Genomic DNA, 54,178 nt, shown 5'->3' with positions numbered 1-54,178 from the left:
CGGGTCGGCGGACATCCGGGGCTGCTGGAACACCACGCCGACGGCCGTCCGCAGCGGCCGGGGGGCCCGGTGGCGCCAGCCCCGTACGGACTCCCCGTCGATCGTGACGCGCCCCACCTCCGGGCGGTGCAGCAGCGCGGCGACCCGGGCGAGCGTGGACTTGCCGCAGCCGCTGGGGCCGAGGAGCCCGACGGACTCGCCGGGTGCGACCGTGAGCGAGGCGCCCCGGACGACCGGGTTGCGGCGTTCGTATCCGGCGGTGATGGAGTCGAGTTCAAGCACGGGGCGCTCCGGGTGCGTCGGTCGGCCGTGCCTCCGGGTGGTGGCAGGCGACGCCCGCCAGGAGGGCCGGTGGCGTGTCGCACGCCTCCGTCGCCCGGGGGCAGCGCGGGGCGAACGCGCAGCCGGGCGGGAGGGCGGTCAGCTCGGGCGGCATGCCGGGGATGGGGGTGAACGCGCGGTCGGGCAGGGCGTTCAGGAGGCCACGGGCGTACGGGTGGCTCGGGCCCGGCTCGCCGAAGAAGCGGTGCGCGGGGGTCGACTCGACGATCCGGCCCGCGTACATCACCGCGACCCGGTCGGCGATCCGCTCCGCGGCCGCCAGGTCGTGGGTGATGAGCAGCAGCGCCCGGCCGTCGTCGGCGTGGCGGCGCAGTTCGTCGACGGTCCGGTCGACCAGGTCGCGGTCGAGCCCGGTGGTCGGCTCGTCGGCGAGGAGGAGCGGGGCGTCGCCGATGAGGGCGAGCGCGGTGGCGGCACGCTGGGCGAGGCCGCCGGAGAGTTCGTGCGGGTACCGGTCGAGGTGCCCGGCCGGGAACGCGGCCCGTTCCGCCGCCTTCTCGGCCGCCGCGCGGCGCTCCCGCCGTGCGGTGGCCGTCAGCTCGCGGACGGTCTCCTCCAGCTGGGCGCGGACGGTTCGTACGGGTGTGAGGTGGGCGGCCGGGCTCTGCGGTACGAGACCGACGCGCCGTCCTCGTACCGTACGGGCCAGGGTCTTCTCGTCGGCGGCGAGCAGGTCGACGCCGTCGAGCAGAGCCGTGCCGGAGGTCTCGGCGTTGCCCGGCAGGAGGCCGAGGAGCGCGGAGGCGAGGACGGACTTGCCGCAGCCGCTCTCGCCGACGAGGGCGAGGCACTCCCCCGCCGCGAGGTCGAAGTCGGCGTCGCTGACGGCGGCGACGTGGCGGGCGCCGCGCATCCGGAAGCGGACGGAGAGGCCGCGCACGCTGAGCACGGCGCCGTCGGTGCTCCCCCTACCTGCGGCGGGGGGACCCCCAGCGGTGACCGCCTCCAGGGCACGTACGACACGCGAGTCCGGGGCGGTCACAGCATCAGCTCCGATCGGCGGCGCGGGTTGAGCCGGTCCCGCCACGCGCCGGCGAGCCCGGCGACGGCCAGGGTCGGCACGATGAGGAGCAGTCCGGGGAAGAGCGTCGGCCACCAGTCCCCGGCGAGCAGCGAGGCGCGCGCGGACTGGACCAGGTTGCCGAGGCTGGCCTGGTGGCTGGGCAGGCCCAGGCCGAGGAAGGAGAGCGCGGACTCGTGCCACATGGCGTGCGGCACCATCAGGACGGCGGCGAGTCCGGCCTGCGGCAGGACCGCGGGCAGCAGATGGCGCACGGTCACCCGCCACCGCGAGGCGCCGCCGGAGATCGCCGCGTCCACGAACGGACGGGAGCGCAGCGAGAGGACCTCGGAGCGGACGATCCGGGCCGTCGACAGCCAGTGGGTCAGGGCGACGGAGACGATGACCGGCCAGACGCCCGGCCGGAACATGGCGACGATGAAGATGCCGAGCAGCAGGTGCGGTACGGAGGAGAAGGCGTCGACGATCCGCATCACGACCCGGTCGGTCCAGCCGCCCAGGGAGGCGGCGGCCGCGCCGACGGCGGTGCCGATGACGGTCGCGACGAGGGCGGCGACCACGCCGACGAGGAGCGAGATCCGCAGCCCGTAGACGCAGCGCAGGAGCAGGTCGCGGCCGACGTCGTCGGTGCCGAAGGGGTGCTCCCAGGACGGCGGCAGCAGCTTCAGGGAGAGGTCGACGGCCTGCTCGTCGAGCTGGACGATCGGCGGCACGAGGAGAACGGCGAGAAGGACGGCGCCGGTGATCCCGGCGGAGGACCACAGGCGCAGGCGCCGGGTGCGCTGCTCAGCCATCGAATCCCACCCTCGGGTCGGCGAGCCCGTACAGCAGGTCGGAGAGGAGGTTGCCGAGGAGGACGGCGGCCGTCGCGAGCACGGTGAGCGCGGCGAGCAGCGGGAAGTCCACGGAGGTGGCGGCCTGGACGGTGGCGGCGGCGATGCCGGGCCAGCTGAAGACGGTCTCCACGAGCAGCGCCCCGGTGATGAGTTCGGGGACGCGGGAGCCGACGAGGGTGAGCATCGGGAGCATTCCCGAGCGCAGGGCGTGGCCGAGGAGGACGGTCCGGTCGCGCAGGCCACGCGCGCGTGCCCCGCGCACGGGGTCCTCTTCGAGGGCGTCGCCGACGCCCTGGCGGACGTACAGGAAGAACCAGGGCAGCTGGGAGACGCCGAGGACGAGGGCGGGCAGCACGAGGTGGGTGGCGACCTGGTCGAAGGTGACGGTGTCGCTGGCGGTGTCGGTGAGTCCGCCGGCCGGCAGGGCGCCGAGCTTGAGCGCGAAGAACCAGATGGCGAGCAGCCCGAGCCAGAAGGCGGGGGCGGCTTCCAGGGTGTACGCGGCGGAGCTGACGGCCCGGTCGAGCAGTCCGCCCCTGCGGCGCCCGGCGAGGACACCGAGGCCGGTGCCGAGCGCGATGGCGACGAGGAAGGCGGTGGTGGCGAGCAGCGCCGACCAGCCGATCCGCTCGGCGATGACGTCGGCGACGGGTTGGCGCATGACGCTGGAATCGCCGAGGTCGCCCTGGAGCGCCGAGGTCAGCCACTCCCACCAGCGGGTGGTGAGCGGCTGGTCGACGCCGAGGTTGGCGCGGAGCTGGTCCAGGTTCTCCTGCGAGGAGGTGAGCCCGGCGGTGCCCGCGTAGGCCTTGACGGGGTCGAAGGGGGAGGCTTCGGCGACGGCGAAGACCGCGAAGGTGACGCCGAGGAGGACGGGGACGGCGAACAGGGCCCGCCGTCCCGTCATCCTCGCCATGGCCCCCCAGGGGAGGCGCCGGCTCACTTCTGGGTGTCCTTGGGCTTCCAGCTCTCGACGTTCCACCAGGGGCCGGACGCGAGGCCGTGGTCGTGCGGCTCGGTCTGGGTGGACAGGCCGTCCCAGTTGTCGTTCACCACGTAGAGGTGGTCGATGTGGGTGAGGAAGGTGTAGCCGGGGTTCTTGACCAGTTCGCGCTGCACGGTGTCGTACGCGGCGCGCCGCTTGACCGGGTCGTTGGTCCGGCGCCCGTCGACGAGGGCCTTGTCGACGGTCTTGTTGTCGTACCAGGCCATGTTGTTGAAGCCGTCGCCGCCGAGGCTGGACGTCAGCAGCAGGTACTGGTCGAAGTCGGGGTCGCCGGGCGAGCCGCCGCCGGCGAGGACCGCGTCGGTCTTCATCCGGGGCTCGATGACCTCCCAGGTGCCGCCCTGGGTCTTGATGTCGATGCCGGCCTTCTTGGCGTCGGAGGCGTACGCGAGGGCGTGGTCCTGGCGGAGCTTGTCGCCGGAGAGGTACCAGAGCGGGAACTCGGCCCGTACGCCGTCCTTCACCCGGACCCCGTCGGCGCCGGGCTTCCAGCCGGCCTCGTCGAGGATCTTCTTGGCGGCGTCGAGGTCGTGGCGGCGCTCGGTGCCCTTGGCGAACCACTCGCTGCCGGTGGGAACGGGTCCGTAGGCAGGCTTGCCCGCGCCTTCGAGGATCTTGTCGACCATGGCCTGCCGGTCGACGGCGACGTCGAGCGCGCGGCGGACGGCGACGTCGCCACTGACCTTGTTGTGCGTGGGGAGCGTGACGGTCCGGTAGTCGTACGTCTTCGCGGCGTACGTCTTCTTCGCCTTGTCGCCCTTGAACCCGGCGGCCAGGTTCGGCGGCAGGATGGCGCCGTCGAGGTCACCGGAGCGAAGCCGGGTGGCGCGGACGTCGTCGTCCTTGATGATGGCCATGGTGAACTTCTTCACCTTCGGCGAGCCGTCCCAGTAGGTGGGGTTGGCCTTGAAGCTGAGCTTCTCGCCCTTGGACCAGTCGCTGAGGACGTACGGCCCGGTGCCGATCGGCTTCGTGGTGAAGGCCCCGGTGTTGACGTCCTGCCTGCCCGCGACGTGTTCGGGCGCGATGCCGAGGACGGTGCGCTCGGCGAAGGGCGCGTAGGGGTACTTGAGCCGGAAGACGACGGTGTCGTCGCCGACCGCCTCGACGCTCTTGAGGGCGTCGAGCTCGGTCTTTGACGGGTTGTTGGTCTTCGGGTCGAGAATCGTCCTGTACGTGAAGACGACGTCCTTCGCGGTGAACCGGGCGCCGTCGCTGAAGGCGACCTCCTCGCGGAGGGTGTACGTGTAGGTGAGGCCGCCGTCGCTGATGTGGGGCAGCTTGACGGCGAGGGCCGGCTTCAGCTTCATGTCCGCGTCGAAGGCGAGGAGCCCGTCGAAGATCTTGGAGTTGCCGTCCTTGCCGTAGCCGAGGAGCGGGCTGAGCGTCTCGGGCTCGTAGGCGATGCCGACGACCGCGGAGTCCTTCGCCCCGCCGGAGCCCGCGGCGCCGCCGCCGGGGTTCGAACAGGCGGCCGCGGTGAGGGCCAGTGCCCCGGCCAGCGCGACGGCGGCGGTGCCGCGTATGGATCGGGCGGTCATCGTGCCCACACCCCTCTTGAAGATCAACTGTTGTTGCGAACAACATGCAATTAAACAGTATGTAAAGGGGTGCGGGCACAGCGGGACCCTTACTTCGGCCTCCTGGGCCCCTGTCCCGCGGTCAGGCCGGGGCCGGAAGGTCGACCAGGGCGGCGATCGTGTTCTGGTGGTGTCCCGTCGAACCCAGGGCGATCTGGTCGGACTTGGCTCGCTTCAGGGCGAGGTGGGCGGGGTGTTCCCAGGTCATGCCGATGCCGCCGTGGAGTTGGACACACTCCTCGGCGGCGTGGACGGCGACCTTCGCGCAGTACGCCTGGGCGACGGCGACGGTCAGCGGGGCCTCCGGGCTGTTGGTCGCGAGGGCGTCGGCGGCGGCGCGGGCCGCCGCGCGGGCGTTCACGATCTCCAGCCAGAGCTGGGCCATGCGGTGCTTGAGCGCCTGGAAGGAGCCGACCGGCCGGTTGAACTGGTAGCGGGTGCGGGTGTGTCGGACGGTCTCCTCCAGGCACCACTCGGCGAGCCCGAGCTGCTCGGAGGCGAGGAGTCCGGCTCCGGCGAGGAGGCCGCGTTCGACCGCCGCCTGCGATGTCGCCGCGTCGGCGAGGCGGGTGCCCGTGCCGGCGGCCGTCGTCACTGTCGCCAGGGGGCGGGTCAGGTCGAGCGGTGTCTGCGGTACGAGCGTGGCCTCGTCGGCCGGGACCGCGTACAGGCCGTCCTCCCGCGGGACGAGGAGGACGTCGGCGGCGGGCGCGTCGCCGACGCCGGTCGCGGTGTCCGCCGGGGACGTCCGGGCGCCCGGGGCCGTGGACAGCGGCAGCGCGAGCACCACGACCGTGCGGCCCGCGGCGAGACCGGCGAGCAGCTCGGCGACCGGGGCGCTCCCGGTGTCCAGGGCGAGCAGGGTCTCGGTCGCGACGACCGCGCTCGTCAGGTACGGAGCCGGGGTCACCGCGCGCCCGAGCTCCTCCAGGACCACGGCCGCCTCGCGGTGGCTCGCGCCCTGGCCGCCCAGTTCCTCGGGGACGAGGAGTCCGGCCGCGCCGATCTCGCCCGCGAGGGACTTCCAGAGCCCGGGGACGTACGGGTCGCCGGTCTCGATCCGGCCCAGCAGCACGCTCGGGTCGGCCCGGTCGGTGAGCAGGGAGCGGACCGCGGACCGCAGGTCGTCCTCGGTGTCGGAGTAGAGGAGGTCAGTCATCGCGCGAGGTCCTTCCAGGCGACGTCCTTGTCGTTGCGGGGCTCGGAGGGCAGGCCGAGGACGCGTTCGGCGACGATGTTGAGCAGGACCTCGGTCGTGCCGCCCTCGATCGAGTTGCCCTTGGAGCGCAGATAGCGGTACCCGGCGTCGCGGCCGGTGAAGTCGACGAGCTCGGGGCGGCGCATGGTCCAGTCCCCGTACAACAGCCCTTCTTCTCCGAGGAGTTCGACCTCCAGACCACTGATGGCCTGGTTGAGGCGGGCGAAGCCCAGCTTCATGGCGCTGCCCTCGGGGCCCGGCTGCCCGGCGACGAGCTGCTGGCGCAGCCGCTCGCCGGTGAGGCGGGCGACCTCGGAGTCCACCCAGAGGTCGAGGAGCCGCCGGTGGAGGTCGTGGGTCCGCAGCTCCGGGCGTTCGCGCCAGGTCGTGGAGACCGGCCCGATCATGCCGCCCTCGCGCGGGATGCGGGCGCCGCCGATCGAGACCCGCTCGTTCATGAGCGTGGTCTGGGCGACCCGCCAGCCGTCGCCGATCTCACCGAGCCGGTGGGCGTCGGGGATGCGGACGTCGGTGAGGAAGACCTCGTTGAACTCGGCCTCGCCGGTGATCTGGCGCAGCGGCCGCACCTCGACACCCGGGTCGGACATGTCGCAGATGAAGTACGTGATGCCCTTGTGCTTCGGCAGATCGGGGTCGGTGCGGGCGATGAGGATGGCCCACCGGGCGACGTGGGCGCTGGACGTCCACACCTTCTGGCCGTTGACGACCCACTCGCCGGTCGCCTCGTCGAGGACGGCGCGGGTACCGAGCGCGGCGAGGTCGGAGCCGGCCCCGGGCTCGCTGAAGAGCTGGCACCACACCTCCTCGCCGACCCAGAGCGGCCTGAGGAAGCGCTCCTTGACCTCGTCGGAGCCGTACGCGAGGAGGGTCGGCGCGGCCATGCCGAGGCCGATGCCGATCCGGCGCGGGTCGTTGTCGGGGGCGTCGGCGGCGGCGAGTTCGGCGTCCACGACGGCCTGCAGGGAGCGCGGGGCGTCGAGTCCGCCGAGGCCCTCGGGGTAGTGGACCCAGGCGAGCCCGGCGTCGAAGCGGGCGCGGAGGAAGTCGGTGCGGTCCGTGGTGGCGGGCGGGTGCTCGGCGAGCAACCGGCGGGTACGGGAGCGCAGTTCGTCGGCGTCGATCGCGGTGGCCATCACGCGGCCCCTTCCGGGAGGACGACGAGCCGGCCCGTGGTCACGCCCTCGCTGACGCGCTGCACGGCGTCGGCCGCGGCCTCGAACGGGACGCGCTCGCTGACCAGGGGCTTGATCAGGCCCTTGGCGGCGTACTCGGTGAGCGTCTCGTGGCACCGCAGGATCGCCGCCGGGTCCTTGAGGTTGTACAGACCCCAATGAAGGCCGACGATCGAGTAGTTCTTGACGAGGGCGTGGTTGAGGGCGGGCGAGGGGATCGCCCCGCTCGCGAAGCCGACGACGACGATCCGGCCCTCGAAGGCGACGACCTTCGCCGACTGGGCGTACGCCTCGCCGCCGACGGGGTCGTAGATCACGTCGGCGCCCCGGCCGCCGGTGGCCTCCTTGACGGCGGCGATGACGTCCTCGGAGCGCCGGTCCACGACGACGTCGCAGCCGAGCGCCCGGGCGACCTCGACCTTGTCCGATCCGCCGACGACGCCGATGACGGTGGCGCCGGCCGCCTTGCCGAGCTGGACGGCGGCGCTGCCGACGCCACCCGCGGCGGCGTGGACGAGCAGCGTCTCGCCCTCCTTCAGCGCGGCACGGCGGTGCAGCCCGAACCAGCCGGTCTGGTAGCCGATGTGGAGCGCGGCCGCCTCCGCGTCGTCAAGGGCTTCGGGGGCGGGCAGCACGGCCGCCGCGTCGGCCACCGCGTAGTCGGCGAAGCCGCCGTACGGGAGGGCGGGGGTCGCGATGACCCGCCGCCCGTCCTCGGTCTCGCCGCAGATCTCCACCCCCGGGGTGAACGGCAGCGGGGGCCGCACCTGGTACTGGCCCCGGCAGAGCAGCGCGTCGGGGAAGTTGACGTTGGCCGCGCGCACCTTGAGGAGGAGCTGTCCGGCGCCCGGTGTGGGCGTCTCCACCTCGTCGCGCTGCATCACCTCGCCCGGCTCGCCGTTCTCGTGCACTCGCCATGCCTGCATCGCGGTCCTCCACCAGCCGTCGTCCGTACTGCGCGGTCGGTCGCATACTAAGCGGTCGCTTGTGCCTGGTGGAACCATACGCGGCGGACTTCTTGGCCGCGGCTCCCGGCAGCGGGCCGGGGGCGGCCCGGCCGGCCCTCAGGACTGCTTCGGCCGGGCCCGTACGTGCATCCGCTCGCCCTGCGGCCCGAAGAGGCTCAGGAACTCCACGGGACCGTCCGGCGTGGGCCCGAACCAGTGCGGCACGCGCGTGTCGAACTCGGCCGCCTCCCCCGCCCCCAGGACCACGTCGTGCTCACCGAGGACGAGCCGGAGCTTCCCGGAGAGCACGTAGAGCCATTCGTACCCCTCGTGCACCCGCGGGTCCGGGTTCTCGTACGGCTTCTCCTGAAGCACCTTGTACGCCTGGAGGCCGCCCGGCTGGCGGGTGAGCGGGTACATCGTGCGGCCGTGGCGCACGATCGGCTTGGCCCGGACCCGCGGGTCGCCCACCGGCGGCGCGCCGACGAGCTCGTCCAGCGGCACCTGGTGGGCGCGGGCGATGGGAAGCAGCAGCTCCAGGCTGGGCCTGCGGCGGCCGGACTCGAGCCGGGAGAGCGTGCTCACGGAGATGCCCGTGGAGGCGGAGAGGTCCCCCAGGGTCGCGCCGCGCTCGCGCCGGATCCGGCGCAGCCGCGGGCCGACCTCGTTGAGCACGGCGTCGATGCGGTCGTCTCCGGTGTCGGCCGTCGAGTCGTTCGCTGGTTCGGTCGCTGGTTCCGTCATGACTCCATGATGCCTCGGGTTGCCGAAACGGCAAGAATGTTTGTCGAGACCACCGCCCGGGGGCACGCTTCCCGTATGAGCGAATCCAGCGAGCACACGGACACACACGCACCCGAGCAGTACGACGTCGTGGTGGTCGGCGGCGGCGCGGCGGGCCTGAGCGCGGCCCTGATCCTCGGCCGTTCGCGGCGCCGGACCCTGGTCGTCGACGCGGGCGAGCCGCGCAACGCCCCGGCCGCCCACATGCAGGGCTACCTCTCCCGGGACGGCATGAGCCCGGCGGCGTTCCTGGAGACGGGGCGGCGCGAGATCGCCGCGTACGGCGTGGAGTGGACGGCCGGCCGGGTGACGGAGGCGGTACCGGACGGGGGGACCGAGGGCTTCACGGTGACCGTGGACGACGGTCGCCGGGTCCGGGCGCGCCGGCTCGTCGTCACGACCGGGCTCGTCGACGAGCTCCCCGCGATCGACGGGGTGGCCGAGCGGTGGGGGCGGGAGGTGCTGCACTGCCCGTACTGCCACGGCTGGGAGGTCCGCGACCGGGCCTTCGGCGTGCTCGCGCACCCCGTCTTCGGCGCCCACCAGGCGCTGATCGTCTCCCACTGGTCCCCCGACGTGACCCTCTTCCTGCACACGGCGGGACCGCTCTCCGAGGAGCAGAGCGCCCAGGTCGCGGCGGCGGGCATCCAGGTGGTGGAGGGTGAGGCGGCCGGTCTCGCCGTCGAGGACGACCGGTTCATCGGCGTACGGATGGCCGACGGCCGGGTCGTGGAGCGTGACGTGCTCTTCGTCGGTACGCGCATGACGCCCCGGGACGGGCTGCTGACGGCCCTCGGCGCGGAGACCCGAGAGACGCCGCTCGGCGCGTTCGTGGCCGTGGACGAGACGGGCCGGACGAGCGTGCCGGGTGTGTGGGCGGCGGGCAACGCGATCGGCGCACAGGAGCAGGTGATCAACGCGGCGAGCGGCAGCTACCGCGCGGGCGTGACGATCAACATGGAGCTGATCATGGAGGATCTGGACCGCAAGGTCGCCGCCAGGGTCGAGACCGTCGGATTTCCGGGATGAACGGACGTCCGGGATGAACTGACGGGTCTTCAGTTCTCGCCCCCGCCGCGCTATCGATGCGGCATGACGAACGAGGCGACGGACCCACCCGGACTGCCCGCCCCTCCCCCGCTCGGCGTGAGCGCGCTGCCGCCGGGGACGTACGAGGGGCGGGTGGTCCTGGTGACGGGTGGCGGTACGGGGCTCGGGAAGGCGATCGGGGCCGAGTTCGCGCGGCTCGGGGCTGAGCTGATGATCGTGGGCCGGACGGCCGCCCGCCTGGAGGCCGCGCGGCGGGAGCTGACGGAGATCGCCGGGACGCGGGTGGCGACGGCGGTCTGCGACATCCGCGAACCCGGTTCGGTGGCCGGCGCCTTCGACGCCTGCGAGAGCGCCCTCGGCGCCCGGCCGGACGTCCTGATCAACAACGCGGCGGCCAACTTCCCCGTACCGGCGGAGGAGTTGTCGCCGAACGGCTGGCGGGCGGTGGTCGACATCACGCTGACCGGGACCTGGTTCATGACCCGGGAGTTCGCCCGCCGCCACCTCGCCGCGCGGACGCCCGCCTCCGTCGTCAACGTGGGCGCCTCCTACGCCTGGACCGGCGGCCCCGGCTTCGCCCACTCGGCGGCGGCGAAGGCCGGGGTGAAGAACCTGGTGGAGACGCTGGCGGTGGAGTGGGGACCGTACGGGATCCAGGTCAACGGGCTTGTTCCGGGGCTGATGCCGCACGAGGACATGACGGCCGACATCCGGGGCGCGCTGGTGCGGGCGCCGCTCCAGGACGCCCGGCAGCCGGCGCTCCGCGTCGGGTACCCGCGCGAGCTGGGCTGGGCGGCGACGTTCCTGGCGTCTCCGTACGCCCGGTTCGTCTCCGGGCACACGCTGGTGGTGGACGGCGCGAACTGGCAGCGGCGAGTCCTGGTCAACGATCCCGTGGTGCCGGTCCGCGAGCAGCTGGGCCGGGGGCCGTTCGGGGAGTGACGCGGGTGGGTTGGTCCACGCGGATGAACCCGCGCGACTGCGGCTGCGAGGGCGGTGGAACGGGGCGAGGATCGGCGAGGGTGGCCGGACGGACCTCCTGAGACACCGAAAGGCAGGCACACCACATGCTCGGTACGGACTTCACGAAGGGTTCGCCCAACTGGGTCGACCTCGGCAGCCCCGACACGGTGGGCGCGGCCGCGTTCTACACCGCCGTCTTCGGCTGGGAGTTCGCCTCGGCCGGTCCGGACGCGGGCGGCTACGGGTTCTTCCAGCAGGACGGGCAGACGGTCGCCGCTCTCGGTCCGCTGACCGAGGAGGGGGCGAGCAGCGCGTGGACGCTGTACTTCCAGACGCCCGACGCCGACGCCACGGCGAAGGCCGCGGAGAGCGCGGGCGGGTCGGTGCGCGCCGAACCCATGGACGTCATGGACGCCGGGCGGATGGCGCAGCTGTCGGACCCGGCGGGCGCGGACTTCGCGCTGTGGCAGCCGGGGACGACGAAGGGGCTTCAGCGGACCTCCGAGAACAACACGCTGTGCTGGGCGGAGCTGCACGTGCCGGAGCCGCCGGCCGCGATCGACTTCTACGGGAAGCTGTTCGGCTGGCGCTCGCAGGAGATGGACGCGCCGGGCATGACGTACCGGGTGCTCTCCACCGCCGAGGGGGACCTGCAGGACACCTCCTTCGGCGGTGTCGCCGAGCTCCAGCAGGGCGGGGACCACGCCCGCTGGATCCCCTACTTCGCGGTCGCCGACGCGGACGACATCGTGGCCCGGGCGCAGGGGAACGGCGGCTCGGTCCTCATGCCGGCGGCGGACATCCCCGATGTGGGTCGCATCGCCTGGCTGGCCGACCCGTTCGGCGCCCCGTTCGCGGTCCTGAAGCCCGCCCCGCAGCAGTAGGTCAGGTGCCTTCGAAGCGCGGGGCCCGGCGTGCCGCCTTCGCCGCGTAGCCCTCGCGGGCGTCGGCGGAGGAGAGGGTCAGCGCGGCGGCGGAGGCCGTGCGGTCGAGGGCGGCGGCCAGACCCTGGTCGGCGTAGGCGTCGATGTTCCGCTTGATCGCCCGGACCGCGAGCGGCGCGGCGGCCGCGATGGCGGCCGCCGTCTCGCGGGCGGTGGAGTCCAGCTCGTCGCGTTCGGTGACGAGCTGGACGAGGCCGAGCCGTTCGGCGGTGGCGGCGTCGATCCGGCGGCCGGTGAGGGCCAGGTACTTGGCCCAGCCCGCGCCGGCGTCGCGGGCGATCCGCAGATCGCCGCCCGCGTCGACGGCGACGCCCAGGCCGGCCTCGGGGAGGGCGAAGACGGCGTCGGCGGAGGCGATCCGGATGTCGGCCATGAGGACCAGCTCGAAGCCGAAGCCCAGGCAGTAACCCTGGACGGCGGCCACGACCGGCTGCGGCAGCCGGGCGAGGACGGCGAAGCGCTCGTGGACCCAGCGGATGCCCTCGTCGTACCGCTGGATCTTCTCGGGCGTCGTCCGGCCGGTGATCCCGCCGCCGGGCGCGGTGACGTCGATACCGGCGCAGAACGCGCGCCCCTCGGCCCGCAGCAGCACGACGCGCACGTTCTCGTCGAAGCGGATCCGGTCGGCCATGATCCCGAGCTGCCGACTGGCCTCCCAGCTCCACCCGTTGAGCTTCTCGGGCCGACAGAGCGTGAGCACACCGACGCCTTCCTCGACGACGAACGTGAACCGTTCCTCGCCCGCCGGGATCTCCCTGTCGAGCGTGTCGATCACCGCGCACCCCCTGACTGCTGACGATCCGTCAGACATGGGCCAGGCTAGGGGCTCAGCACTGCCAGAGGAAGGCCGCTTCCGCGCACGCGTCGCAGGCGAAGGCATAGGCGTATCCCCCGCCGAAGTTGGCGACCTGGTCCAGTTGGGCGACGAACCCCATCTCCTTGCCGCAGCCGCCGCAGTCCGGGGTCTCGTCCCACTGGAGCCAGTACGGCTCCCCGCCCAGCTGCCCGAGGACGGCCATGCCGTCCACGGGTCCGAAGGTGTCCTCCTTGCCGTACGTCTCGGCCTCGACGGGCCGGGCCGTCAGCACGGCGACCTTGTCGAGCAGCGTCTCGCCCTCGGCCGGGGCGGCGAGCGGCGTGAGCTCCTCCGCCGGGAAGACGTACGCCCGGTTGCCGCCGGCGGCCGCGTCCCACTCCTCGCAGAGGCCCGGTTCGTTCTGGCACATGAAGACGGCGACGACGTCCGTGCCGCGGTCCAGGTGGGCGATGAACTGCATCGCCCCCGCGCACTCGGCGCAGCGCGGCCAGCCGAAGCCCTCGGGGGCGAGGGGCAGGCCGCCGGCGCGGGAGACGGGTGCGGTGGGGTCGGTCGCGCCGCCGTGGAGGAGCAGTGTGGTCATGACGGCGAGATTAGGCCACGCCACTGACACCGCCCTTGGCCACGGACAGCACCCACCTGGTGGAACGTCTCTCAGCGGGAGAACAGCTCGAAGGCGACCGTCGGGCGGTTGCCGTAGCGGGACGCGTAGCGCTGGTCGTTGGAGGCCTGGAAGGTGCGGACGTACTCCTCCGGGTCCTGGTCCGTGAGGGCCTCGATGTAGGCGCGGTGCGCGAGCAGGGAGTGGACGGCGCGTTCGGCGCCTGGCGTGGCGTCGACGGCGTGGGTGGGGGTGCTGGAGCCGGCGACGGCCACCCAGCGGACGCCGTTCCAGGGCTCCAGGCCGCGCTCGGTCAGTTCGGGGAAGATCCAGCGGTTGCCCGCGTCGCCCGCCGCGTCGAGCGTGGCGCGGCCGACGGCCACGTGGTCGGGGGTGTTCCAGAAGCCTCCGGCGCCCGGGCCCCAGGTGTCGCGGTGGTTGAGGGTGAGGACGAGTTCGGGGCGGTGGCGCCGGATCGCGCCCGCGATGTCGCGGCGCAGGCCGAGCCCGTACTCGATCACGCCGTCCCGGTGGTCGAGGAACTCCACCGTCGACACCCCGACCACCTCCGCGCTCGCCCGCTGCTCCTGCTCGCGCAGCGGGCCGCAGGTGGCGGGGTCGAGGGTGTCGATGCCGGCCTCGCCCCGGGTGGCGAGGACGTAGACGACCTCCTTGCCGGCGTCGGTCCAGCCCGCGATGGCGGCGGCGCAGCCGTACTCCAGGTCGTCCGGGTGGGCGACGACGGCGAGCGCGCGCTGCCAGTCGTCGGGCATGTCGGCCAGGTCCGTGGCGTTCGTGTCCTCGATCATGGGCGCAGGATACGACCACTCAACGCCCGAGCGCTCCGGAGAGGATCACCGAGCGCGAGGCGTGCCGGGGGCGGTCCGGGTTCAGTCCGCGCCGCGCGGCGAGCGTCACGGCGAGCCGCTGAGCCCGCACCAGGGCGGCCACCGGGTCGATCGCGTCGGCGGCGAACAGCGCCCCGGTGGCCTCCACTTCGTCCCGCAGCCCGGCCGGTTCGGGCCCGAGGCAGCACACGAGACTGGTGCGGTCGCTGATGACGATCGGCCCGTGCCGGTACTCCATCGCCGCGTACGACTCCGCCCAGGCGCGGGCCACCCCGCGCAGCTTGTGCGCGGCCTCGTCGGCGAGTCCGGCCGTCCAGCCCGCGCCGAGGAAGGTGAACTGGGCGCGCCGTTCCCAGACCGCCGGCAGCGGTTCGTAGAGGGCGAGTTCGGCGTCGGCGATCGACGGGCCGAGGTCCACGCCCAGGCCCGCACGCAGCAGTTGGAGGGCGGTCGTGGCGAACCGGGTCTGGGCGACGGAGCGTTCGTCGGCGTACCCGAGGCCGATGACCCGGTCCGCGTGGTGGGCGGCTCGGCTGTCGGGGACGGCGGTCAGGACGAGCGTCGGGATCCGGCCGGAGGCGCGGGCGAGCAGCGTCACCACCTCGGTGGTCGAGCCCGAGCGGGTGAGCGCGACGATCCGGTCGTAGGAGCGGCCGAGCGGGGTCTCGTCGGAGGCCGGGAAGGCGTCGGTCTCACCCGCGCCGAGGGACTCGCGCAGGGCGGCGTACGCGCGGGCCATGAAGTACGAGGTCCCGCAGCCGACGACGGCGACCCGCTCGCCCGGCCGGGGCAGCAGCCGGGCGTGGTCGGCGGCCGTGTCACCGGCCCTGCGCCAGCAGTCGGGCTGGGCAGCGATCTCGGCACTGACGTGGGTGGTCATGTCCGGGTCCTCTCCTCGGTGCGCTCCGAGGAGTTCTACCGGCCGCACCACGCACCCGCCAATGAGCAATCAGGCCGCACCGCTTGGACTTTTCCACGCGGACACGGCCGAGAGCCACGAATCCTCAGACCTCGCCCCTGGTCAGCGACAGCAGCCGGTCCAGGACGCGCGGGCCGCCCGCCCGTACGCCGTCGTGCTCGAACTCGTCCGTCACCCAGGTCCGCAGGCCCCGGATCGCGCGGGCGGTCTCCAGGGAGTGGGCGGTGTCGACGTACATGTCGTCGTGGTAGACGGCGGCGGCGACGGGCACCTCGTTGGCGGCGAGCCGCGCCGGGTCGTAGAGGGGCGCCCAGTCCGTCCGTTCGGCGAGCAGGTGGGCGGTCTCGCGCAGCGGGCGCAGCGCGGGGTCGGTCTCGAAGTGCCAGGGGTGCACGGTCTCGCCGGTGAACAGCAGCGGTCCGTCGCCGGCCAGGGTCTTCTCCGCGTCGAACTCGGGGAACTCCGCGCGGACCCGTTCCGCCGCCCAGGCGGTCGGCCCCTGTCCCTGGGCGTAGATGGCCTCGTGGAGTACGGCGTAGAGCGGGTGCCCGGCGTACGAGAGCTGGGCCTGGACGTTCTCCAGGAATGCGTCGGAGAGCGCGGGGCCCGCGGCGGTGGGGACGAAGGCGTCCTCCAGGAGCAGGTGCAGCTGGTGGGTGCCCTCGCCGCCGCCGAGCAGGATGCCGAGGGACTGGAAGGCCCGGGCGGTGAGGAGCCCGCCGTTCGGCAGGGCGGCTGGGCGCTCCAGGAGGTGGGCGGCGATCCGGCGGGCGCGGGCGACGTCCTGCGGGTAGCGGGCGTAGTGGGCCTCGACCTTGCGCCGGATCCGCGGGAAGGCGGCCCGGTAGACGTCGTCGGCGCTCGCGTGCAGGGAGGGCAGCCCGCCGGTGACGAGGACGGCGCTCAGGCCTTCGGGTGCGGCGGAGAGGTAGTGGGTGGCGCAGAAGCCGCCGAAGCTCTGGCCGAGGACGGTCCAGGGGGCGCCGCCGGTGAGGCGGCGGCGGATGGTCTCGCAGTCCTGGACGATCGCGTCGGCCCGGAAGTGCGCGAGGTAGTCGGCCTGCTGCCGGGGCGTGCCTCGCAGCGGGAGGGTCTGGCGGTTGGCGGGGGTGGAGTGGCCGGTGCCGCGCTGGTCGAGGAGGAGGACGCGGTACTCCTGGACGGCCCGGCCGAGCCAGGCCTGCGGCCCGATGAAGCGGCGGGCCCCGAAGCCGGGCCCGCCCTCCAGGTACACCAGCCACGGCAGGTCCTCGCCCGCCCGGCCGCCCGCGACGACCTCGCGGCCGTACACCTCGATCCGCTCGCCGTCGGGGACGGCGTGGTCGAGCGGAACGGTGAAGCGGTGGTCGGTGAGGACGAGGCCGGGCTGGCGGTAGCTGGTCAACGCTGCTCCTGTTCGATACGCCCCCGCCCGTCCAGTCCATCACAGGCGGCCGGGCGGGGGCGCACCGAGGGGTGTCAGGAGGTCGGGAAGTTGTCCGCCGACCTGATCCGGTCCCGGATCCAGACGCCGGCTTCCTTCAGGGACGAGGTGCCGGTCCAGGGGCCGTTGCTGTCGCAGGTGCCGGTCTTGAAGACCGCGCCCGAGCGGTGGTCGTCGGAGAAGTTCCAGTTGGTCCAGCTGATCTTCTTGTTCGCCATCAGGTCGATGTACTTCTGCGTCATCGCGAAGTCGTTCGCGCCCTCACCCGCGTAGTTCTGGGTGCCGAACTCGGTGACGAACATCGGGATGCGGTCGGCGGCCCGGGACAGGGCGTTCAGGTACTCCTCGCGGTGCGAGTACGCGTAGAAGTGGAAGGTGTACATGATGTTGGAGGCGTTGACCTGGTTGTTCACGACCTCGGTCTCGTTGGCGCCCTCCGAGACGCCGAGGGAGGACCAGGCGCGGGTGCCGACCAGGACCGGGGCGTTGCCGTCGATGTTCCGGATGACCGGGATGATCTGCTCGGCGTAGCTCTTCACCGTGGACCAGCTCACGCCGCTGGGCTCGTTGGCGATCTCGTAGAAGACGTTGTTCTTGTTCTTGTGCCGGCCCGCGATGTCCGTGAAGAACTTCTTGGCGTTGGCCAGGTTGGCGTTCGGGTCGCCCGGGTCGAGCATGTGCCAGTCGACGATCACGTACATGCCGCGCGCGGTGGCCTGGTCGATCAGGGTGCTGGCGAGGTTGGTGAACTTGGTCGGGTCGGTCTCCCAGCCGTCCTCCTGGACGTAGGTGGAGACGCGCAGGATGTCGGCCTTCCAGTCCGTGGCGAGGGCGTCGAGCGAGCCGTTGGTGAGGCACTGCGGGTACCACTGGGTGCCGTGGCTGGACATGCCGCGCAGCTGGATCGGCTTGCCGTACTGGTTGCAGAGTTTGGTGCCGCAGACCGACAGCTGGCCGTTGATCTCGACAGGGGTGCCGGTGACGGGCGGGGTGGTGGCGGTGTCGACCTTGATGTGGTCGACGTTCGGTCCGCCGTTGGCGGTGGTCGCGGTGGCCCGGACGGTGTTGGCGCCGGCCTTGAGGTTGGCCGTGAGGGTCGTGGTGGCCCAGGTGGTCCAGGCCCCGGTGCCGGCGAAGGACTTGCCGGCGGCGACGACGGTCCCGTTGACGGCGATGTCCATCGGCCGGTTGGTGGCGGTGCCGTTGGCGTAGCGGAGGGTCAGGGTCGCGGAGCCCGCCTGGGCGGCGTTGACGTTCCACTGGACGGAGCTGCCGGTGACGTTGTCGTAGTTGACGAAGCCGCTGCCGGTGAAGCCGGTGTGGTTGGACTCGACGACGCCCTGGGAGACGGTCGCGGTCTCCGCCTCGTGGGTGACGGGGGCCGCGACGGCCGCGGGTGGCGCGGTGGCCAGGCCGAGGAGGAGCGCGGCCGCGGCGGTGCCTGCGGCACCGAGGGAGCGCAGCCGGAGACGTGCTGATCGTGCCGAAGTCATGGGGACTCCCGGGACGGGGGGTATTGGAAGGAAACTTTCCTAACGAAAGATGAATAGCAGCCTCGCCGAGCCGCTCGCAAGGGTCATGACAAGGCCGGTACGGCGGGGCGTCCGGGCGGTCCCCGAGTGGCCCCGTCCCCGTGCGCCGGGCCCGTGCGGCTCCTAGCGTGGATCCATGATCCGGTTCGAGCAGGTCAGCAAGGTGTACCCGGACGGCACGTCCGCGGTCGACGGACTGAGCTTCGAGGTCGCCGAGGGCGAACTGGTCACTCTGGTCGGCCCGTCCGGCTGCGGCAAGACGACCACGATGATGATGGTCAACCGGCTCATCGAGCCCACCTCCGGCCGGATCCTGGTCGACGGGAAGGACATCGCCTCGGTCGACCCGGTCAAACTGCGCAGGGGCATCGGCTACGTCATCCAGCAGGTCGGGCTCTTCCCGCACCGGACGATCCTCGACAACACCGCGACCGTGCCCGCGCTGATCGGCTGGAAGAAGGCGAAGGCCCGGGCCCGCGCGGCCGAACTCCTCGACCTGGTCGGCCTCGACCCGAAGACGTACGGCTCCCGCTACCCCTCCCAGCTCTCCGGCGGACAGCGCCAGCGCGTCGGCGTGGCCCGCGCGCTCGCCGCCGACCCGCCCGTCCTCCTGATGGACGAGCCCTTCGGCGCGGTCGACCCCGTGGTCCGCGAGCACCTCCAGAACGAGTTCCTGAACCTCCAGGCCACCGTGCGCAAGACCGTCCTCCTGGTGACCCACGACATCGAGGAGGCCGTCCGGATGGGCGACCGTATCGCCGTGTACGGACAGGGCCGCATCGAGCAGTTCGACACCCCGGCGGCCGTGCTCGGCACGCCCGCCACGCCGTACGTCGCCCAGTTCGTCGGCGCCGACCGGGGGCTGAAGCGGCTCTCGGTGACCACGATCGAACCGGACGACCTGGAGCAGCCGCCGGTCGCCCGCCTCGACGAGCCGGCGGCGGACGCGGCGGCCCGGCTGCGCGCCGACGGGGGCCGCTGGGCGGTCGTGCTCGGCCCCGACGGCGACCTGCACGGCTGGGTGGCCGCCGACGCCCTCGCGCTCGCCGGCCAGGAGGGCACGGTCGGCGACCTGGCCCGCCGCATGGAGGCCTGGGTGCCGGTCGGCGCCCCGCTGAAGCACGCGTTCAGCGAGATGCTCCAGCACGACGCGGGCTGGGTCGCCGTCCTGGACGGGACGCGTTTCCTCGGCGTCCTCACCCCGGCCAAGCTCCACGAGGCGCTCCGCCGCTCGGTGGACGCGGACGCGCAGGGCGTGGCGCGGGACGAGGTGGACTTCGACTCGGTCGCGGACGCATGAGAGGCGTGGACGCGTGAGAAGGCGTGGACGCCTGAGCAGGCCTTCACGCGCACGCGAACCTAACCGGCCGGGATCAGCTTCTTCTCCTGGAGGTAGCTCCGCGCGACGTCCTCGGGGAGCCGGCGCCAGCTGTCCACCTGCTCGTTCATGGCGGCCAGGTCCGCCGTGGTCAGGACCGTGTTGAGGCGGTCGAGGGCCTTCGTCACGCCCTCGCTACCGGCGCGGGAGTGGTTGACGACCGGGACGATGTAGTCGGCGTTCTGGAGGTTCTTGTCGTCGGCGAGCAGCACCAGGCCGAACTCGTCGAGGGTGCCGTCGGTGCTCGTCGTCAGGACCATCTGGTCCTGCCCGCTCTGCACCGCCTGCTTGGCCGGTGTGGTGCCGACGCCCTTCGGGTCGACGCCGGTGATGTCGATCCCGTACGTCTCGCGCAGCCCCGGCGCGCAGTACGGCCGCTGGACGCACTCGTCGCCCGCCGCGAGCCGTACGGGCAGCTTCGCCGCGCCCAGGTCGCTCAGCGTCTTGAGCCCGTGCTCCTTGGCGTACGCGCCCGTGACGGCGAAGGCGTTCTGGTCGACGGCCCGGCCCGGGTCGAGGACCGTGAGCCCCCGGGGTGTGGCGAGCCCGCGCAGCGCGGCCATCGTGGTGGCGAGGTCGGGCGAGCCGACGGTCGGCGCGTCCGGCCCGTTGGCCTTGGCGTTCAGCCAGTCGGCGAAGGTGGCCGCGTACTCCGGTACGACGTCGATCTGACCGTTCTCCAGGGCCGGTTCGTAGATCTCGCGGTTGGTGACCGAGATGATCTTCGTGCTGTAGCCGGCCTGCTCCAGGAGCAGCGCGTACATCTGGGCCAGCAGGTCGCTCTCGGTGAAGCCCGCCGAGCCGATGGTGAGATGGCGGCTGTCGCCGGGCGATGCGGTGACCTCGCCCTGGTTCTCCAGGGAGGGGCCCGTGGCGCAGCCGGCGAGGACGAGCAGCGCAAGGCCGGCCGCGACCCTCACGAGCCACGCCCTCATCCCGCGGTCCCCCGCGCCCAGGCCGGGGCGAGCCGCTGGGCACCCTCGAAGACGCCCTCGACGAGCAGCGCGAAGAGGGCGACGAGCACGGCGCCCGCGACGACCTGCGGGGTGGAGGCGAGGTTGAACCCGGCCGTGATGATCCGGCCGAGTCCTCCGCCGCCCGCGAGCGCGGCGACGGTCGCGGTGGCCACGAGCTGCACGGCGGCGATCCGGACTCCGGTGAGGATCAGCGGCAGCGCGAGCGGCAGCTCCACCCCGACGAGCATCTGCCGGCCGGTCATCCCCATGCCCCGCGCGGCCCGGACGACATCGGCGTCGACCCCGCGCATCCCGACGTACGCGTTGGTGAGCAGCGGGGGGATCGCGAAGAGGGTGAGCGCGATGATCGTCGGCCAGTCCCCGTACGTGCCGATGGGGCTGAGCAGCAGCAGGACGAGGACGGCGAAGGTGGGCACGGCGCGGCCCACGTTGGAGAGGTTGACGGCGAGCGCCCCGCCCTTGCCGAGGTGGCCGAGGACGAGCGCGACCGGGAGCGCGATGGCGCAGCTCAGCGCCAGGCAGACGACGGTCAGGTAGAGGTGCTGGGCGAGCCGGTTCCAGACCCCGTTGTCGCCGGACCAGTTGGCGCCGGTGGTGAGCCAGTCCCAGGTGGCGGCGAGGGTGTTCACGCGGCCTGCCTGCGGGTCCAGGGGGTGAGCAGCCGCTGCAGACCGAGCAGGAGCAGGTCGGCGGCGATCGCGATGATCACGCAGAGGACGGAGGCGGTGAGGACCTGTGCCTTGAAGTAGGTGTTCATCCCGGCGTAGATGAGGTTGCCGAGGCCGCCGTAGCCGACGATCGCGCCGATGGTGACGAGGGAGACGGCGGAGACGGTGGCGATCCGCAGCCCGGCCATCGCGGCGGGGAGCGCGAGCGGCAGCTCGACGGTGAGCAGCATCCGGACGGGGCCGTAGCCGAGGCCGCGCGCGGCCTGCCGGGTCTCCTCGGGGACGGCGCGGAGACCGGCCAGGATGTTCCGTACGAGCAGGGTGAGCGAGTACAGCACGAGCCCCGCGATGACGATGGAGGCGCTGAGCCCGTAGACGGGCAGGAGCAGCGAGAACATCGCGAGGGACGGGATCGTGTAGAGGATCGTGGTGATCCCGAGGACCGGTCCCGCGGCCCAGCGCCGGCGGCGGGCGGCGACGGCGAGCGGGACGGCGAGGAGCAGTCCGAGGGCGACCGAGACGAAGGTCAGCTGGAGGTGCTGGAGGGTGGCGTCGCCGAGGATCTCGCTCCGGGAGGACAGATAGTCGCCGCAGATCCACTCGTTGCGCGCGAGGCAGTCGTCGGGAGGCGCGGTCATCCCCCCATTCCAGGCCGCGGCCTGGTACGGCGCACGCCGGGCCGGGCCGTTCGGGGCCTCGCCGGCGTCGCCGGGATGCCGTGCGGCCGGGCGCCGTTCGCGTACTCAGCCGGGGTAGCGCTCGTGGAGGTCGTCGGGCCAGGGTGCGTGCTCCTCGCGCAGCGCGCGTTCGCTGCGTTCCTTGAGGCGCTCGCCCTGCTCACGCAGCCGGTCCGCCTCCTCGGGGTCGGCGCTCCGCCGGGCCCGCTGGAGGAGGTTCTCGGCCTTGTCGCGCTGGTACTGGGCGTGGGCGTGCGCCGCCTCGCCTTCGCGACCCCTGCCGTCCCGTTCGCTGCCACTGTCCATGGCGCACCTCCTCGGCGGGCGGCTGCCCTCCGCACGGGGACGGAAACCCGGCCCGCGGGGTGAGGAAAGCCCGGCCCGCACGCCACCACCACATGGCACCAAGCACCCCTTGCCGTGGCGCCACAATGATGCCACTATGGCGCCATGGACCTGATGCCGTACGTCGAGAACCTCCGCCACGAGCTCGCGGTCGCCGCGGCCACCGGCGGCGAGGAGGCCGGTGCGCTCGCCGAGCGGCTCGCCGCGCCCATGGAGTCGGCCGCCCGGCTCACCCTGCTCAACGCCCTCTCCGCGGCCATGGACGAGGTCACCAGCGAGCTGGCGCCCGGATCGGTCGACGTACGGCTGCGGGGGAACGACCCGGAGTTCGTCGTGACCCCGCCGCCCTTCGCCCCCTCCGAGCTAAGGAAGCCGGCCCCCGTACCGGCTCCGCTCCCGGCCGACGGGGACGAGTCGGCCACGGCGCGCGTCAACTTCAGGCTTCCGGCCCACCTGAAGGCCCGGGCGGAGGAGGCCGCGGGACAGGAGGGTCTCTCGGTCAACGCCTGGCTGGTACGGGCCGTGGCCACCGCGCTCTGACCTGCGGGTCCTACTCCTTCAGGACGGCCAGCACGTTCCCGGCAGGGTCGGTGAACCAGGCGATGGAAGGGCCGTCCGGGCCCCGCACGATGCCCTTGGCGTCGTGCTCGAACTCGGCGTAGCGCTCGAAGGAGACACCCCGCTTCGCCAGCTCGTCGACGGCCACGTCGATGTCGTCCACGGGGAAGTTCAGGATCGTGAAGGACGCGGGCGTGTGGTTCTCCTTGGGGTACACGAAGACGCTCGCGCCGCTCCCCAGCTTGATCGTCAGCATCCGCATGTCCGCGTCACCGGTCTCCTCCACCTGGAGGCCGAGGGTGTCGCCGTAGAACTGACGGGCCCGGTCGAGATCGTCGACCGAGAAGCCGCTGAACGCCTTCGACTGTCCGAACATGCCGTTGTCTCCTTCGCGTGTGCCGTTCGGGAATTCCGAGGGCACACCCACTCGACCACCATCCGGACGCCCGACACACGCGCTCACGTCCGGATGGTCGCCGCCTGTCACTCGCAGGGAGCTCAGGGAGTTCCAGGAGCTCAGGGCCGCAAAGCCTCAGGCCTCAGGGAGCGATCGGCAGCCGGCGCTTGTGGTCGGTCAGCTCGTAGCGGCGCACGATCGAGGCGTACGCGGCCTCCCCGACCGGCTTGCCCTCCAGGAAGTCGTCGATCTCGTCGTACGTGACACCCAGCGCGTCCTCGTCGGGCTTGCCCGGGTCGAGGGTCTCCAGGTCGGCCGTCGGGGTCTTCCAGACCAGCTCGGCGGGGGCGCCGAGCGCGTCGGCGCAGGCCCGCACGCGGCGCTTGGTCAGGCCGGTCAGCGGGACGACGTCGGCGGCGCCGTCGCCGTACTTGGTGAAGAAGCCGGAGACCGCCTCCGCCGCGTGGTCCGTGCCGACGACCAGGCCGTCGTGGGCCCCCGCGACCGCGTACTGCGCGATCATGCGCTGCCGGGCCTTGATGTTGCCCTGGACGAAGTCCTGGTGGTGGGCGTCCCGGAAGGTCACCCCGCCGGCCAGGGAGGCCTCCAGGGCGGCGTCGCTCGACGCCTTGACGTCCACGGTCAGGACCCGGTCGGCGGCGATGAAGCCCAGGGCGAGCTGGGCGTCCTTCTCGTCGGCCTGGACGCCGTAGGGCAGCCGCATGGCGTAGAAGGTGGCGTCGTGACCGGCCGCCCTGGCCCGCTCCACGGCGAGCTGGCAGAGCCGGCCCGCGGTGGTGGAGTCCACGCCGCCGCTGATCCCGAGGACCAGGCTGCGCAGCCCCGTGGAGGTGAGGCGCTCGGTGAGGAAGGCCACCCGGCGTTCGATCTCGACCAGCGGGTCGAAGCTCGGGGACACCTCGAGTTCCTCGGCGATCTGCTGCTGCAGGGCGGTGGACGCCGCGTCGGTCACGTCAAGCTCCTCGGGGAGGGTCGGCGGTAAGGAAAGGCCGGTCGGAAGGCCAGGTCGACTCTATGCGGCCGGTCCCCCGACACCGAAACGCGGCCGCCGCGCGACAGCTCCGACCAGGGCCTCACTTCCCCGGGCTCGTCGGTCCCAGGTGCTCGCCCGGGCGGTTCAGGTCCTCCACCGCGTCGACGCCGACGACGGCGCCCGTCGACTTCCTGGCCCTCCGCAGCCTGCGCTCCAGCCAGCTCGCGAAAGTGGTGAGCGCGAAGTTGAGGATGACGAAGATGACGGCGACGACGGTGAAGCTCGCGATGGTGTTGGCGCCGTAGTTCGCGCTCATCGGGCGCACGGAGGCGAGGAGCTCGGAGAAGCCGAGCATCGCACCGCCGAGCGCGGTGTCCTTGACGATCACGACGAGCTGGCTGACGAGCGCCGGGAGCATCGCGGTGACCGACTGGGGCAGCAGGACGTACGTCATGGTCTGGCCCTTGCGCATGCCGATCGCCTTCGCGGCGTCGGTCTGGCCGCTGGGCAGCGAGAGGATCCCGGCCCTGAACACCTCGGCGAGGACCGAGGCGTTGTAGAGGACGAGGCCGGTGACGACCGCGTACAGGGGCCGGTTCTCGGGGCTGACGTCGGTGAACTCGGAGTACGCGGCGTTGGCGAAGAGCATCAGGATGAGGACGGGGATCGCGCGGAAGAACTCCACCACCGTCCCCGCGGTGCCCCGGATCCAGCGGTGGTCGGAGAGCCGGCCGATGCCGAGGATGGCGCCGAGGGGCAGCGCGATGACCATGGAGAGCGCCGCGGCGATCAGGGTGTTCTCCAGAGCCGGGAGGAGGTACGTCGTCCAGACCCGGGAGTCGGTGAAGAAGGGCTCCCACTTCTTCGCCTCCAGCTGGTCCTTGTCGGCGAGGGCCAGGAGGACCCACCAGATCACCGCGGCGACGGCGATCAGGAACAGCAGCGTGTAGAGCACGTTCCGGCGCTTCGCGCGCGGTCCCGGGACGTCGTAGAGGACGGTGGGCCGCTCCTTCGCCGCCTTCACCGCCGGCGCCTTCGCCGCTTTCACCGTCGGCTTCTTCATCGCTTCACCGCCACGGGCTTCATCGCTTCACCGCCACCTTCTTGCTCAGCCAGCCGAGGAAGAGCCCGGTGGGGAGCGTGAGGCAGATGAAGCCGACGGCGAAGATCGCCGAGATGAGGATCAGCTGGGCTTCGTTCTCGATCATCTCCCGCATGAGCAGGGCCGCCTCGGCGACGCCGATGGCGGCGGCGACGGTGGTGTTCTTGGTGAGGGCGATCAGGACGTTGGCCAGCGGTCCCACCACGGAGCGGAAGGCCTGCGGGAGCACGATGAGGCGCAGCACCTGCGGGAAGTTGAGCCCGATCGCGCGGGCGGCCTCGACCTGGCCGAGGGGGACGGTGTTGATGCCCGAGCGCAGCGCCTCGCAGACGAAGGCCGAGGTGTAGGCGATCAGTCCGAGGACGGCGAGCCGGAAGTTGATCGTGGTGAAGTCCTTGGCGCCCATGTTGACGCCGAGGGTCTGGAACAGGCCGAGCGAGGTGAAGACGATGATGACGGTCAGCGGGATGTTGCGGACGATGTTGACGTAGACGGTGCCGAAGCCCCGCATCAGGGGGACGGGGCTGACGCGCATGGCGGCCAGCAGCGTCCCCCAGATCAGGGAGCCGATCGCGGAGTAGACGGTGAGCTGCACCGTCACCCAGAACGCTCCCAGCAGGTCGTAGCCTTCGAGGAAGTCGAACACGGCGGCCCACTCACTTCACGACGACGCCGATCTCCGGTGCGGGTTCGTTCTGGTACTCCGCCGGGCCGAAGTTCTTCTTCACGGCCGCGTCCCACGATCCGTCGGCGACCATCTGCTCCAGGGCGTCGTTGATCTGCTCCTTCAGTTCGCTGCCCTTCTGCACGCCGATGCCGTAGTTCTCGTTGCTCATGTCGAAGCCGCCGAGCTTGAACTTGCCCTCGAACTCGGGCTGCGAGGCGTAGCCGGCGAGGATCGCGTCGTCGGTGGTCAGGGCGTCGATGACGCCGTTCTCGAGCCCGGTCAGACACTCCGAGTACCCGCCGTACTCCTGGAGCTGGGCCTGCGGAGCGATCTTGGTCTTGACGTTCTGCGCGGAGGTCGAGCCGGTGACCGAGCAGAGCTTCTTGTTGTTGAGGTCCTCGGGCTTGGTGATCGAGTTGTCGTCCGCGCGGATCAGGACGTCCTGGTGGGCCAGGAGGTACGGTCCGGCGAAGTCGACCTTCTGCGCCCGCTCGTCGTTGATCGAGTACGAGGCCGCGATGAAGTCGACGTCACCGCGCTGCAGCAGGGTCTCACGGTCGGCGCTCTTGGCCTCCTTCCACTCGATGTCGCCGGGATCGTGGCCCAGCTGCTTGGCGACGTAGGTCGCCACGTCGACGTCGAAGCCGGTGTACGTACCGTCCGGCGTCTTCAGGCCCACGCCGGGCTGATCGAACTTGATGCCGACGGTGATCTTCTCGTCACCGCTCCCGGAGCCGCTGCCTCCGTCGTCGCCGCAGGCGGCCAGGGAGAAGGAGAGGGCGAGCGCGGCGGCCGCGGCGACGCCGGCCTTGGTGAGCTTGCGAGGGTTCATGGGGTCACCCCTGGGGCTGCTGGGCGGTCGTGGGGCCGCCGCGGTCGGTGGTGCGTTCGGTTCTCCGGTGAGTGGTGCGAGATCGTCTCTCCGGTCAGTGGTGCGAAATCGTCTCTTCCATCAGTGGTGCAGGATCTTCGAGAGGAAGTCCTTGGCGCGGTCGCTGCTGGGGTTGCTGAAGAACTGCTCGGGGGTCGTCTCCTCCACGATCCGGCCGTCCGCCATGAAGACCACGCGGTTGGCGGCGGAGCGGGCGAATCCCATCTCGTGGGTCACGACGACCATGGTCATGCCGTCGCGGGCGAGCTGCTGCATGACCTCCAGGACCTCGTTGATCATCTCGGGGTCGAGAGCCGAGGTCGGCTCGTCGAAGAGCATCACCTTCGGGTCCATGGCCAGCGCCCGGGCGATCGCCACGCGCTGCTGCTGGCCGCCGGAGAGCTGGGCGGGGTACTTGTCGGCCTGGGTCGCCACCCCGACCCGGTCGAGCAGCTGGCGGGCCCGCTGCTCGGCGGTCTTCTTGTCCTTCTTGCGGACCTTGACCTGGCCGAGGGTGACGTTCTCGAGCACGGTCTTGTGCGCGAAGAGGTTGAAGGACTGGAACACCATGCCGACGTCGGCGCGGAGCGCGGCAAGCTCGCGGCCCTCGGCGGGCAGCGGCTTGCCGTCGATGACGATCTCGCCGGAGTCGATGGTCTCCAGCCGGTTGATGGCACGGCAGAGCGTCGACTTGCCGCCACCGGACGGGCCGATCACGACGACGACCTCGCCCCGGCCGACGGTCAGGTCGATGGACTGGAGCACGTGCAGCGCGCCGAAGTGCTTGTCGACGTTCTTCAGCACGACGAGCGCGTCGGGCATGGCAGCCTCCTGTCGCCGCCCCCGCGGCACCCTCCTCACGTTCATGCTCCGCCCTCGGAGGTTCCCCCGCACGCCGGACGCCCGGCGCGCGGGCGCCGGAGGGGTCATTCCGTGGTGGTCAGCCGGGCGAGGTGGGTCAGGGCGAGGGCGTAGCCGTGGGCGCCCGCTCCGCAGATCACGGCGTCGGCGACGCCGGAGACGTAGCTGTGGTGCCGGAACTCCTCGCGCTTGTGGATGTTCGACAGGTGCACCTCGACGACGGGCAGTCCGACGGCGGCGAGGGCGTCGCGCAGCGCGACGGAGGTGTGGCTGTAGCCGGCCGGGTTGATCACGATGCCCCGGTGGGCGGTGCGGGCCTCCTGGATGGCGTCGATGAGGACGCCCTCGTGGTTGGACTGCCGGAAGTCGACGCGGAGGCCGAGCCCCTCGCCGGTGTCATGGCAGAGCCGCTCGATCGTGTCGAGGGTGTCCGTGCCGTAGATCGCGGGCTCGCGCAGGCCCAGGAGGTTGAGATTGGGCCCGTTGAGGACGAGTACGGGGGTGGCGGCGCGGGCGGGGGTTCCCATGGGTGTGGCTCCTCTTGTACGAACTGGTGGGCTCAGTACACCGGATCCGCGAGGACGCGTTGTGCCACGGCGAAGGCCGCGTTGGCCGCGGGTACGCCGCAGTAGACGGCGGTCTGGAGGAGGACGGCCCCGATCTCCTCGGGCGTGAGGCCGTTCCGGCGGGCGGCACGGACGTGTATGGCCAGTTCGTCCAGGTGGCCGTGGGCCACGAGCGCGGTGAGGGTGACCATGCTCCGCTCGCGCCGGGACAGGGTGGGGTCGGTCCAGATCTCGCCCCAGGCGTAGCGGGAGATGAAGTCCTGGAAGAGGGCCGTGAAGGCCGTCTGACCGGCCTGGGCGCGGTCCACGTGGGCGTCGCCGAGGACCTCTCGGCGGACTTCCATGCCCCGCTTCCCCGCGGCGCCGTCGGTGAGGTGGCCGCGGAGCGCGGCGAGGACGGCCTCGGGGCGTTCGGCCGGTGCGAGGTGGGAGGCGCCGGGGATCTCGGTGAGCGCCGCGCCGGGGATCGCGTCCGCGATCTCCCGGGCGTGGGCGGGCGGGGTCGCCGGGTCCTCCCGTCCGGCGAGGACCAGCGTGGGCGCGGTGATCGTGGCGAGGCGGTCCCGCAGGTCGAAGGCGGCGAGCGCGTCGCAGCACGCGGCGTACGCCTCGGGGTCGGTGCGGCGGTGGTCGGCCACGAGCTCCGGCACGGTGAAGCCGGGGGTGAACCAGCGGGCGTGGGCGCCCGCCGCCAGCGCGTCGAGCCCGTCGCGGCGCACGGTCGCCGCGCGCTCCCGCCAGGGCGCGGAGCCGCCGAAGTGGGCGGAGGAGCAGACGACGGCCAGCCGTTCCACCCGGTCGGGGTGGTGGGCGGCGAGGTGCAGCCCGACAGCTCCGCCGAGCGAGACGCCCGCGTAGGAGAAGCGGTCGACGCCGAGCGCGTCGGCGAGGTCGAGAACGAGCCGGGCCAGGTCGGCGACGGTCGCCCCGGGGCCGATGAGCGAGGCCGGGGAGCCGCCGTGCCCGGGCAGGTCCCAGCGGACGACCCGGTGCGTGGCCGACAGCTCGGGGGCGACCGCGTCCCAGAGGGCGGCGGAGGTGCCGAGCGAGGGGCCGAGGATCAGGACGGGCGCGGTGCCCGGCCCTTCGGCGCGGTGGTGCAGCCCTGCGTGCGGGGGCGGGGTGGCGGTGGTCACGGTCGCTCCAGGGCGCGGTCGGTGAGGGCTCCGGCGGAGCCGGTGCAGCGGGTGGGGTCGGTCAGCTCGCGGAGGTCGATGTCCTTCAACTCGGTTACCTCGGCGAGCAGTTCGTCCAGCGGGCGCGCCTCCGCGCGGGCGCGCCAGGCGAGTTCGGTGAGGAGCTGCTTCGCGCGGGCGCGGCCGACGAGCGGGGCGAGGGCGGCGGAGAGCCGCTCGGAGACGATCAACCCGCCGGTCAGGTCGAGGTGGTGGCGCATCACGTCGGCATGGACCCGGAGCCCCTCGGCCAGTTCGGCGGCGTCCCGGGCGGCGCCGCCGACCAGCCGGAGGAGCTCGCGCAGCGGCTCCCACTCGGCATGCCAGGCCCCGGCGGGCCGTTCGTCCTCGGCGACCAGGGAGCCGTACAGCGTGGCGGCGAGGTGCGGGGCGCGGCGCGCGGCTGCGGCGACGAGCGCGGCGCGCACGGGGTTCGCCTTGTGCGGCATGGCGGAGGAACCGCCGCCCGCCCCTTCGGTGACCTCGCCGATCTCGGTGCGGGAGAGCGTGAGGACGTCGGCCGCGGTCTTGCCGAGCGCCCCGGCCGCGAGGGCGAGGGAACCCGCGAGGTCGGCGATCGGCGTACGCAGGGTGTGCCAGGGCAGTACGGGCGCGACGAGACCGGTCTCCCGCGCGTAGGCGGCCACGAGCCGCCCGGAGCCGCCCTCCGCACCGCCGCCGTACGCGTCGAAGGCGGCCAAGGTCCCGGCGGCGCCGCCGAGTTGGGCGGGCAGGGAGTCCCGTACCGTACGGATCCGGTCGCGCGCGTCGAGGGCGAGCGCGCGCCAGCCGGCCGCCTTGAGGCCGAAGGTGGTGGGCACGGCGTGCTGGGTCAGGGTGCGGCCGGGCATGACCGTGTCCCGGTGGGCGGCCGCGAGGGCGGCAAGTGCCCGCTCGGTACGGTCGAGGTCGCCCAGGATCAGGTCGAGCGTGCGCCGCGCGACCAGCATCGCCGCGGTGTCCAGGATGTCCTGGCTCGTCGCGCCCCGGTGGACGTACGCGCGCCACTCCCCCGGCACGGCGGCCATCAGGTCGGCGACGAGCGGGATGACGGGGTTGCCGCCGGCCCGGGCGCGCAGGGCGATGTCCCGCGCGTCGAAGCGGGCCGGGTCCGCCGCGGCCGTGACGGCCTCGGCCGCTTCGGCCGGCGCCTGCCCCACGGCGGCCTGGGCGCGCGTGAGGGCCGCCTCCGCGTCGAGCAGCGCCCGCAGGAACGCGGTGTCGCCGGTCGCGGCCTCGGCCGGGGAGCCCGCGCGCCCCGGGGCGAGGAGGCCGACGTCGGTGAGGTCGGAGCTCATGTGAACTCCAGGAAGACCGTCTCGCCCGCGCCCTGGAGCCGTATGTCGAAGCGGTACGTCCGGGGCGGCGCCGCCCGCTCGTCGGGCCTGGCCAGCAGCGTGGCCCGGCGCGCGGCCGGCAGCGCGTCGAGCAGCGGGTCGGCGCCGTCCCGCAGGTACGCGCGGGTGAAGAGGTGGTGGAGCAGCCCGCGCGCGAAGACGCAGACGCTGATGTACGGCAGGCCCGCGTTGCCCGGGGGCAGTGTGGTGAGCGCGTAGTGGCCGTCGGCGTCGGTGGGGACGCGCCCGAAGCCGGTGAAGTCGGTTGCGCTGCGCCCCAGATGGCCGCGGGTGACCGGGTCGCGGCGCAGCGATCCGGGCGCGCCCGTGAGGGAACCGTCGGGGGCGGCCTGCCAGAAGTCGAGGAGGGCGTCGGGGACCGGGGCGCCCTCGCCGTCGTACACATGGCCGTGCAGGACGATCCGGTCCGGGTGGCCCTCGGGCGCGATCCGGTCGCCGTCGGGGAAGGGCAGGGCGTAGCCGTAGAACGGGCCGACGGTGTGGGAGGGGGTCGGGAGCGGCGTCATGGCGGTCAGCGTCCTTCCTCTATCCAGGTGGCGGAGGGCCCGTCGAGGACGATGTCCCAGGCGTAGCCGAGGGAGAACTCGGGCCGGGACAGGGCGTGTTCGTAACGGGCGACGAGCCGTTCGCGGGCCGCCGGGTCGGTGACCGAGCGGAGGATCGGGTCGTGGGCGAAGAGCGGGTCGCCCGGGAAGTACATCTGCGTCACGAGCCGTTGGGTGAAGGCCGTGCCGAAGACGGAGAAGTGGATGTGGGCCGGGCGCCAGGCGTTGGTGTGGTTGCGCCACGGGTAGGCGCCGGGCTTGACGGTGGTGAAGGTGTAGCGGCCGTCGTCGTCGGTGAGGGTGCGGCCGACTCCTGTGAAGTTCGGGTCGAGCGGAGCCGGGTGCTGGTCGCGCAGATGGGCGTACCGGCCGGAGGCGTTGGCCTGCCACACCTCGACGAGCTGGCCGCGCACCGGGCGGCCGGCGCGGTCGAGCAGCCGTCCCGAGACGGTGATGCGCTCGCCGAGGGGCTCGCCCGCGTGCTGCCGGGTGAGGTCGTTGTCGATCTCGGTGACGTCGGTGGGGCCGAAGACGGGTCCGGCGAGTTCCACCGCCTCCGGGTCGCCGCCGTTGACGGCCACGAGCGGTTGCCGGGGGTGGCGGAGCAGCGAGCTGCGGTACGGGGCGTAGTCGCGGGCCGGGTGGCTGCGGGGCGCCGCCCCGGCGGCCAGCTCCTTGTCGTACGCGGCCTGGTGCCGGCCGATCTCGATGTCGATGTCCGACTGGGTGAGGGCCATGGGGGCTCCGGGGGTCAGTGGGCGGGGGCGTCGAGCGGGCGGCCTTCAGGAGCCCTGAGCCCGGGGGCGAGGCGGACCGGCGCGGCCGTCCTGGCGAGGACGTCGGCGGGGTCGACGCCGGGGGCGGTCTCGGTGAGCACGAGGCCGTCGTCGGTGACGTCGAGAACGGCGAGGTCGGTGACGATCCGGTCGACGCAAGCCCGGCCGGTCAGCGGCAGGGTGCACTCGTCGACGATCTTCGGGGTGCCGTCCTTGGCGGTGTGGGTCATGACGACGATGACGGTCCTGGCGCCGTGGACGAGGTCCATGGCGCCGCCGATGCCGGTGACGAGCTTGCCCGGAACGGCCCAGTTGGCGAGGTCGCCGCGGGCGGAGACCTGCATGGCGCCGAGGACGGCGACGTCGATGTGGCCGCCGCGGATCATCCCGAAGGAGAGCGCGGAGTCGAAGAAGGAGGCTCCCGGCACGACGGTGACGGTCTCCTTGCCGGCGTTGATGAGGTCGGGGTCGACCTCGTCCTCGCCGGGGAACGGGCCGGTGCCGAGGATGCCGTTCTCGGATTCGAGGACCACCTCGACCCCTTCGGGGAGGTGGTTGGGGATCAGCGTCGGAAGTCCGATGCCCAGGTTCACGTACTGACCGTCCGTCAGCTCGCGTGCGGCGCGGGCGGCCATCTGCTCGCGGGTCCAGCCCGTCACCGCCCTCATCGCGTGGTCCTCTTCTCTATCCGCTTGTGCGCGGCCTGTTCGGGCGTCAGGGCCACGACCCGCTGGACGAAGACCCCGGGGAGGTGGACGGCGTCGGGGTCGATGTCGCCGGGTTCCACCAGCTCCTCGACCTCGGCGATCGTGATCTTCCCGGCCATCGCCGCCAAGGGGTTGAAGTTCCGGGCGGCCTTGTTGAAGACCAGGTTCCCGTGGCGGTCGCCGCGCGCGGCGCGGACGAGGGCGAAGTCGGTACGGATGCCGTGCTCCAAAACGTACGCGCGTCCGTCGAACTCCCGCACCTCCTTGGGCGGCGAGGCCAGGGCGACGCCTCCGTCGCCGTCGTAGCGCCAGGGCAGTCCGCCGTCGGCGACCTGGGTGCCGACGCCGGCCGGGGTGTAAAAGGCGGGGATGCCGCAGCCCCCGGCCCGCAGCCGTTCGGCGAGCGTCCCCTGCGGGATGAGCTCGACCTCCAGCTCGCCGGCCAGATACTGCCGGGCGAACTCCTTGTTGGCGCCGATGTACGAGCCGGTGACGCGCGCGATCCGCCCGGCGGCGAGCAGAACGGCGAGGCCGGTGTCCAGCGCGCCGCAGTTTTTCGACACGACCCGCAGGCCGCCGACGCCACGCCGGTGGATCGCGTCGATCAGGACGTTCGGCACACCGCTGAGGCCGAAGCCGCCCACGGCGAGCGACACCCCGTCCCCGACGTCGGCCACCGCCTCGGCGGCGCCGGCGACCACTTTGTCCATGGCCAGCCTCCCATTTAGTCAGTGCACTGAGTATCTGGTGAGGGTCCGGTGAGCGTCAAGAGCGCGCGGGCGCGGGCCAGGGCGGCCGGAGTGAGCGCGTATCGTTCCGTACACCGACGAATGCGACCGGACACAGGAGGCCGACGATGACCGCGGTGGATCTCACCACCCATCCCGGGCACCTGGCCCGGCGGCTCCAGCAGGCGCACCACCTGCTCTGGACCACGATGGTCTCGGAAGAGATCACCTCCCCGCAGTTCGGTGTCCTGAACGCCCTGACGGCCGAACCCGGCCTCGACCAGCGGACGGTGGGCGAGCGCGTGGGCCTCGACCGCTCCACCATCGCCGAAGTCGTCAGTCGGCTGACCCGCCGGGGGCTGCTCGACAAGGTGCGGGATCCCGAGGACGGCCGCCGCTTTCTCCTGCGGCTGACCGAGGACGGCGAACGGACGCACCGCAAGCTGACGGTACGGACGGCACGGATGAACCAGGTGTTCCTCGCCCCGCTCTCCGCCGAGGAACAGGCTCAGTTCATGAGCCTGCTGCTGCGCGTGTCGGACGCGGCGGAGCGCCTTCGCGACCCTGCGGAGCCGGTCGCGTCCTGAGCCACGCCGGTCGGGGGCAGGGCTCTGGGAGACTTCCGGCATGGCACACGATGACGCGACAGCGGTGACGATGGCCTCTCTCTTCGATCCGGAGCCGGAGAGGTGGGGCCTGCGGGGCGACCCCCATGTCTGGCGGGCCCTTCGCGACCGGCTGTCTGGTACGGACGTACCGCCTACGCTCGGCGAAGCGGTCGAACTCCTGCGGGTGACGTTCAGCGAGCTCGTCGGGGTCGACCTCGCCGGGGACCCGGCGTCGTCCGTGTACCGGGAGTCGTTCGCCCACGGCGGCATGTCCAGCGGCATGGTCTCGCTCGACACCTGGCGAGAGAGCCTGATGCCTCTGCTCGCGTCGCGTGTGCGGACGCTGATGACGTCCTCCTGATCACAGCCGGTCCTCGGCGGCGCTCACGTCTCCGACACACGGGCGAAGCGCCCCGCCGTGCGCAGGTCGTCCTCGATGCGGGCGACCGCCGCGCGCAGCTCGGGCAGGACCTCCCCGACGCACTCCTCGACGGTACGGCGGCTGCTGTGCATGGCCACGTTGACGGCGGCCACGACGGCCCCCGTCCGGTCGCGCACGGGCGCGGCGATCGAGCGGAGCCCCTGCTCCAGCTCCTCGTCGACGAGGGCGTACCCCTGCTCCCGTACCCGCTCCAGTACGGCGGCGAGTTCCGGGCCCGAGGTGACGGTGTGCGGGGTGAGGGCGCGCGGCTCGATGTCCGCGAGCCAGGCGGCGCGGCTCTCGGGCGGGAGGTCGGCGAGCATGACGCGGCCGAGCGAGGTGGCGTGCGCGGGGAAGCGGGTGCCGACGGTGATGTGGACGCTCATGATCCGGCGGGTGGCGACCCGGGCGGTGTAGCGGACGTCGTGCCCGGCGAGGACCGCGAGGGACGCGGAGTCGTGGACGCGCCGGGAGAGTTCGGCCAGGTGTGGCGCGGCGATCTGCGGGAGCGGCAGCCGGGAGAGGTACGGGAAGCCGAGCGCGAGCACCTGGGGGGTGAGCCGGAAGAGCCGCCCCTCGGCGGTGACGTACCCGAGGTGCTCCAGGGTGATCAGCGCCCGCCGCGCGGTGGCCCGCGCGAGCCCGGTGGCCTCGGCGACGGCGCTCAGGGGCAGTGCGGCCCGGCCCTCCCCGAACGCGGTGAGAACGGTCAGTCCGCGGGCGAGCGACTCGACGAAGCCCCGGCCGAGCTCCTGCTTCGAGGCGTGGGTCCAGTCGGCGAGGCCGACGGCGGGGTACGTACGCGGGGTCTCGGGCGCCTCGCGCGCCAGCAGCTTCTCCCACTCCGCGGTCGCGGCGCGCAGGCGCGGCAGAAGCGCCTCGCGGAGGGAGTCGGCGGTGTGCCGGCTGGTGTGGCTGACCACGCTCGCCACACAGGCGACGGCGCCGTCGGCGTCCCGTACGGGGAGGGCGAGGGCGACCAGGCCGGGTTCGATGAGCTGGTCGTCCAGGGCCCAGCCGCGCTCGGCGGCCCGGGCCACGCGCGCGGCGAACTCCGCCTCGTCCGGCCGGGCTCCGACAGGCACTGCGGGGAACCCGGTGTCGTGCGGGTCGGCGGCCCGGCGGGCCCGCCGGCGCTCCCACTCCGCCGCCGTCCAGTCGGCGGCGAACAGCGCGCCCGGAGCGGTCCGTTCGGCCGGGAGCGGATCGCCGATCCGGAAGCTGAGGGACATCGCGCGCCGCCGGGTCGCCTGGTGGACGAAGCGGATGCCGTCGCCGTCGGCGACCGCGAGGGACACCGATTCGTCCAGCTCGTCGGCGAGCGCGTCTGCGGGCCCGCCGAGAACCCCGGGAATCCCGAGGGCGCCCAGATAGGCGTTGCCCAGCTCCATCAGGCGCGGGGCGAGGAAGACGTCACGGCCGTCGAGGCGTACGTACCCCATGCGGGCGAGCGTGCCCGTGATCCGGTCGACGGTGGACCGGGCCAGGCCGGTGGTGCGCTCCAGCTCGCTCAGGCTGAGGACCCCGTCGGCGTCGGTGAGCCGGCGCAGCAGCATGAGCCCGCGCATCAGCGGCGCGACGGCCTCGGGCGGCGCGTTCTCGATCGATGACATGGACGCTCCCTGACGGATGGGATCCGACGGTCGTCGCCGCCGCGTCTCGCCGACGGAACCACCGTTGACAGCCCGGCACGGCGGGCGCAGACTCACCCCACTCTGAGGTGAAGTTTTCTTCACTATACGAACATGGAGGCCAGATGCACACCACCGTCGGCATCGTCGGCGGCGGCCCCGCCGGGCTGCTGCTCGCGCGCCTGCTGCACCGCGCGGGTATCGACAGCGTGGTCCTGGAGTCCCGCGACCGCGCCTACGTCGAGCGGCGGCAGCGCGCCGGGATCCTGGAGCAGGCCACAGTCGACGCGCTCCGCGAGGCAGGCGCGGGCGCCCGCCTCGATACCGAGGGGATCCCTCACGACGGCATCGAGCTGCGCTTCGACGGCCGGGCCCACCGGGTCGACTTCCCCGCGCTGACCGAGGGCCGCCGGGTCTGGGTCTACGCCCAGACCGAGGTGGTGAAGGATCTGATCGCCCTTCAACTCGCCGACGGCGGACCGCTGTTGTTCGGTGCCGAGGTGCGCGCGGTGGAGGGCGTGAACACGGACCGCCCCGTGATCCGGTACGTGCACGAGGGCCGCGAGCAGACCCTGACCTGCGACTACGTGGTCGGCTGCGACGGCTTCCACGGGGTCGCCCGGACGGCGGTCCCGGAGCGTGAGCGGACGACGTACGAGCGGACCTACCCGTACTCCTGGCTCGGCATCCTCGCCGAAGCCCCGCCCGTGTACGAGGAGTTGATCTACGCCCACTCCGAGCGGGGCTTCGCGCTGGCCAGCATGCGCTCCCCCGCGGTGAGCCGGCTCTACCTCCAGGTGGAGAACGGCGCCGACCCCGCGGACTGGTCCGACGAGCGGATCTGGGACGAGCTCGACGCGCGCTTCGCGCTCGGGGACGCGCCCGAGTGGCGGCTGAAGCGCGGCCCGATCACGCAGAAGTCGGTGCTGCCGATGCGGAGTTCGGTGACGGAGCCGATGCGGTACGGCCGACTCTTCCTCGCCGGGGACGCGGCGCACATCGTGCCACCGACCGGCGCGAAGGGGCTCAACCTCGCCGCCGCCGATGTGATCGTCCTGGCGCGGGCTTTCGCTCAGCGGGCGGCCACGGGCTCCACGGAGCTGCTCGACGCGTACTCCGACACGTGCCTGCGCCGGGTCTGGCGCGCCGAGCACTTCTCGTACTTCATGACGACGACGCTGCACACCGACCCCGACCAGTCCGGCTTCGACACCCGCCTCCAGCTCTCCCAACTGGACCGGATCGCGAACGCGCGCCACGCGGCAGCCGAACTGGCCCAGAACTACGTGGGGTTGCCGATCGACAGGCCCTGGACGACCGTCCGCAGCGCGGAGGCGTAGATCTCGTCGGGGTCGAGCCTGCGCAGTTCCTCGGCGATCAGCTCGGCCGTCGTACGGACCTTGAGGGCGAGGACCCGGCTGGGCTGGCCGGGGATGGACAGTCGCGCGACCGGGCCCTCGGGGCGGTCGATGCGGATCTCGCCGTCCGGGGTGCCGAGGCGGACGGCGGTGACGACCGGTCCGTCCGTGGTGACCCGCTCGACCGGGACGCGCAGCCGGTCCTCGAACCAGCGTGCCAGGAGTTCGGCGCTCGGGTTGTCCGACTCGCTCTCGACGGCGGCCGAGACGATCGTCGCCCGGGCCTGGTCGAGCGCGGCGGCGAGCATCGAGCGCCACGGAGTGAGCCGGGTCCAGGCCAGGTCGGTGTCGCCGGGGGCGTAGGAGGCGGCGCGGACGTCGAGCGCGGCGAGAGGGTCCTCGACCGCGTACGCGTCGGTGATGCGGCGCTGGGCGAGCGAGCCGAGCGGGTCCGTGGACGGCACCTCGGGCGCGTCGACCGGCCACCAGACGACGACGGGGGCGTCGGGGAGCAGCAGCGGGAGGACCACGGAGTCGGCGCGGGCGCTGAGTTCGCCGTGCATGCGGAGCAGGACGGTCTCCCCCGACCCGGCGTCGCTGCCGACGCGGACCTCGGCGTCGAGGCGGGCCTCGTGCCGCCGTCGGGGCGAGCGGTCGTGGCGCTTGATGACGACGAGCGTGCGGGACGGGTGCTCGCGGGAGGCTTCGGTGGCGGCCTTCAGGGAGTCGTAGGCGTTCTCCTCGTCGGTGACGATGACGAGGGTGAGCACCATGCCGACGGCGGGGGTGCCGACGGCCCGGCGGCCTTCGACGATCGCCTTGTTGATCTTGCTGGATGTGGTGTCCGTGAGATCGATCTTCATGGCCCGCGCCCGTTTCCCTCCGTCGCGCCGCGATCACCCTGGCCCTGCCCCACGAGCCTACGCGGACGGCGGCGTTCCCGCTGGCGCGGCCGGCTCCCGCAGGCCGCGCAGCAGCCACCAGCCCAGGGCGGGCAGGGCGATCAGCGGGGCGAGAGCGGTTCCCAGGGAGGTGGCGTCGGCGAGCGCTCCGACGACCGGGGTCGCGATGCCGCCGACGCTGACGGTCAGGCCCAGCGTCACCCCGCTCGCCGTTCCGACGCGCCCTGGCAGGTAGTCCTGCCCGAGGGTGACGTGCAGGGAGAAGGGCACGTACAGGCCGGCCGAGGTGAGCGCGACGAACACGTACAGGAGCGGGCCGGGGACGAGGACCACACCGGCCACGGCGAGGACGCTCAGGGCGTAGGACCACCGGACGACGGTCACGCGGGGGTGGCGGCCTGCCAGCTTCCCGCCGGCCACGGTGCCGACGGCGCCGCCGAGGTAGAGCACGAACAGTGCGGCCGTACCGGCGAGTTCGCCGCCGCCCGTGCGCTGGCGGGCGTACAGGGAGAGGAAGGCGCTCAGCCCGACGAAGACGATCGAGCGGCAGACGACCGCCCCGGACAGCCGCGCGAACGAGGCCCAGTCGTTCCGGCTGACGGTCGTCCCGGCGGCGTGGGTGGGTGTCCCGGCGGTCGGCGCGTCCATCGCCCGCAGCGCGGCCGCGCACAGGGCGGCGCCCGCGAGGGCCGGGACGACGAGCAGTGGGGTGGCGGCCAGGCCGCCGACGGCGGCGACGGCGGCGACCAGGACGGGGGCGGTCGCGAAGCCGAGGTTGCCGCCGAGGGAGAACCAGCCCATCCCGGTGTGGCTGCCGCGGCTCGCCCGGCGTGCGACCCGCGCCGCCTCCGGGTGATAGGCGGCGACGCCGACCCCGGACACGGCGACAGCGGCCAGGGTGAATGCGTACGAGTCGCCGACGCCGCTGAGGGCGACCCCGGCGCCGGCGAGCAGGGCGCTCACGGGCAGCAGCCAGGGCAGCGGCCGCCGGTCGGTGAGCGCTCCGAACAACGGCTGGACCACCGACGAGAGCAGCGAGGCGGCGAGGACGACGGCCGAGGCGGCGGCGTACCCGTAGGCGCGCTCGGCGACGAAGTACGGCACCAGGGCCGCGACGGCTCCCTGGTAGACGTCCACGCAGGCGTGTCCCCAGGACAGCAGGGTGAGGGGTCGGTGAGGAGGTGAGCTGATGGGCTTCGTGTACGTGTTCGTCGGCACCCTTCGATCCTGGCGAGACGGCGGCTGTCGCGCTTTCGATAATCTGCCTACTTGTGTCGAACTTCCGCCGATCACGACGTCCCGACCCCGACCGGTCCGCCGAATCCCGAGGTCCAGACCCCAACCCGTCCGCCGAATCCCGAGGTCCCGCCCCCGACCGATCCGACCGGTCCGTCCGCCACACCCCGCAGGCCCCGACCCGTGCCCAGCTCCTCACGGCGGGCGAGCGCATCGACGCCCACCGGCACGACGAGCATCAGATCGTCTACGCGGGCTCGGGCGTGCTCGCCGTCACCACCGACGCCGGTACGTGGTTCGCGCCCGGCACCCGCGCCATCTGGGTCCCGGCCGGCACCGTCCACGCCCACCGGGCGCACGGACGCCTCGACCTGCACCTGATCGGGCTGCCCGCCGACGACAACCCGCTCGGCCTGGACACGCCCACCGTGCTCGCCGTCAGTCCCCTGATGCGCGAGCTGATCCTGGCGTACACCCGCTCGCCCGAGGACATCGGACCCGCGCGCGGCCGGCTCCTCGCGGTCCTCCGCGACGAGCTGCGGAGCTCGCCCCAGCAGCCCCTACGGCTGCCGGCCCCGACCGACCCCCGCCTCGTCGCCGTCTGCGCGATCCTCCGCGCCGACCCGTCCGACCCCCGGACGCTCGCCGAGCTGGGCGCGGCGACCGGGGCGGGCGAACGGACCCTCAGCCGGCTCTTCCGCTCGGACCTCGGCATGACGTTCCCTCAGTGGCGCACCCAGGCCCGGCTCTACCACGCGCTACGGCTCCTCGCGGACGGCATCCCGGTCACCACCGTCGCCCACCGCTGCGGCTGGTCCTCCCCCAGCGCCTTCATCGAGGTCTTCCGCCACGCCTTCGGCTACACCCCGGGCGCGCACCGTCACGAGGGGAGCCTGCCGGACGCACTGTCGTTCGGTGCCCCCGCCGGGAGATCATCCCGGGCATGACCACGGAAACGATCAACGCCGCCGCCTCGGGCACCTGGACGCTCGGAGACCTCACGGTCCGCCGGATCGGTTTCGGCGCGATGCGCCTGCCGCAGACGGGCGAGGCCCTCGTCGAGGACGCCGTGAGCCGCGACCGGGACCAGGCCGTCGCCGTACTGCGCCGGGCGGTCGAGCTGGGCGTGAACCACATCGACACCGCCGCGTTCTACTTCTCTCCCCTGCGCTCCGCCAACGAGCTGATCAACCGCGCCCTCGCCCCCTACGGGGACGACCTGGTCATCGCCACCAAGGTCGGGCCCGGCCGCGACCCGTCGGGCCGTTGGGTGCCGCACGCGACGGCGGGGCAGCTGCGCGGGCAGGTCGAGGAGAACCTGCGCCAGCTCGGCCGCGACCACCTCGACGTCGTCAACCTGCGTGTCGTCGGCACCGACTCGGTCGCCGAGCGGTTCGGGGCGCTGGCCGAGCTGCGCGAGGCGGGGCTCATCCGCCACCTGGGCCTCTCCAACGTCCATCCGCACCAGCTGGCGGAGGCCCGCGCGATCGCTCCGGTGGTCTGTGTGCAGAACCGGTACGGGATCGGGATCCGGCCCGACCACGACGCCTTCGTCCGTGAGTGCGGCGAGCAGGGCATCGCGTACGTGCCGTTCTACGCCATCGCCGGCACGGGCGGCGAGAGCGGTGCGAGCGGTGGCGCCGACGACGAGGTGCTCGCCGTGGCCCGGGCGCACAGGGCGAGCCCTGCCCAGGTCCGGCTCGCGTGGACGCTGCACCGGGGTCCGCACGTGCTCGCCATCCCCGGCACCGGCGACCCGGACCACCTGGCCGCCAATGTCGCGGCGGGCGCGCTGCGCCTCACGGAGGACGAACTGGCCTCCCTGGACGCCCTGCACGCGCGCGGGGCGTAGGCACGCCGGGCACGGGCGGTACGGAGTTCACGCCCGGCCGGCCGCCTTCTGGCTGCGGCGGGACAGGGAGTCGACGACCACGGCGGCCAGCAGGACCGCTCCGGTGATCATGAACTGGACGGCGTTGCTGACGCCCATGATGTTCATGCCCGACTGGATCGAGCCGATCACCAGCGCGCCGAGGAGGGCGGACCAGACCGAGCCGCGTCCGCCGAAGAGGCTGGTGCCGCCGATGACGGCGGCGGCGATGACGTTCATCAGCAGGTTGCCGCCGCCGGACGTCTGGCTCGCGGACTGGATCTGACCGGCGAGGAAGAGGCCGCCGACCGCCGCCATGGTGCCGGCGATGGAGAAGACGGACATCCGGATGAACGCCACGCTGATGCCGGCCCTGCGGGCGCCCTCGATGTTGCCGCCGACGGCGAAGATCTGCCGCCCGTACGAGGTGCGGCGCAGCACGAAGTCGACGATGACCAGGAGGATCAGGAAGACCAGGAGCGCCAGCGGCAGCCCCTGGTACTGGTTGAGGATGTACGCGGAGACGAAGGCGATCGCGGCGATGACGACCGTACGGATCACGATCTCGGCGATCGGCCGGAACGGCACCCTGGCGCGCTGGCGCCGCCGGGCGTCGAGGAGCGAGGCGGCCAGGAAGAGCCCCACGCCGACGGCCGCCGTGATGTAGGCGGCGGCCGGGCTGTGGAAGATCGTCGAGTACAGCTCCGAGACGATGCTCTCGCTCGGGATGTTGACCGTGCCGCTGGTGCCGAGCACCTGCAGCATGAGGCCGTTCCAGGCGAGGTTGCCCGCCAGGGTGACGACGAACGCGGGCACGCCGACCTTGGCGAAGAAGAAGCCCTGGATGAGTCCGACGGCGGCTCCGCCGGCGACGGCGACAAGCAGGGCCAGCCACTCGTTCATGCCGTTCAGCACGTTGAGGACGGCGAAGATCGCGGCGCACAGGCCGCTGACCGAGCCGACGGAGAGGTCGATCTCGCCGAGCAGCAGGACGAAGACGATGCCGATCGCGATCATCCCGGTGCCGACGATCTGCTGGCTGAGGTCGGAGAGGTTCTGCGCGGAGAGGAACGCGCTGTCCAGCGTGCCGAAGACCGTCCAGATGATGATCACGGCGATGACGACGGGCAGCGAGCCCAGTTCGCCGCTGCGCAGCTTCCGCCCGAACTCCCCGAGGTACCCCTTGAAGCCCTCCTCCCGGACGATCAGCCGGGTGTCGACGGCGGGTACGGCGTCGTGCGCCGGCTCCTGGCCGAAGCCGTTGCCGGATCCGTCGCCGGGTCCGGGGTAGGGGTCGGAGGGGTCGTGACGGCCTCGGTCACGCCTCATCGCTCCTCCTCTTCCCGCCTACGGGCCTGGCGGCGCGTGACCGCGCTGTCGCTGGCCCCGGTGATGGCGGAGATGATCTCCTCGGTGGTCGTGGTGCGCTTGTCGAAGAAGCCGTTGTTCCGGCCGAGGCGCAGCACGGCGATGCGGTCGGCGACCGCCATCACGTCCACCATGTTGTGGCTGATCAGGATGGTGCCCAGGCGCTGTTCCCGGAGCCGTTCGACGAGGTCGAGGACCTCGGCGGTCTGCTCGACGCCGAGCGCGGCGGTCGGCTCGTCCAGGATGACGACCTTCGGGTCGCCGATCAGGGAACGGGCGATCGCCACGGTCTGGCGCTGGCCGCCGGACAGGGAGGCGACGGGGATGCGGACGCTGGGGATGCGGATGGAGAGGGTGTCGAGGAGTTGGCGCGAGCGCCGCTCCATGCCGACCTCGTCGAGCACGCCCCAGCGCTTCATCTCGCGGCCGAGGAAGAGGTTGCCGACGACGTCCAGATTGTCGCAGAGCGCCAGGTCCTGGTAGACGGTGGCGATGCCGAGGTTCTGGGCGTCGTGCGGCCGGTGGACGGTGACCGGGCGGCCCTCCCAGGTGATCACGCCCTCGTCCGGCGGGTTGACCCCGGCGATCGCCTTGACGGCGGTCGACTTGCCGGCGCCGTTGTCGCCGACGAGCGCGACGACCTCACCGGCGTGGACCTCCAGGTCGAAGTCCGACAGAGCCTGCACGGCACCGAACCGCTTGGAGATCCCCCGCAGACTGAGCACAGGTGTTTCGGGCATGGTCAACCGCCTCCTACCCGGCCCCCGTCACGTCGCAGCCGCCGCGGCTACTCCAGTCCGGCCTCCTTGCAGGCGGCCTCGTAGGTGGGTGTGCAGATCTCGTCGACCGTGTACAGCCCGTCCTTGACGACCGTGTCGCCGATGTTGTTCTTGTCGACCACGATCGGGGTCAGCAGGTTGGCCGGGACCTTCTCGCCGCTGCCGCTGGTGACCGTGAGGGGCACCAGGTCCTTCGGGAGTTCCTTGCCCTCGGCGAGATCGACGGCCATGGTCGCGGCGATGTCCGCCTCCGGCTTGTACGGCTTCATGATGGTGATGGTCTGCGTGCCGAGCAGGATCCGCTGGATGGCGTCGAGTTGGGCGTCCTGACCGGTCAACGGCACGTTGATACCAGCCGCCTTGAGGGCGGTGGCGATACCGGCGGCGAGACCGTCGTTGGCCGAGTACACGCCGACGATGTTGTCCTTGCCCAGTGCGCTGATGGCACCCGACATCTGCTGGTTGGCGTTGTTCGGGTCCCAGTTGGGGGTGTCGTACTCCTTGCCGATCTTCACCTTGCCGTCGAGGACGGAGTGCGCACCGGCCTTGAACTCGGCCGCGTTGGGGTCGGTGGGCGAGCCGTTGTGCATCACGATCTGGCCGGTCTCGGCCTTGTCACCGAGCGCGTCGAGCAGCGCCTTGCCCTGCAACTCGCCGACCTTGCGGTTGTCGTACGAGACGTAGGCGTCGACGGGGCCCTGCGCGAGGCGGTCGTACGCGACGACCTTCACGCCCGCGTCACGGGCCTTCTGCACGGAGGACTGGATGGACTTGGAGTCCACCGCGTCCAGGATCAGCACCTGGTTGCCCTTGGTGAGCGCGGTGTTGACCTGCTGCTGCTGGGTGGTGGCGCTCTCGGCCGCGTTGTAGTAGTCGATCTGCGCGTCGGGCGCGAGTTCCTTGATCTTCTGCTCGATGTACGGCCGGTCGAACTTCTCGTAGCGCGTGGTCTTGCTCTCGGGGAGCAGCAGACCGATCTTCACCTCGTCCTGCGCCGCGGTGGCCGCGCCCGGCTGGGCCGCGCCGCTCATCGAGACCGCGCCCAGGGACAGGGCCGCGGCTCCGGCCAGGGCGATCGCGCCACGCAATGTGCGGGTCATGGGGGGCTCCTTCCGTACGCCCCCTTCCCCTCTCCGCGTGGGCGCGGGAGACGAGGGGGTGCACATGTGGCCTTAATACGACATTAGCCGCAACTCGATGACCGGCAAGCGGGTGAATCCCCCCGGCCGGGAGGCGCGACGTTTACGCAGTTCAGGCGGCCGCTCTGCGGGCCGCGGGGGCGGGCAGTTGTGCCGCGACGATCGCCGTGAGGCAGAGCCCGAACCCGAGGAGTTGGACCGGGCCCAGGGTCTGGCCGAGCAGAGCGGCGCCGAGGACGGCGGCGACCAGCGGCGAGAGCAGGACGAGCACCGCGACGGAGGTGACGGGGAGCGCGCCGACCCCGCGGAACCAGAGGACGAAGGCGAGCAGGCCGCCCACCAGGCCGAGCCAGAGGTAGCCGACGGCGGCGCGCCCGTCGATGGCGGGCGGCGCGCCCTCGACGAGGAGGGTGAGCGGCAGCAGGAACAGTCCGCCCGCCGTGAGTTGCCAGCCGGCGAACGCGGTGGGACCCACTCCGGCGGGACGTCCCCAGCGCTTGGTGAGCGTCACCCCGAGCGCCATCGTCACCGCGCTGCCGAGGCCCGCGAGGATCCCGACGAGGTCGAACGCGGCGCTCGGCCCGATCACGACCAGGCCCACGCCGACCACGCCGACAAGGCCCCAGACCAGGCGCCGTACCGAGAACCGCTCACGGAGGACCGCCACGGCCAGGACGGCGACGGCGAGCGGCTGGGCCGCCGCGAGGGTGGCGGCCACGCCTCCGGGGAGGCGTTCGGCGGCGACGGTCAGGAGCGGGAAGAGCAGCCCGATGTTCAGGACGCCGAGCACGGCGGCCTTGCCCCACCACGCGCCGCGCGGCAGGGTCCGGCCGATCGCGAGGGCGATGAGCCCGGCGGGCAACGCCCGCAGGAGCCCCGCGAAGAGGGGGTGCGCGGGCGGGAGGAGTTCGGTGGTGACGACGTAGAAGGTGCCCCAGGAGACGGGCGCGAGCGCCGTCAGAAGGGTGCGGGACAGGACTGCCGGACTGGTCATGCTCGCAGTCTGCGGCGACGGCGATCGATGAGTCCAACACATGCTTGTCACGCTATCCATCGTGATTCACGATGGATCGATGGACCTCCAGCAGATGCGGTACGTCGTCGCCGTCGCCGAGACGAACAGCTTCACCCGGGCCGCCGAGCGGTGCCTGGTCGTCCAGTCCGCCCTCAGCCATCAGATCGCCCGCCTCGAACGGGAGCTGGGCGCACGGCTCTTCGAGCGGACGAGCCGCAGAGTGCGGCTGACCCCGGCAGGAGCGGCGTTCCTGCCGGCCGCCCGGCAGTGCCTGGAGGCCGCCGAGCGGGCGTCGGCCGAGGTCGCCGCGGCCGTGGGTGAGGTACGCGGACGGCTCGCCGTGGGGCTGATCCCCACCGTCGCGGCGGTCGACGTCCCCGGGGCGCTGCGCACGTTCCGCGGGCGGTACCCGCGGGTGCGGATCGGCCTGAGGGTGGGTGCGAGCGAGGAGCTCGCCGAGCAGGTCCGCGAGGGCGCCCTGGACGTGGCGTTCCTGGGCCTGCCCACGGCGGCGGACCCGCCGCGCGGAGTGGCCGCGCACGTGCTCGCCCACGACCGGCTGGTCGCCGTGGTCGCCCCGGACCACCCCCTCGCGGGCGAAGCGGCGGTGGACCTGCGCCGGCTCTCCTCGGAGGTCTTCGTGGACCTGCCCGCCGGGACAGCCGGACGCGTCCAGTCCGACCTGGCCTTCGCGGCCGCCGGGCTCACCCGTGACGTGGCCTTCGAGGTGACGACGGCGGACCTCTTCATGGCCCGCCTGGTCGGCCAGGGCCTGGCGATCGCCCTGCTCCCCTCTCTGTACGTGCACCAGCTCACCGGTGTCACCACGATCGAGGTGACGGACGCGCCGACGCGTGTCGAGTACGCCGTGTGGAACGCGGCGGGGCGCACCCCGGCGGCGACGGCCTTCCTCTCCGCCCTCGGACTCGATCCGAGCGATGTCGACCAGGACGCCGACGAACCGGTCAGGAATCGAGAAGCGCCGTCCCCGGGCCGCACGTAGCGTGGCTGGCGTGCGGGTCGGAGGGCCGATGTCCGCACGAAACGGACCGGGTCCCGGGGACCCACGACTTCAGGAGCGATCATGACCGGCACCCCCACCCAGGGCATCAAGACCGTGCTGCACCCCGTCACCGATCTGGCCAAGGCCACCGAGGTGTACGCCGCGCTGCTCGGCATCCGGCCGCAGACCGAGAGCGAGTACTACGTCGGCTTCGACGTCGAGGGCCAGCACATCGGGCTCGTCCCTGGCGGCGGCCCGCAGGGCATGACCTCGCCCGTGGCCTACTGGCACGTGACGGACATCGAGGCGAAGCTCGCCGAGGTCACGACCGCCGGCGGGACCGTGCGGGACTCCGCCAAGGATGTCGGCGGCGGCCGTCTCGTGGCCACGTTCACGGACTCCGACGGCAATGTGCTGGGTCTCGTCCAGGACCAGTGAGCCCGCGCGACGCGCCGGTGGAGCGTTGCCTCGGGCCGTCCCGGAGACGTAGAACCGGGAAGTGACGTAGAACCGGAAGCAGAGACGGAACGACGGCGGCCGCGTGCCCGCGGCCCCGGCCCACGGACAGAGAGACACGATCAGCATGGCCACGAGGAAGGGCGCGCAGCCGCCCGCGCCGCACGGTGCCGACAGCCACGACGTGATCCGCGTACACGGAGCGCGCGAGAACAACCTCAAGGACGTCAGCATCCAGATCCCGAAGCGCCGGCTGACGGTGTTCACCGGAGTCTCCGGTTCGGGCAAGAGCTCGCTGGTGTTCAACACGATCGCGGCGGAGTCGCAGCGGCTGATCAACGAGACGTACAGCACCTTCGTCCAGGGCTTCATGCCGACCCTCGCCCGCCCCGAGGTCGACGTCCTGGAGGGCCTGACGACGGTGATCACCGTCGACCAGCAGCGGATGGGCGCCGACCCGCGCTCCACGGTCGGCACCGCCACCGACGCCAACGCGATGCTGCGCATCCTGTTCAGCCGGCTCGGGAAGCCGCACATCGGACCGCCCAGCGCGTACTCCTTCAACACGGCGTCGGTCCGGGCGAGCGGCGGGATCACCGTCGAGCGCGGCGCCGCGAAGACGAAGACGGTGAAGGCGACCTTCCAGCGCACGGGCGGCATGTGCACGCGCTGCGAGGGCCGGGGCTCGGTCACCGACATCGACCTCACGCAGCTCTACGACGACTCCAAGTCGCTGTCCGAGGGCGCGTTCACGATCCCCGGCTGGAAGTCGGACAGCCAGTGGACCGTGCAGCTCTACGCGCAGTCCGGCTTCGTCGACCCGGACAAGCCGATCCGCAAGTACACCAAGAAGGAGCTCCAGGCCTTCCTCTACGGGGAGCCGACCAAGATCAAGGTCAACGGCATCAACCTCACCTACGAGGGGCTGATCCCGAAGATCCAGAAGTCGTTCCTGTCCAAGGACAAGGAGTCGATGCAGCCCCACATCCGGGCGTTCGTGGAGCGGGCGGTCACCTTCACCACCTGTCCCGAGTGCGACGGGACGCGGCTCAGCGAAGGGGCCCGGTCCTCGAAGATCAAGCGGATCTCCATCGCCGACGCCTGCACGATGGAGATCCGGGACCTGGCCGAGTGGGTCCGCGGCCTCAAGGAACCGTCGGTGGCGCCGCTGCTGGAAGCGCTCCAGCGAACGCTGGACTCCTTCGTGGAGATCGGGCTCGGCTACCTCTCCCTGGACCGGCCGGCGGGCACGCTGTCGGGCGGCGAGGCGCAGCGCGTCAAGATGATCCGGCACCTCGGCTCCTCGCTCACGGACGTCACGTACGTCTTCGACGAGCCGACGATCGGCCTGCACCCGCATGACATCCAGCGGATGAACGACCTGCTGCTCCGGCTGCGGGACAAGGGCAACACGGTGCTCGTGGTGGAGCACAAGCCGGAGGCGATCGCGATCGCCGACCACGTCGTCGACCTCGGCCCCGGCGCCGGTACGGGCGGCGGCACCGTCTGCTTCGAGGGCACCGTCGAGGGGTTGCGGGCCGGGGACACGATCACCGGGCGGCACCTGGACGACCGGGCCTCGCTCAAGGAGACGGTGCGCACGGCCAACGGCGCGCTGGAGATCCGCGGCGCGACGGCGAACAACCTGCGGAACGTCGACGTCGACATCCCGCTGGGGGCGCTGGTCGTCATCACCGGGGTCGCGGGCTCGGGCAAGAGTTCCCTCGTGCACGGGTCGATCCCGGCCGGCGAGACCGTGGTGTCGGTGGACCAGACCCCGATCCGCGGCTCGCGCCGGAGCAACCCGGCGACGTACACCGGTCTGCTCGACCCGATCCGCAAGGCGTTCGCCAAGGAGAACGGCGTCAAGCCGGCGCTCTTCAGCGCCAACTCCGAGGGCGCCTGCCCCACCTGCAACGGCGCCGGGGTCATCTACACGGACCTGGCGATGATGGCGGGCGTCGCCACTCCCTGCGAGGACTGCGAGGGCAAGCGGTTCCAGGCGGAGGTGCTCGAATACCGGCTCGGCGGGCGGGACATCAGCGAGGTGCTCGCGATGTCGGTGACGGAGGCGGAGGAGTTCTTCGGCGAGGGCGAGGCGAAGACGCCCGCCGCGCACAAGATCCTCGAACGGCTCTCCGACGTCGGGCTCGGCTACCTCACCCTCGGCCAGCCGCTCACCACCCTGTCGGGCGGCGAGCGCCAGCGGCTCAAGCTCGCCACCCACATGGGCGACAAGGGCGGTGTGTACATCCTCGACGAGCCGACCACCGGGCTCCATCTCGCGGACGTGGAGCAGTTGCTCGGGCTGCTCGACCGGCTGGTCGACTCGGGCAAGTCGGTGATCGTCATCGAGCACCACCAGGCCGTGATGGCGCACGCCGACTGGATCATCGACCTCGGTCCCGGCGCGGGCCACGACGGCGGCAAGGTCGTCTTCGAGGGCACGCCGGCCAAGCTCGTCGCCGGCCGCTCGACCCTCACCGGCGAGCACCTCGCGGCGTACGTCGGGGGCTGATCCGGCCTTTCGTACGCGAGAGCCCCGCCCTGGGTGGTCCCGGGGCGGGGCTCTCGTACGGTTGTCCCTATCGGCGGCTGCGGACCAGCAGGTAGAGGAAGTACGGCGTGCCGATGACCGCCGTCATCAGGCCGGCGCCGAGCTGGCCGGGCGCGATGACCGTACGGCCCAACAGGTCGGCCGTGCAGACGAGTACGGCTCCGAGGAGGACCGCGACCGGGACCACGCGCGCGTGCTGCCGGCCCACGAGGGCGCGGGCCGCGTGCGGGGCGACCAGGCCCACGAAGCCGATCGTGCCCGCGGCGGCGACGGCCGTGGCGCTGAGCACGACGCTCAGCGCGAGGAAGCCCAGACGGCCCCGGCCGAGGCTGAGACCCAGGAGCCGGGGGGTGTCCTCGTCGAGGGAGACGAGGTCGAGCTCCGTGCGCCGCGCGAACGCGGCCACCACGCCGACGGCGAGCACGACCGCGAGCGGCACGATGTCCGGCATGGTCCGCCCGTACGTCGAACCGGACAGCCAGGTGAGGGCCTTGGTGGCGTTGAACGGGTCGGTGAGCACGATGAGCAGGCTGATCAGCGCGGCCGAGCCGGTGGCGACGCCGAAGCCGACGAGCACCAGCCGGTTCTGCTGGAACCCGCCCCGCGCGGCGAGGCCGAAGACGATGACGGAGCTGACGGCGGCGCCCGCGAACGCGGCACCCGCCACGCTCCACGACGCGGCCAGCGGCACCGACGTGACGAGGAGGACGGCGCCGAGCGCGGCGCCGCCGGAGACGCCGAGTGTCGCGGGTTCGGCGAGCGGGTTGCGGGTCACTGCCTGGACGAGCGTGCCGGCCAGGGCGAGGGCGGCGCCCGCGAGGAGCGCCGCGAGGACCCGGGGCACGCGCGTGTCGAGGACGAAGGAGACGGTCCTGCCGGCGTTGCCCTGCGCCCAGTTGACGACGTCGCCGAGGAGCAGCTTGCTGTCGCCGAGCAGGACGGCGGCGATCGTCACGCCGACGAGGGCCGCGACGAGGACGCCCGTGGTGGTCAGGAAGACGGCGCGGCTGCGGATGCGCAGCCGCTCGACCGCGGCCGCTCCGGCGGTGTCCCGGACCCGGGTCGCCATGACGATCAGGAAGACGGCGCCGACGAGGCTGGTGACCACGCCCGTCGGCACGGCGACCGCCGTGTCCGCCGGGATGACGGCGCGCAGCAGTACGTCCGAGCCGAGCACGAGGGCGGCGCCGGCGAGACCGGCGATCGGAAGCGCGGCACGCGCGCGGGAGAAGGCGCGGAACCGGTGTACGAGGGGCCGGACGAGGGCGGGGGCGCACAGGCCGACGAAGCCGATCGGGCCGGCGAGCGTGACCGCCGCGGCCGAGAGCAGGGCGGCGAGCACGACGGCGGTGACGCGAGTGGCGCGGACCGGGACGCCGAGGCCGCGGGCCGCGTCGTCGCCGAGGGCGAGAGCGTCGACCTTGCGCGAGACGAGCAAAAGTCCGACGAGGCCGAGGAGCCCGATCGGCGCCATCTGCAGGACGCCGTCGAAGCCGTTCTGGGAGATGCTGCCCTGGTTCCAGGTGAACAGGCCTTCCGTCTCCTGCGGGAAGAGCAGCAGCAGGCCCTCGGTGACGGCGGTGAGGCCGAGGGTGAGGGCGCTGCCGGCGAGCACGAGCCGGACGGTGCCGGCGCCGAGGCCGGAGAGCCCGAGGACGACGGCAGCCGCCGCCAGGCCGCCGACGAAGGCGATGCCCGAGGAGGCGAGCAGCGGGAGCGAGAGCCCGCTCGCGGAGACGAGGCCGAGGGCCAGGTAGGAGCCCGCGTTCACGCTGAGCGTGTCGGGCGAGGCGAGCACGTTGCGGCTGACGGCCTGGAGGGCGGCGCCCGCCATGCCGAGGACGGCGCCGACGAGCAGTCCGGCGGCCATCCTCGGCAGGCGGGAGGCGATGACGACGGACGCGTCGGCCGGATCGGCCTGGCCCGTGAACGCCTTCCACACCTCGGAGGCGCCGACGGCGGCGGTGCCCTGGGTGATGTCGACGAGGGCGAGGCCCCCGACGAGGAGGAGCAGGAGGGCCGTCACCGCGGCCGCGCCCGACCGGGACGCGACAGCCGACGGAAGGGTGGCGGAGGAAGGTGCGGTGACGGCCATCGTGGTTACTTCGTCAGCGCCTTGACGACGGAGTCGACGTACTGGTTCATCGACTCGGGGCCGCCGAACATCCAGATGCCGTCGGGCAGCCGGTGCACGTCGCCCTTCTTGACGAACGGCAGCGAGGTCCACACCTTGTCCTTGGCGAGGGCGCCCTGGAACGGGTTGCTGCTCTCGTCGCCGTCGTTGCTGATGTGCGCGAAGTGCACGCCCTCGCCGAGCTTGGTGAGGCCCTCGACGTCGGTGGTGCCGAGGCCGTAGGCCGGGTCGCCCTTGACCGTCCAGGCGTTCTTCAGGCCGAGCTTCTCGTTGACGGCGCCGATCAGCGAACCGCTGGTGAACGGCCGGATCTGGACCTGGTTGGAGACGAGGTAGCCGTCGGCGAAGGCGTACTTGGCGCCGCCGAGGCCGGCGTCGGCCAGGGCCTTCTTGCCCTCGGCGAGCTTCGCCTCGAAGCCCTTCTTGAGCTTGTCGGCCTGGGCCGTGGTGCCGGTGGCCTTCGCGATGGCGTCGAGGTTCTTCGTCATCCGGCCGATCGGGTCGGCGGCGTCGGCGGCCGTGAGGTTCAGGACCGGGGCGATCCCGCGGAGCTGCTTGACGGCGGCCGGCGGCAGGTCGCTGGTGGCGACGATGAGGTCGGGCTTGAGAGCGGCGACGGTCTCCACGCTCGGCTCGCCGCGCGTGCCGATGTCCTTGGCGTCGTTCTTCAGCGGGACGGCGGAGTCCCAGGTCTTGTAGCCCTTGACGTCGGCGACGCCCACCGGGTCGACACCGAGGGAGATCAGGGTCTCGACCACGTTCCACTCGGTGCCGACGACCTTCTTGGCGGGTCCGTCGAGCTCGACCTTGGCGCCGGTGTCGTCGGTGAGCGTGATCGGCTCGGCGGACTTCTTCGCGTCGTCCTTGGCGGGCTCGGTCGTGCCGCAGGCGGTCAGGGTGAGCGCCGCCGCGGTGGCGACCGCGGCGGTGAGGAGGAGGCGTCTCATGAGGTGGGGCTGAGCCTTTCGCTTCGCGTGTGGTGGCGGCCGATCGCGCGGGTGCGCAGGCGGCCCGTGGAGGGGTCGGTGTCGACTTCGATGCGGATGCCGTACGTGTCCGTCAGGCGGGGCGCGGTCAGGACGTCTTCGGGGCGTCCTTCGGCGATGATCCGTCCGGCCTGGAGCAGCACGACCCGGTCGGCGACGGCGGCGGCCTGGTCCAGGTCGTGCAGGACGACGCCGACGGCGATGCCGTGGTCGTCGGCCAGGTCGCGGATGAGGTCGAGGAGTTCGATCTGGTAGCGCAGGTCGAGGTAGGTGGTGGGTTCGTCGAGGAGGAGCACGCCGGTCTCCTGGGCGAGGCAGCCCGCGAGCCAGACGCGCTGGAGCTGCCCTCCGGAGAGGTGTTCGACGCCGCGCTCGGCGAACTCCTGGACGCCCGTCATGCGCAGCGCGCGGTCCACGGCGTCCTTGCCGCCCGGGTCCGCCTTGCCCCAGCGGCCCCGGTAGGGGTAGCGGCCGAACTCGACCACGTCCCGTACGGTCAGCCCGCTGGGCGTGGGGCGACCCTGCGTCAGCAGGGCGACGTACCGCGAGAACTCGCGGGGTGTCAGGGCGAGGCCGTCCGTGTCCTCGTCGAGGGTCAGGGCGGCGCTCCGGGGGCGCTGCAGGCGGGCGATCGTCCGCAGGAGCGTGGACTTGCCACTGCCGTTCGGACCGACCAGGACGGTCACGTCGCCGGGCCGCAGCGTCAGGGACGCGCCGTGCACGACATCGACGCCGTCGTAGGCGACGGTGACGTCCGTGGCCGACAGCGCATGGCCGCGTACGGGCGTGACCTGCGGGCTTTCTTCACCAACTCTCACGCCGCACAGGTTAGCCTAACCTAATTCCGGTGTGGACCAGGGGGCAGAACCTTGGACCGAGGGCCAGAGCAAGGTCGGTCAATTCCGCTCAGCCGTCCGATCACTTTCGGAGCATTGCGGTCCTGGGGGGAGAACCGGCCGTCGTCGGCCGTCTGTGGGGCAAGGGCGCTTTCCGCGTCCCCTTCGGAGCAGATGGAGAACGACTCAGATGACGCCGCCCTTCGAGTGGACCGGGCTCGCCCCGGCTTTGACGAGCGTGGTGATCCCCGGACTCGCCGCCGCCGTGCACCTGTACGTGGACCGGCGGCGGTCCCGGGGAGGCGCCGAGCGGCCCGCCGACGACCAGCGGGACGCACCGGGCTCCTCGGCGCGCCCAGCCGGGCAGACCGGGGCGGTCACGCACGTCACCGTCGAGGTCGTGCTGATGCCGGACACGGCCGACCGGCATGCCTCGGCGTCCTCGGCGAAGGAGCGCGCCCCGTGGTAGACGGTGAGACGAGGCAGGCACCGCGCGCGGTGGACGGCGGGGTCGGACAGCGGCTGT

56 protein-coding genes and 1 pseudogene (2 of these 57 only partly in view) are annotated in these 54,178 nt (G+C 72.5%); 15 read left to right on the top strand and 42 right to left on the bottom strand.

Annotated features, from left to right (window positions below; all coding sequences use genetic code 11):
• From AB0F56_RS18580 to AB0F56_RS18540, 9 genes are all read right to left on the bottom strand, one after another.
• On the bottom strand, positions 1-282 hold the start of the coding sequence (locus tag AB0F56_RS18580; protein WP_362010580.1) for an ATP-binding cassette domain-containing protein. The gene continues 387 nt to the left of window position 1, outside the view; 282 of the gene's 669 nt are visible here — the first part of the coding sequence; its start codon is at positions 280-282; the stop codon falls past the left edge of the window.
• Positions 275-1,195: an ABC transporter ATP-binding protein gene (locus tag AB0F56_RS18575; protein ID WP_362010885.1), complete on the bottom strand. Its 921-nt coding sequence runs from the start codon at positions 1,193-1,195 to the stop codon at positions 275-277. The genes AB0F56_RS18580 and AB0F56_RS18575 overlap by 8 nt, the downstream gene beginning before the upstream one ends.
• A gap of 125 nt (positions 1,196-1,320) precedes the next feature.
• Entirely contained in the window at positions 1,321-2,157 is an 837-nt protein-coding gene (locus AB0F56_RS18570; RefSeq protein ID WP_362010577.1) for an ABC transporter permease, read from the bottom strand.
• Positions 2,150-3,115, bottom strand: coding sequence for an ABC transporter permease (locus tag AB0F56_RS18565; RefSeq protein ID WP_362010576.1), 966 nt, complete (start codon positions 3,113-3,115; stop codon positions 2,150-2,152). Before AB0F56_RS18565 ends, AB0F56_RS18570 begins: the two co-directional genes overlap by 8 nt.
• Positions 3,116-3,138: 23 nt before the next feature.
• Positions 3,139-4,746, bottom strand: coding sequence for an ABC transporter substrate-binding protein (locus AB0F56_RS18560; protein WP_362010573.1), 1,608 nt, complete (start codon positions 4,744-4,746; stop codon positions 3,139-3,141).
• Positions 4,747-4,867: 121 nt separating this feature from the next.
• On the bottom strand, positions 4,868-5,944 hold the full coding sequence (locus AB0F56_RS18555) for an acyl-CoA dehydrogenase family protein (protein ID WP_362010570.1): 1,077 nt from the start codon (positions 5,942-5,944) through the stop codon (positions 4,868-4,870).
• Positions 5,941-7,137, bottom strand: a complete 1,197-nt coding sequence (locus AB0F56_RS18550; protein WP_362010568.1) for an acyl-CoA dehydrogenase family protein — start codon at positions 7,135-7,137, stop codon at positions 5,941-5,943. The genes AB0F56_RS18555 and AB0F56_RS18550 overlap by 4 nt, the downstream gene beginning before the upstream one ends.
• On the bottom strand, positions 7,137-8,102 hold the full coding sequence (locus AB0F56_RS18545) for an NADPH:quinone oxidoreductase family protein (protein ID WP_362010565.1): 966 nt from the start codon (positions 8,100-8,102) through the stop codon (positions 7,137-7,139). The genes AB0F56_RS18550 and AB0F56_RS18545 overlap by 1 nt, the downstream gene beginning before the upstream one ends.
• A 138-nt stretch (positions 8,103-8,240) precedes the next feature.
• On the bottom strand, positions 8,241-8,867 hold the full coding sequence (locus AB0F56_RS18540) for an XRE family transcriptional regulator (protein ID WP_362010562.1): 627 nt from the start codon (positions 8,865-8,867) through the stop codon (positions 8,241-8,243).
• Between the two features lie 75 nt (positions 8,868-8,942).
• On the opposite strand from AB0F56_RS18540, the gene AB0F56_RS18535 reads away from it, so the two are divergent.
• The 3 genes from AB0F56_RS18535 (at position 8,943) to AB0F56_RS18525 (ending at position 11,803) form a co-directional block, all read left to right on the top strand.
• Entirely contained in the window at positions 8,943-9,935 is a 993-nt protein-coding gene (locus tag AB0F56_RS18535; protein ID WP_362010560.1) for an NAD(P)/FAD-dependent oxidoreductase, read from the top strand.
• A gap of 63 nt (positions 9,936-9,998) precedes the next feature.
• Entirely contained in the window at positions 9,999-10,898 is a 900-nt protein-coding gene (locus AB0F56_RS18530) for an SDR family oxidoreductase (protein WP_362010557.1), read from the top strand.
• Positions 10,899-11,023: 125 nt separating this feature from the next.
• A complete protein-coding gene (locus AB0F56_RS18525; RefSeq protein ID WP_362010554.1) occupies positions 11,024-11,803 on the top strand; it encodes a VOC family protein in 780 nt (259 codons plus the stop codon).
• 1 nt (position 11,804) lies between these two features.
• Here the strand turns inward: AB0F56_RS18525 and AB0F56_RS18520 are convergent, their stop codons facing one another.
• The 6 genes from AB0F56_RS18520 to AB0F56_RS18495 all read right to left on the bottom strand — a co-directional run bounded on the left by AB0F56_RS18520 (position 11,805) and on the right by AB0F56_RS18495 (position 17,964).
• Complete coding sequence (locus AB0F56_RS18520; protein WP_362010552.1) at positions 11,805-12,638, bottom strand: enoyl-CoA hydratase/isomerase family protein; 834 nt, start codon at positions 12,636-12,638, stop codon at positions 11,805-11,807.
• A gap of 52 nt (positions 12,639-12,690) precedes the next feature.
• Positions 12,691-13,263 (bottom strand): hypothetical protein, encoded by a 573-nt coding sequence (locus AB0F56_RS18515; protein ID WP_362010549.1) that lies wholly within the window; start codon positions 13,261-13,263, stop codon positions 12,691-12,693.
• A 71-nt stretch (positions 13,264-13,334) separates the two neighbouring features.
• On the bottom strand, positions 13,335-14,090 hold the full coding sequence (locus AB0F56_RS18510) for a PIG-L deacetylase family protein (RefSeq protein WP_362010546.1): 756 nt from the start codon (positions 14,088-14,090) through the stop codon (positions 13,335-13,337).
• Positions 14,091-14,109: 19 nt separating this feature from the next.
• Positions 14,110-15,009, bottom strand: a complete 900-nt coding sequence (locus AB0F56_RS18505) for an SIS domain-containing protein (protein WP_362010543.1) — start codon at positions 15,007-15,009, stop codon at positions 14,110-14,112.
• Positions 15,010-15,133: 124 nt separating this feature from the next.
• A complete protein-coding gene (locus AB0F56_RS18500; RefSeq protein ID WP_362010540.1) occupies positions 15,134-16,432 on the bottom strand; it encodes an alpha/beta fold hydrolase in 1,299 nt (432 codons plus the stop codon).
• Between the two features lie 74 nt (positions 16,433-16,506).
• The gene (locus tag AB0F56_RS18495; RefSeq protein ID WP_362010537.1) at positions 16,507-17,964 is read right to left on the bottom strand and encodes a cellulase family glycosylhydrolase; all 1,458 of its coding nucleotides are present in this window, start codon (positions 17,962-17,964) and stop codon (positions 16,507-16,509) included.
• 175 nt (positions 17,965-18,139) lie between these two features.
• Here AB0F56_RS18495 and AB0F56_RS18490 point away from each other — a divergent pair, with 175 nt between their 5' ends.
• Positions 18,140-19,303, top strand: coding sequence for a betaine/proline/choline family ABC transporter ATP-binding protein (locus tag AB0F56_RS18490; RefSeq protein WP_362010534.1), 1,164 nt, complete (start codon positions 18,140-18,142; stop codon positions 19,301-19,303).
• A 59-nt stretch (positions 19,304-19,362) separates the two neighbouring features.
• Here the strand turns inward: AB0F56_RS18490 and AB0F56_RS18485 are convergent, their stop codons facing one another.
• From AB0F56_RS18485 to AB0F56_RS18470, 4 genes are all read right to left on the bottom strand, one after another.
• On the bottom strand, positions 19,363-20,316 hold the full coding sequence (locus AB0F56_RS18485) for an ABC transporter substrate-binding protein (protein ID WP_362010531.1): 954 nt from the start codon (positions 20,314-20,316) through the stop codon (positions 19,363-19,365).
• Positions 20,313-20,987, bottom strand: a complete 675-nt coding sequence (locus AB0F56_RS18480; protein WP_362010528.1) for an ABC transporter permease — start codon at positions 20,985-20,987, stop codon at positions 20,313-20,315. Before AB0F56_RS18480 ends, AB0F56_RS18485 begins: the two co-directional genes overlap by 4 nt.
• Positions 20,984-21,664 carry an ABC transporter permease gene (locus AB0F56_RS18475; protein ID WP_362010525.1) on the bottom strand — a complete coding sequence of 227 codons (681 nt, stop codon included), beginning with the start codon at positions 21,662-21,664 and terminating at the stop codon, positions 20,984-20,986. The genes AB0F56_RS18480 and AB0F56_RS18475 overlap by 4 nt, the downstream gene beginning before the upstream one ends.
• A 105-nt stretch (positions 21,665-21,769) precedes the next feature.
• The gene (locus tag AB0F56_RS18470; protein WP_362010522.1) at positions 21,770-22,009 is read right to left on the bottom strand and encodes a DUF6381 family protein; all 240 of its coding nucleotides are present in this window, start codon (positions 22,007-22,009) and stop codon (positions 21,770-21,772) included.
• Positions 22,010-22,153: 144 nt separating this feature from the next.
• On the opposite strand from AB0F56_RS18470, the pseudogene AB0F56_RS18465 reads away from it, so the two are divergent.
• Positions 22,154-22,585 (top strand): annotated as a pseudogene (locus tag AB0F56_RS18465) (hypothetical protein); the annotation flags it as partial.
• Positions 22,586-22,598: 13 nt separating this feature from the next.
• Here AB0F56_RS18465 and AB0F56_RS18460 read toward each other — a convergent pair.
• The 13 genes from AB0F56_RS18460 to AB0F56_RS18400 form a co-directional block, all read right to left on the bottom strand.
• Positions 22,599-22,982 (bottom strand): VOC family protein, encoded by a 384-nt coding sequence (locus tag AB0F56_RS18460; RefSeq protein WP_362010520.1) that lies wholly within the window; start codon positions 22,980-22,982, stop codon positions 22,599-22,601.
• 163 nt (positions 22,983-23,145) lie between these two features.
• Positions 23,146-23,976 carry an ammonia-dependent NAD(+) synthetase gene (gene nadE / locus AB0F56_RS18455; RefSeq protein ID WP_362010517.1) on the bottom strand — a complete coding sequence of 277 codons (831 nt, stop codon included), beginning with the start codon at positions 23,974-23,976 and terminating at the stop codon, positions 23,146-23,148.
• 121 nt (positions 23,977-24,097) lie between these two features.
• Entirely contained in the window at positions 24,098-25,060 is a 963-nt protein-coding gene (locus tag AB0F56_RS18450; RefSeq protein ID WP_362010514.1) for an amino acid ABC transporter permease, read from the bottom strand.
• A 19-nt stretch (positions 25,061-25,079) separates the two neighbouring features.
• Complete coding sequence (locus AB0F56_RS18445; protein ID WP_362010511.1) at positions 25,080-25,745, bottom strand: amino acid ABC transporter permease; 666 nt, start codon at positions 25,743-25,745, stop codon at positions 25,080-25,082.
• 10 nt (positions 25,746-25,755) lie between these two features.
• Positions 25,756-26,598 carry a glutamate ABC transporter substrate-binding protein gene (locus AB0F56_RS18440; protein ID WP_362010509.1) on the bottom strand — a complete coding sequence of 281 codons (843 nt, stop codon included), beginning with the start codon at positions 26,596-26,598 and terminating at the stop codon, positions 25,756-25,758.
• 120 nt (positions 26,599-26,718) lie between these two features.
• On the bottom strand, positions 26,719-27,459 hold the full coding sequence (locus AB0F56_RS18435) for an amino acid ABC transporter ATP-binding protein (RefSeq protein WP_362010506.1): 741 nt from the start codon (positions 27,457-27,459) through the stop codon (positions 26,719-26,721).
• Positions 27,460-27,563: 104 nt separating this feature from the next.
• A complete protein-coding gene (gene aroQ, locus AB0F56_RS18430) occupies positions 27,564-28,025 on the bottom strand; it encodes a type II 3-dehydroquinate dehydratase (RefSeq protein WP_362010503.1) in 462 nt (153 codons plus the stop codon).
• Positions 28,026-28,057: 32 nt separating this feature from the next.
• Positions 28,058-29,200 carry a 3-oxoadipate enol-lactonase gene (pcaD, locus tag AB0F56_RS18425; RefSeq protein ID WP_362010500.1) on the bottom strand — a complete coding sequence of 381 codons (1,143 nt, stop codon included), beginning with the start codon at positions 29,198-29,200 and terminating at the stop codon, positions 28,058-28,060.
• Positions 29,197-30,537 carry a 3-carboxy-cis,cis-muconate cycloisomerase gene (gene pcaB, locus AB0F56_RS18420; RefSeq protein ID WP_362010497.1) on the bottom strand — a complete coding sequence of 447 codons (1,341 nt, stop codon included), beginning with the start codon at positions 30,535-30,537 and terminating at the stop codon, positions 29,197-29,199. Before pcaB ends, pcaD begins: the two co-directional genes overlap by 4 nt.
• Positions 30,534-31,103 (bottom strand): protocatechuate 3,4-dioxygenase subunit alpha, encoded by a 570-nt coding sequence (pcaG, locus tag AB0F56_RS18415; RefSeq protein WP_362010495.1) that lies wholly within the window; start codon positions 31,101-31,103, stop codon positions 30,534-30,536. The genes pcaB and pcaG overlap by 4 nt, the downstream gene beginning before the upstream one ends.
• Before the next feature lie 5 nt (positions 31,104-31,108).
• Positions 31,109-31,879 carry a protocatechuate 3,4-dioxygenase subunit beta gene (gene pcaH / locus AB0F56_RS18410; RefSeq protein WP_362010493.1) on the bottom strand — a complete coding sequence of 257 codons (771 nt, stop codon included), beginning with the start codon at positions 31,877-31,879 and terminating at the stop codon, positions 31,109-31,111.
• A 14-nt stretch (positions 31,880-31,893) separates the two neighbouring features.
• The gene (locus tag AB0F56_RS18405) at positions 31,894-32,586 is read right to left on the bottom strand and encodes a CoA transferase subunit B (protein WP_362010490.1); all 693 of its coding nucleotides are present in this window, start codon (positions 32,584-32,586) and stop codon (positions 31,894-31,896) included.
• A complete protein-coding gene (locus AB0F56_RS18400) occupies positions 32,583-33,335 on the bottom strand; it encodes a CoA transferase subunit A (RefSeq protein ID WP_362010487.1) in 753 nt (250 codons plus the stop codon). Before AB0F56_RS18400 ends, AB0F56_RS18405 begins: the two co-directional genes overlap by 4 nt.
• A 146-nt stretch (positions 33,336-33,481) precedes the next feature.
• Here AB0F56_RS18400 and AB0F56_RS18395 point away from each other — a divergent pair, with 146 nt between their 5' ends.
• Positions 33,482-33,940 (top strand): MarR family transcriptional regulator, encoded by a 459-nt coding sequence (locus tag AB0F56_RS18395; protein WP_362010484.1) that lies wholly within the window; start codon positions 33,482-33,484, stop codon positions 33,938-33,940.
• 40 nt (positions 33,941-33,980) lie between these two features.
• Positions 33,981-34,322 carry a hypothetical protein gene (locus AB0F56_RS18390; RefSeq protein ID WP_362010482.1) on the top strand — a complete coding sequence of 114 codons (342 nt, stop codon included), beginning with the start codon at positions 33,981-33,983 and terminating at the stop codon, positions 34,320-34,322.
• A 23-nt stretch (positions 34,323-34,345) separates the two neighbouring features.
• Here the strand turns inward: AB0F56_RS18390 and AB0F56_RS18385 are convergent, their stop codons facing one another.
• Positions 34,346-35,995 (bottom strand): IclR family transcriptional regulator C-terminal domain-containing protein, encoded by a 1,650-nt coding sequence (locus AB0F56_RS18385; RefSeq protein WP_362010479.1) that lies wholly within the window; start codon positions 35,993-35,995, stop codon positions 34,346-34,348.
• Between the two features lie 143 nt (positions 35,996-36,138).
• On the opposite strand from AB0F56_RS18385, the gene AB0F56_RS18380 reads away from it, so the two are divergent.
• On the top strand, positions 36,139-37,353 hold the full coding sequence (locus tag AB0F56_RS18380; RefSeq protein WP_362010477.1) for a 4-hydroxybenzoate 3-monooxygenase: 1,215 nt from the start codon (positions 36,139-36,141) through the stop codon (positions 37,351-37,353).
• Here AB0F56_RS18380 and opcA read toward each other — a convergent pair.
• Both opcA and AB0F56_RS18370 read right to left on the bottom strand, forming a co-directional pair.
• A complete protein-coding gene (gene opcA / locus AB0F56_RS18375) occupies positions 37,296-38,234 on the bottom strand; it encodes a glucose-6-phosphate dehydrogenase assembly protein OpcA (protein ID WP_362010474.1) in 939 nt (312 codons plus the stop codon). The two genes, AB0F56_RS18380 and opcA, sit on opposite strands and share 58 nt — an antisense overlap.
• Before the next feature lie 57 nt (positions 38,235-38,291).
• Entirely contained in the window at positions 38,292-39,464 is a 1,173-nt protein-coding gene (locus tag AB0F56_RS18370; protein WP_362010883.1) for an MFS transporter, read from the bottom strand.
• A gap of 80 nt (positions 39,465-39,544) precedes the next feature.
• Between AB0F56_RS18370 and AB0F56_RS18365 the strand changes: the two genes are divergently transcribed.
• Together AB0F56_RS18365 and AB0F56_RS18360 are read left to right on the top strand one after the other, a co-directional pair.
• The gene (locus AB0F56_RS18365) at positions 39,545-40,456 is read left to right on the top strand and encodes a helix-turn-helix transcriptional regulator (RefSeq protein WP_362010471.1); all 912 of its coding nucleotides are present in this window, start codon (positions 39,545-39,547) and stop codon (positions 40,454-40,456) included.
• Positions 40,453-41,361: an oxidoreductase gene (locus AB0F56_RS18360; RefSeq protein ID WP_362010469.1), complete on the top strand. Its 909-nt coding sequence runs from the start codon at positions 40,453-40,455 to the stop codon at positions 41,359-41,361. The genes AB0F56_RS18365 and AB0F56_RS18360 overlap by 4 nt, the downstream gene beginning before the upstream one ends.
• Positions 41,362-41,388: 27 nt before the next feature.
• On the opposite strand, the gene AB0F56_RS18355 is transcribed toward AB0F56_RS18360, so the two are convergent.
• From AB0F56_RS18355 to AB0F56_RS18340, 4 genes are all read right to left on the bottom strand, one after another.
• Positions 41,389-42,708 carry a sugar ABC transporter permease gene (locus tag AB0F56_RS18355; protein WP_362010466.1) on the bottom strand — a complete coding sequence of 440 codons (1,320 nt, stop codon included), beginning with the start codon at positions 42,706-42,708 and terminating at the stop codon, positions 41,389-41,391.
• Complete coding sequence (locus AB0F56_RS18350) at positions 42,705-43,487, bottom strand: ATP-binding cassette domain-containing protein (RefSeq protein WP_362010463.1); 783 nt, start codon at positions 43,485-43,487, stop codon at positions 42,705-42,707. The genes AB0F56_RS18355 and AB0F56_RS18350 overlap by 4 nt, the downstream gene beginning before the upstream one ends.
• A 47-nt stretch (positions 43,488-43,534) precedes the next feature.
• Positions 43,535-44,626, bottom strand: a complete 1,092-nt coding sequence (locus AB0F56_RS18345) for a sugar ABC transporter substrate-binding protein (protein ID WP_362010460.1) — start codon at positions 44,624-44,626, stop codon at positions 43,535-43,537.
• Positions 44,627-44,777: 151 nt separating this feature from the next.
• Complete coding sequence (locus AB0F56_RS18340) at positions 44,778-45,659, bottom strand: EamA family transporter (RefSeq protein ID WP_362010457.1); 882 nt, start codon at positions 45,657-45,659, stop codon at positions 44,778-44,780.
• A 79-nt stretch (positions 45,660-45,738) separates the two neighbouring features.
• Here AB0F56_RS18340 and AB0F56_RS18335 point away from each other — a divergent pair, with 79 nt between their 5' ends.
• The 3 genes from AB0F56_RS18335 (at position 45,739) to AB0F56_RS18325 (ending at position 49,657) form a co-directional block, all read left to right on the top strand.
• Positions 45,739-46,683 (top strand): LysR family transcriptional regulator, encoded by a 945-nt coding sequence (locus tag AB0F56_RS18335; protein ID WP_362010455.1) that lies wholly within the window; start codon positions 45,739-45,741, stop codon positions 46,681-46,683.
• A gap of 81 nt (positions 46,684-46,764) precedes the next feature.
• The gene (locus tag AB0F56_RS18330) at positions 46,765-47,121 is read left to right on the top strand and encodes a VOC family protein (protein ID WP_362010452.1); all 357 of its coding nucleotides are present in this window, start codon (positions 46,765-46,767) and stop codon (positions 47,119-47,121) included.
• 145 nt (positions 47,122-47,266) lie between these two features.
• Entirely contained in the window at positions 47,267-49,657 is a 2,391-nt protein-coding gene (locus AB0F56_RS18325; protein WP_362010450.1) for an excinuclease ABC subunit UvrA, read from the top strand.
• 67 nt (positions 49,658-49,724) lie between these two features.
• Here the strand turns inward: AB0F56_RS18325 and AB0F56_RS18320 are convergent, their stop codons facing one another.
• Genes AB0F56_RS18320 through AB0F56_RS18310 form a run of 3 tightly spaced genes read right to left on the bottom strand, consistent with a single transcriptional unit; the run spans position 49,725 to position 53,634 of the window.
• Positions 49,725-51,791 (bottom strand): iron ABC transporter permease, encoded by a 2,067-nt coding sequence (locus tag AB0F56_RS18320; RefSeq protein WP_362010448.1) that lies wholly within the window; start codon positions 51,789-51,791, stop codon positions 49,725-49,727.
• A 5-nt stretch (positions 51,792-51,796) separates the two neighbouring features.
• Positions 51,797-52,777, bottom strand: a complete 981-nt coding sequence (locus AB0F56_RS18315; RefSeq protein ID WP_362010445.1) for an iron-siderophore ABC transporter substrate-binding protein — start codon at positions 52,775-52,777, stop codon at positions 51,797-51,799.
• Entirely contained in the window at positions 52,774-53,634 is an 861-nt protein-coding gene (locus AB0F56_RS18310) for an ABC transporter ATP-binding protein (protein WP_362010442.1), read from the bottom strand. Before AB0F56_RS18310 ends, AB0F56_RS18315 begins: the two co-directional genes overlap by 4 nt.
• 208 nt (positions 53,635-53,842) lie before the next feature.
• Here AB0F56_RS18310 and AB0F56_RS18305 point away from each other — a divergent pair, with 208 nt between their 5' ends.
• A complete protein-coding gene (locus AB0F56_RS18305; RefSeq protein ID WP_362010440.1) occupies positions 53,843-54,121 on the top strand; it encodes a hypothetical protein in 279 nt (92 codons plus the stop codon).
• Positions 54,115-54,178, top strand: partial view of a sigma-70 family RNA polymerase sigma factor gene (locus tag AB0F56_RS18300; protein WP_362010437.1) — the start only. Its footprint extends 533 nt past the window's final position; only the first 64 of its 597 coding nucleotides appear in the window; the start codon lies at positions 54,115-54,117; the stop codon falls past the right edge of the window. The genes AB0F56_RS18305 and AB0F56_RS18300 overlap by 7 nt, the downstream gene beginning before the upstream one ends.

It is taken from the genome of Streptomyces sp. NPDC026092, assembly GCF_040638605.1.
In the GTDB taxonomy this organism is placed as follows: domain Bacteria; phylum Actinomycetota; class Actinomycetes; order Streptomycetales; family Streptomycetaceae; genus Streptomyces.
The sequence above is the reverse complement of the archived record's forward strand: the minus strand, read 5'-3'. Positions and strand labels throughout refer to the sequence as shown.

Bases quoted from the DNA above. Each gene is read 5' to 3' on its own strand.
- opcA (WP_362010474.1), bottom strand. From the start codon at position 38,234: ATGAAGATCGATCTCACGGACACCACATCCAGCAAGATCAACAAGGCG.
- pcaB (WP_362010497.1), bottom strand. From the start codon at position 30,537: ATGAGCTCCGACCTCACCGACGTCGGCCTCCTCGCCCCGGGGCGCGCG.
- AB0F56_RS18320 (WP_362010448.1), bottom strand. From the start codon at position 51,791: ATGGCCGTCACCGCACCTTCCTCCGCCACCCTTCCGTCGGCTGTCGCG.
- AB0F56_RS18495 (WP_362010537.1), bottom strand. From the start codon at position 17,964: ATGACTTCGGCACGATCAGCACGTCTCCGGCTGCGCTCCCTCGGTGCC.
- AB0F56_RS18540 (WP_362010562.1), bottom strand. From the start codon at position 8,867: ATGACGGAACCAGCGACCGAACCAGCGAACGACTCGACGGCCGACACC.
- AB0F56_RS18510 (WP_362010546.1), bottom strand. From the start codon at position 14,090: ATGATCGAGGACACGAACGCCACGGACCTGGCCGACATGCCCGACGAC.
- AB0F56_RS18395 (WP_362010484.1), top strand. From the start codon at position 33,482: ATGACCGCGGTGGATCTCACCACCCATCCCGGGCACCTGGCCCGGCGG.
- AB0F56_RS18390 (WP_362010482.1), top strand. From the start codon at position 33,981: ATGGCACACGATGACGCGACAGCGGTGACGATGGCCTCTCTCTTCGAT.
- AB0F56_RS18400 (WP_362010487.1), bottom strand. From the start codon at position 33,335: ATGGACAAAGTGGTCGCCGGCGCCGCCGAGGCGGTGGCCGACGTCGGG.
- aroQ (WP_362010503.1), bottom strand. From the start codon at position 28,025: ATGGGAACCCCCGCCCGCGCCGCCACCCCCGTACTCGTCCTCAACGGG.
- AB0F56_RS18530 (WP_362010557.1), top strand. From the start codon at position 9,999: ATGACGAACGAGGCGACGGACCCACCCGGACTGCCCGCCCCTCCCCCG.
- AB0F56_RS18565 (WP_362010576.1), bottom strand. From the start codon at position 3,115: ATGGCGAGGATGACGGGACGGCGGGCCCTGTTCGCCGTCCCCGTCCTC.
- AB0F56_RS18315 (WP_362010445.1), bottom strand. From the start codon at position 52,777: ATGAGACGCCTCCTCCTCACCGCCGCGGTCGCCACCGCGGCGGCGCTC.
- AB0F56_RS18545 (WP_362010565.1), bottom strand. From the start codon at position 8,102: ATGCAGGCATGGCGAGTGCACGAGAACGGCGAGCCGGGCGAGGTGATG.
- AB0F56_RS18475 (WP_362010525.1), bottom strand. From the start codon at position 21,664: ATGACCGCGCCTCCCGACGACTGCCTCGCGCGCAACGAGTGGATCTGC.
- AB0F56_RS18485 (WP_362010531.1), bottom strand. From the start codon at position 20,316: ATGAGGGCGTGGCTCGTGAGGGTCGCGGCCGGCCTTGCGCTGCTCGTC.
- AB0F56_RS18405 (WP_362010490.1), bottom strand. From the start codon at position 32,586: ATGAGGGCGGTGACGGGCTGGACCCGCGAGCAGATGGCCGCCCGCGCC.
- AB0F56_RS18340 (WP_362010457.1), bottom strand. From the start codon at position 45,659: ATGACCAGTCCGGCAGTCCTGTCCCGCACCCTTCTGACGGCGCTCGCG.
- AB0F56_RS18345 (WP_362010460.1), bottom strand. From the start codon at position 44,626: ATGACCCGCACATTGCGTGGCGCGATCGCCCTGGCCGGAGCCGCGGCC.
- AB0F56_RS18560 (WP_362010573.1), bottom strand. From the start codon at position 4,746: ATGACCGCCCGATCCATACGCGGCACCGCCGCCGTCGCGCTGGCCGGG.
- pcaG (WP_362010495.1), bottom strand. From the start codon at position 31,103: ATGACGCCGCTCCCGACCCCCTCCCACACCGTCGGCCCGTTCTACGGC.
- AB0F56_RS18325 (WP_362010450.1), top strand. From the start codon at position 47,267: ATGGCCACGAGGAAGGGCGCGCAGCCGCCCGCGCCGCACGGTGCCGAC.
- AB0F56_RS18435 (WP_362010506.1), bottom strand. From the start codon at position 27,459: ATGCCCGACGCGCTCGTCGTGCTGAAGAACGTCGACAAGCACTTCGGC.
- AB0F56_RS18350 (WP_362010463.1), bottom strand. From the start codon at position 43,487: ATGCCCGAAACACCTGTGCTCAGTCTGCGGGGGATCTCCAAGCGGTTC.
- AB0F56_RS18355 (WP_362010466.1), bottom strand. From the start codon at position 42,708: ATGAGGCGTGACCGAGGCCGTCACGACCCCTCCGACCCCTACCCCGGA.
- AB0F56_RS18515 (WP_362010549.1), bottom strand. From the start codon at position 13,263: ATGACCACACTGCTCCTCCACGGCGGCGCGACCGACCCCACCGCACCC.
- AB0F56_RS18380 (WP_362010477.1), top strand. From the start codon at position 36,139: ATGCACACCACCGTCGGCATCGTCGGCGGCGGCCCCGCCGGGCTGCTG.
- AB0F56_RS18330 (WP_362010452.1), top strand. From the start codon at position 46,765: ATGACCGGCACCCCCACCCAGGGCATCAAGACCGTGCTGCACCCCGTC.
- AB0F56_RS18440 (WP_362010509.1), bottom strand. From the start codon at position 26,598: ATGAACCCTCGCAAGCTCACCAAGGCCGGCGTCGCCGCGGCCGCCGCG.
- AB0F56_RS18550 (WP_362010568.1), bottom strand. From the start codon at position 7,137: ATGGCCACCGCGATCGACGCCGACGAACTGCGCTCCCGTACCCGCCGG.
- AB0F56_RS18525 (WP_362010554.1), top strand. From the start codon at position 11,024: ATGCTCGGTACGGACTTCACGAAGGGTTCGCCCAACTGGGTCGACCTC.
- AB0F56_RS18360 (WP_362010469.1), top strand. From the start codon at position 40,453: ATGACCACGGAAACGATCAACGCCGCCGCCTCGGGCACCTGGACGCTC.
- pcaH (WP_362010493.1), bottom strand. From the start codon at position 31,879: ATGGCCCTCACCCAGTCGGACATCGACATCGAGATCGGCCGGCACCAG.
- AB0F56_RS18385 (WP_362010479.1), bottom strand. From the start codon at position 35,995: ATGTCATCGATCGAGAACGCGCCGCCCGAGGCCGTCGCGCCGCTGATG.
- AB0F56_RS18335 (WP_362010455.1), top strand. From the start codon at position 45,739: ATGGACCTCCAGCAGATGCGGTACGTCGTCGCCGTCGCCGAGACGAAC.
- AB0F56_RS18470 (WP_362010522.1), bottom strand. From the start codon at position 22,009: ATGGACAGTGGCAGCGAACGGGACGGCAGGGGTCGCGAAGGCGAGGCG.
- AB0F56_RS18505 (WP_362010543.1), bottom strand. From the start codon at position 15,009: ATGACCACCCACGTCAGTGCCGAGATCGCTGCCCAGCCCGACTGCTGG.
- AB0F56_RS18450 (WP_362010514.1), bottom strand. From the start codon at position 25,060: ATGAAGAAGCCGACGGTGAAAGCGGCGAAGGCGCCGGCGGTGAAGGCG.
- AB0F56_RS18555 (WP_362010570.1), bottom strand. From the start codon at position 5,944: ATGACTGACCTCCTCTACTCCGACACCGAGGACGACCTGCGGTCCGCG.
- AB0F56_RS18305 (WP_362010440.1), top strand. From the start codon at position 53,843: ATGACGCCGCCCTTCGAGTGGACCGGGCTCGCCCCGGCTTTGACGAGC.
- AB0F56_RS18460 (WP_362010520.1), bottom strand. From the start codon at position 22,982: ATGTTCGGACAGTCGAAGGCGTTCAGCGGCTTCTCGGTCGACGATCTC.
- AB0F56_RS18570 (WP_362010577.1), bottom strand. From the start codon at position 2,157: ATGGCTGAGCAGCGCACCCGGCGCCTGCGCCTGTGGTCCTCCGCCGGG.
- AB0F56_RS18490 (WP_362010534.1), top strand. From the start codon at position 18,140: ATGATCCGGTTCGAGCAGGTCAGCAAGGTGTACCCGGACGGCACGTCC.
- AB0F56_RS18535 (WP_362010560.1), top strand. From the start codon at position 8,943: ATGAGCGAATCCAGCGAGCACACGGACACACACGCACCCGAGCAGTAC.
- AB0F56_RS18575 (WP_362010885.1), bottom strand. From the start codon at position 1,195: ATGCGCGGCGCCCGCCACGTCGCCGCCGTCAGCGACGCCGACTTCGAC.